This window comes from Azospirillum picis (assembly GCF_017876115.1).
GTDB classification, from domain to species: domain Bacteria; phylum Pseudomonadota; class Alphaproteobacteria; order Azospirillales; family Azospirillaceae; genus Azospirillum; species Azospirillum picis.
In genome coordinates this window covers 1-54,391 of sequence record NZ_JAGINO010000018.1, presented here as the reverse complement: position 1 = coordinate 54,391, position 54,391 = coordinate 1, and the positions used below count along the sequence as shown (strand labels likewise).

Annotated in this window: 56 protein-coding genes; 24 read left to right on the top strand and 32 right to left on the bottom strand. The window is 69.6% G+C overall.

Going from position 1 to position 54,391, the window contains the following annotated elements; translation table 11 throughout:
- The first annotated feature begins 82 nt into the window (after positions 1-82).
- Together J2850_RS21720 and J2850_RS21715 are read left to right on the top strand one after the other, a co-directional pair.
- Entirely contained in the window at positions 83-475 is a 393-nt protein-coding gene (locus J2850_RS21720; RefSeq protein ID WP_209986193.1) for a winged helix-turn-helix domain-containing protein, read from the top strand.
- A 322-nt stretch (positions 476-797) separates the two neighbouring features.
- On the top strand, positions 798-1,412 hold the full coding sequence (locus tag J2850_RS21715) for a YgjV family protein (protein WP_209986190.1): 615 nt from the start codon (positions 798-800) through the stop codon (positions 1,410-1,412).
- A 42-nt stretch (positions 1,413-1,454) separates the two neighbouring features.
- Here the strand turns inward: J2850_RS21715 and J2850_RS21710 are convergent, their stop codons facing one another.
- The 5 genes from J2850_RS21710 to J2850_RS21690 form a co-directional block, all read right to left on the bottom strand.
- Complete coding sequence (locus tag J2850_RS21710) at positions 1,455-2,375, bottom strand: diguanylate cyclase (RefSeq protein ID WP_209986187.1); 921 nt, start codon at positions 2,373-2,375, stop codon at positions 1,455-1,457.
- 130 nt (positions 2,376-2,505) lie between these two features.
- Positions 2,506-3,150, bottom strand: coding sequence for a phosphoribosylanthranilate isomerase (locus J2850_RS21705; protein ID WP_209986183.1), 645 nt, complete (start codon positions 3,148-3,150; stop codon positions 2,506-2,508).
- Positions 3,147-3,860: an orotidine-5'-phosphate decarboxylase gene (gene pyrF, locus J2850_RS21700; RefSeq protein WP_209986180.1), complete on the bottom strand. Its 714-nt coding sequence runs from the start codon at positions 3,858-3,860 to the stop codon at positions 3,147-3,149. Before pyrF ends, J2850_RS21705 begins: the two co-directional genes overlap by 4 nt.
- 82 nt (positions 3,861-3,942) lie before the next feature.
- Positions 3,943-4,515, bottom strand: coding sequence for a biliverdin-producing heme oxygenase (locus tag J2850_RS21695; protein WP_209986177.1), 573 nt, complete (start codon positions 4,513-4,515; stop codon positions 3,943-3,945).
- A 27-nt stretch (positions 4,516-4,542) separates the two neighbouring features.
- The gene (locus J2850_RS21690; RefSeq protein WP_209986174.1) at positions 4,543-6,399 is read right to left on the bottom strand and encodes an ABCB family ABC transporter ATP-binding protein/permease; all 1,857 of its coding nucleotides are present in this window, start codon (positions 6,397-6,399) and stop codon (positions 4,543-4,545) included.
- A gap of 321 nt (positions 6,400-6,720) precedes the next feature.
- Between J2850_RS21690 and J2850_RS21685 the strand changes: the two genes are divergently transcribed.
- Entirely contained in the window at positions 6,721-9,243 is a 2,523-nt protein-coding gene (locus tag J2850_RS21685; RefSeq protein WP_209986171.1) for a methyl-accepting chemotaxis protein, read from the top strand.
- Positions 9,244-9,342: 99 nt separating this feature from the next.
- Positions 9,343-9,567 carry a hypothetical protein gene (locus tag J2850_RS21680; RefSeq protein ID WP_209986169.1) on the top strand — a complete coding sequence of 75 codons (225 nt, stop codon included), beginning with the start codon at positions 9,343-9,345 and terminating at the stop codon, positions 9,565-9,567.
- Between the two features lie 32 nt (positions 9,568-9,599).
- On the opposite strand, the gene J2850_RS21675 is transcribed toward J2850_RS21680, so the two are convergent.
- Complete coding sequence (locus J2850_RS21675) at positions 9,600-9,869, bottom strand: hypothetical protein (RefSeq protein ID WP_246513339.1); 270 nt, start codon at positions 9,867-9,869, stop codon at positions 9,600-9,602.
- 374 nt (positions 9,870-10,243) lie between these two features.
- Between J2850_RS21675 and J2850_RS21670 the strand changes: the two genes are divergently transcribed.
- Positions 10,244-10,468 carry a hypothetical protein gene (locus tag J2850_RS21670; RefSeq protein ID WP_209986166.1) on the top strand — a complete coding sequence of 75 codons (225 nt, stop codon included), beginning with the start codon at positions 10,244-10,246 and terminating at the stop codon, positions 10,466-10,468.
- 11 nt (positions 10,469-10,479) lie between these two features.
- On the opposite strand, the gene mtnA is transcribed toward J2850_RS21670, so the two are convergent.
- Positions 10,480-11,571, bottom strand: coding sequence for an S-methyl-5-thioribose-1-phosphate isomerase (gene mtnA, locus J2850_RS21665; protein ID WP_209986163.1), 1,092 nt, complete (start codon positions 11,569-11,571; stop codon positions 10,480-10,482).
- A 165-nt stretch (positions 11,572-11,736) separates the two neighbouring features.
- On the opposite strand from mtnA, the gene J2850_RS21660 reads away from it, so the two are divergent.
- A complete protein-coding gene (locus J2850_RS21660) occupies positions 11,737-13,380 on the top strand; it encodes a sensor histidine kinase (protein ID WP_246513338.1) in 1,644 nt (547 codons plus the stop codon).
- A gap of 84 nt (positions 13,381-13,464) precedes the next feature.
- On the opposite strand, the gene J2850_RS21655 is transcribed toward J2850_RS21660, so the two are convergent.
- From J2850_RS21655 to J2850_RS21645, 3 genes are all read right to left on the bottom strand, one after another.
- Positions 13,465-13,932, bottom strand: a complete 468-nt coding sequence (locus J2850_RS21655) for a Dps family protein (protein WP_209986158.1) — start codon at positions 13,930-13,932, stop codon at positions 13,465-13,467.
- A gap of 180 nt (positions 13,933-14,112) precedes the next feature.
- On the bottom strand, positions 14,113-15,882 hold the full coding sequence (locus J2850_RS21650) for a methyl-accepting chemotaxis protein (protein WP_209986155.1): 1,770 nt from the start codon (positions 15,880-15,882) through the stop codon (positions 14,113-14,115).
- 30 nt (positions 15,883-15,912) lie between these two features.
- Positions 15,913-16,398, bottom strand: coding sequence for a cache domain-containing protein (locus J2850_RS21645; RefSeq protein ID WP_209986152.1), 486 nt, complete (start codon positions 16,396-16,398; stop codon positions 15,913-15,915).
- 640 nt (positions 16,399-17,038) lie between these two features.
- On the opposite strand from J2850_RS21645, the gene J2850_RS21640 reads away from it, so the two are divergent.
- Complete coding sequence (locus J2850_RS21640; RefSeq protein WP_209986149.1) at positions 17,039-19,078, top strand: elongation factor G; 2,040 nt, start codon at positions 17,039-17,041, stop codon at positions 19,076-19,078.
- Between the two features lie 227 nt (positions 19,079-19,305).
- Here J2850_RS21640 and J2850_RS21635 read toward each other — a convergent pair whose 3' ends face one another.
- Positions 19,306-20,511, bottom strand: coding sequence for an aspartate transaminase (locus tag J2850_RS21635; RefSeq protein WP_209986146.1), 1,206 nt, complete (start codon positions 20,509-20,511; stop codon positions 19,306-19,308).
- A gap of 380 nt (positions 20,512-20,891) precedes the next feature.
- Between J2850_RS21635 and J2850_RS21630 the strand changes: the two genes are divergently transcribed.
- Positions 20,892-21,329 carry a c-type cytochrome gene (locus J2850_RS21630; RefSeq protein ID WP_209986145.1) on the top strand — a complete coding sequence of 146 codons (438 nt, stop codon included), beginning with the start codon at positions 20,892-20,894 and terminating at the stop codon, positions 21,327-21,329.
- A gap of 86 nt (positions 21,330-21,415) precedes the next feature.
- On the opposite strand, the gene J2850_RS21625 is transcribed toward J2850_RS21630, so the two are convergent.
- On the bottom strand, positions 21,416-22,522 hold the full coding sequence (locus tag J2850_RS21625) for a cytochrome-c peroxidase (RefSeq protein WP_209986142.1): 1,107 nt from the start codon (positions 22,520-22,522) through the stop codon (positions 21,416-21,418).
- A 238-nt stretch (positions 22,523-22,760) separates the two neighbouring features.
- Positions 22,761-23,459 carry a cytochrome b/b6 domain-containing protein gene (locus tag J2850_RS21620; RefSeq protein WP_209986139.1) on the bottom strand — a complete coding sequence of 233 codons (699 nt, stop codon included), beginning with the start codon at positions 23,457-23,459 and terminating at the stop codon, positions 22,761-22,763.
- A 256-nt stretch (positions 23,460-23,715) separates the two neighbouring features.
- Between J2850_RS21620 and J2850_RS21615 the strand changes: the two genes are divergently transcribed.
- On the top strand, positions 23,716-23,952 hold the full coding sequence (locus J2850_RS21615) for a DUF4170 domain-containing protein (RefSeq protein WP_209986137.1): 237 nt from the start codon (positions 23,716-23,718) through the stop codon (positions 23,950-23,952).
- A gap of 73 nt (positions 23,953-24,025) precedes the next feature.
- Positions 24,026-24,571, top strand: coding sequence for a metallophosphoesterase family protein (locus J2850_RS21610; protein WP_209986134.1), 546 nt, complete (start codon positions 24,026-24,028; stop codon positions 24,569-24,571).
- Here the strand turns inward: J2850_RS21610 and J2850_RS21605 are convergent.
- The 6 genes from J2850_RS21605 to J2850_RS21580 all read right to left on the bottom strand — a co-directional run bounded on the left by J2850_RS21605 (position 24,555) and on the right by J2850_RS21580 (position 30,955).
- Positions 24,555-26,987 (bottom strand): EAL domain-containing protein, encoded by a 2,433-nt coding sequence (locus J2850_RS21605; protein WP_209986132.1) that lies wholly within the window; start codon positions 26,985-26,987, stop codon positions 24,555-24,557. The two genes, J2850_RS21610 and J2850_RS21605, sit on opposite strands and share 17 nt — an antisense overlap.
- Before the next feature lie 230 nt (positions 26,988-27,217).
- A complete protein-coding gene (locus tag J2850_RS21600; protein WP_246513336.1) occupies positions 27,218-28,144 on the bottom strand; it encodes a capsid assembly protein in 927 nt (308 codons plus the stop codon).
- A gap of 37 nt (positions 28,145-28,181) precedes the next feature.
- Positions 28,182-28,523: a Bbp19 family protein gene (locus J2850_RS21595; protein WP_246513334.1), complete on the bottom strand. Its 342-nt coding sequence runs from the start codon at positions 28,521-28,523 to the stop codon at positions 28,182-28,184.
- Positions 28,516-30,036, bottom strand: a complete 1,521-nt coding sequence (locus J2850_RS21590) for a portal protein (protein ID WP_246513332.1) — start codon at positions 30,034-30,036, stop codon at positions 28,516-28,518. Before J2850_RS21590 ends, J2850_RS21595 begins: the two co-directional genes overlap by 8 nt.
- 92 nt (positions 30,037-30,128) lie before the next feature.
- Positions 30,129-30,551 carry a hypothetical protein gene (locus tag J2850_RS21585; protein ID WP_209986130.1) on the bottom strand — a complete coding sequence of 141 codons (423 nt, stop codon included), beginning with the start codon at positions 30,549-30,551 and terminating at the stop codon, positions 30,129-30,131.
- A complete protein-coding gene (locus tag J2850_RS21580) occupies positions 30,548-30,955 on the bottom strand; it encodes a hypothetical protein (RefSeq protein WP_209986127.1) in 408 nt (135 codons plus the stop codon). Before J2850_RS21580 ends, J2850_RS21585 begins: the two co-directional genes overlap by 4 nt.
- Positions 30,956-31,109: 154 nt before the next feature.
- Here J2850_RS21580 and J2850_RS21575 point away from each other — a divergent pair, with 154 nt between their 5' ends.
- Positions 31,110-31,742 (top strand): S24 family peptidase, encoded by a 633-nt coding sequence (locus tag J2850_RS21575; RefSeq protein WP_209986124.1) that lies wholly within the window; start codon positions 31,110-31,112, stop codon positions 31,740-31,742.
- 167 nt (positions 31,743-31,909) lie between these two features.
- Complete coding sequence (locus J2850_RS21570; RefSeq protein ID WP_209986120.1) at positions 31,910-32,215, top strand: hypothetical protein; 306 nt, start codon at positions 31,910-31,912, stop codon at positions 32,213-32,215.
- Here the strand turns inward: J2850_RS21570 and J2850_RS21565 are convergent.
- A complete protein-coding gene (locus J2850_RS21565) occupies positions 32,191-33,039 on the bottom strand; it encodes a branched-chain amino acid aminotransferase (protein ID WP_246513330.1) in 849 nt (282 codons plus the stop codon). The genes J2850_RS21570 and J2850_RS21565 overlap by 25 nt on opposite strands.
- A gap of 230 nt (positions 33,040-33,269) precedes the next feature.
- Between J2850_RS21565 and J2850_RS21560 the strand changes: the two genes are divergently transcribed.
- Positions 33,270-33,479, top strand: coding sequence for a hypothetical protein (locus J2850_RS21560; RefSeq protein ID WP_209986116.1), 210 nt, complete (start codon positions 33,270-33,272; stop codon positions 33,477-33,479).
- Between the two features lie 65 nt (positions 33,480-33,544).
- Here the strand turns inward: J2850_RS21560 and J2850_RS21555 are convergent, their stop codons facing one another.
- The 7 genes from J2850_RS21555 to J2850_RS21525 all read right to left on the bottom strand — a co-directional run bounded on the left by J2850_RS21555 (position 33,545) and on the right by J2850_RS21525 (position 39,410).
- A complete protein-coding gene (locus J2850_RS21555; RefSeq protein WP_209986112.1) occupies positions 33,545-34,321 on the bottom strand; it encodes a succinate dehydrogenase iron-sulfur subunit in 777 nt (258 codons plus the stop codon).
- Between the two features lie 26 nt (positions 34,322-34,347).
- Positions 34,348-36,132, bottom strand: a complete 1,785-nt coding sequence (sdhA, locus tag J2850_RS21550) for a succinate dehydrogenase flavoprotein subunit (protein WP_209986109.1) — start codon at positions 36,130-36,132, stop codon at positions 34,348-34,350.
- A 5-nt stretch (positions 36,133-36,137) separates the two neighbouring features.
- Positions 36,138-36,533, bottom strand: a complete 396-nt coding sequence (gene sdhD / locus J2850_RS21545) for a succinate dehydrogenase, hydrophobic membrane anchor protein (RefSeq protein ID WP_209986107.1) — start codon at positions 36,531-36,533, stop codon at positions 36,138-36,140.
- A gap of 12 nt (positions 36,534-36,545) precedes the next feature.
- Entirely contained in the window at positions 36,546-36,935 is a 390-nt protein-coding gene (gene sdhC, locus J2850_RS21540; protein ID WP_209986105.1) for a succinate dehydrogenase, cytochrome b556 subunit, read from the bottom strand.
- A 276-nt stretch (positions 36,936-37,211) separates the two neighbouring features.
- The gene (locus tag J2850_RS21535; protein WP_111067319.1) at positions 37,212-37,475 is read right to left on the bottom strand and encodes a hypothetical protein; all 264 of its coding nucleotides are present in this window, start codon (positions 37,473-37,475) and stop codon (positions 37,212-37,214) included.
- Between the two features lie 103 nt (positions 37,476-37,578).
- Entirely contained in the window at positions 37,579-38,748 is a 1,170-nt protein-coding gene (rlmN, locus tag J2850_RS21530) for a dual-specificity RNA methyltransferase RlmN (protein WP_209986103.1), read from the bottom strand.
- A gap of 104 nt (positions 38,749-38,852) precedes the next feature.
- On the bottom strand, positions 38,853-39,410 hold the full coding sequence (locus J2850_RS21525; RefSeq protein ID WP_209986101.1) for an invasion associated locus B family protein: 558 nt from the start codon (positions 39,408-39,410) through the stop codon (positions 38,853-38,855).
- A gap of 315 nt (positions 39,411-39,725) precedes the next feature.
- Here J2850_RS21525 and J2850_RS21520 point away from each other — a divergent pair, with 315 nt between their 5' ends.
- The 3 genes from J2850_RS21520 to J2850_RS21510 all read left to right on the top strand — a co-directional run bounded on the left by J2850_RS21520 (position 39,726) and on the right by J2850_RS21510 (position 41,792).
- Entirely contained in the window at positions 39,726-39,974 is a 249-nt protein-coding gene (locus J2850_RS21520; RefSeq protein WP_209986100.1) for a DUF1272 domain-containing protein, read from the top strand.
- 137 nt (positions 39,975-40,111) lie between these two features.
- Entirely contained in the window at positions 40,112-41,293 is a 1,182-nt protein-coding gene (locus tag J2850_RS21515; RefSeq protein ID WP_209986098.1) for a M20 aminoacylase family protein, read from the top strand.
- A gap of 70 nt (positions 41,294-41,363) precedes the next feature.
- Positions 41,364-41,792, top strand: a complete 429-nt coding sequence (locus J2850_RS21510) for a protease complex subunit PrcB family protein (protein WP_209986096.1) — start codon at positions 41,364-41,366, stop codon at positions 41,790-41,792.
- 48 nt (positions 41,793-41,840) lie between these two features.
- On the opposite strand, the gene J2850_RS21505 is transcribed toward J2850_RS21510, so the two are convergent.
- Positions 41,841-43,586, bottom strand: coding sequence for a putative bifunctional diguanylate cyclase/phosphodiesterase (locus J2850_RS21505; protein WP_209986094.1), 1,746 nt, complete (start codon positions 43,584-43,586; stop codon positions 41,841-41,843).
- 474 nt (positions 43,587-44,060) lie between these two features.
- Between J2850_RS21505 and J2850_RS21500 the strand changes: the two genes are divergently transcribed.
- The 3 genes from J2850_RS21500 to J2850_RS21490 all read left to right on the top strand — a co-directional run bounded on the left by J2850_RS21500 (position 44,061) and on the right by J2850_RS21490 (position 47,215).
- Positions 44,061-44,900 (top strand): universal stress protein, encoded by an 840-nt coding sequence (locus J2850_RS21500; RefSeq protein ID WP_209986091.1) that lies wholly within the window; start codon positions 44,061-44,063, stop codon positions 44,898-44,900.
- A gap of 307 nt (positions 44,901-45,207) precedes the next feature.
- Positions 45,208-46,128 carry a replication protein RepA gene (locus tag J2850_RS21495; protein WP_209986088.1) on the top strand — a complete coding sequence of 307 codons (921 nt, stop codon included), beginning with the start codon at positions 45,208-45,210 and terminating at the stop codon, positions 46,126-46,128.
- Positions 46,129-46,435: 307 nt separating this feature from the next.
- Positions 46,436-47,215, top strand: coding sequence for a sulfite exporter TauE/SafE family protein (locus J2850_RS21490; RefSeq protein ID WP_209986085.1), 780 nt, complete (start codon positions 46,436-46,438; stop codon positions 47,213-47,215).
- A 52-nt stretch (positions 47,216-47,267) separates the two neighbouring features.
- On the opposite strand, the gene J2850_RS21485 is transcribed toward J2850_RS21490, so the two are convergent.
- Positions 47,268-48,206, bottom strand: coding sequence for a methyltransferase domain-containing protein (locus tag J2850_RS21485; RefSeq protein WP_209986082.1), 939 nt, complete (start codon positions 48,204-48,206; stop codon positions 47,268-47,270).
- 124 nt (positions 48,207-48,330) lie between these two features.
- On the opposite strand from J2850_RS21485, the gene J2850_RS21480 reads away from it, so the two are divergent.
- The 4 genes from J2850_RS21480 to J2850_RS21465 all read left to right on the top strand — a co-directional run bounded on the left by J2850_RS21480 (position 48,331) and on the right by J2850_RS21465 (position 50,551).
- Complete coding sequence (locus tag J2850_RS21480) at positions 48,331-48,597, top strand: flagellar biosynthetic protein FliQ (protein ID WP_209986079.1); 267 nt, start codon at positions 48,331-48,333, stop codon at positions 48,595-48,597.
- Positions 48,598-48,606: 9 nt separating this feature from the next.
- Entirely contained in the window at positions 48,607-49,356 is a 750-nt protein-coding gene (locus tag J2850_RS21475) for a ComF family protein (RefSeq protein WP_209986076.1), read from the top strand.
- Positions 49,357-49,442: 86 nt separating this feature from the next.
- A complete protein-coding gene (grxC, locus tag J2850_RS21470; RefSeq protein WP_209986073.1) occupies positions 49,443-49,706 on the top strand; it encodes a glutaredoxin 3 in 264 nt (87 codons plus the stop codon).
- Positions 49,703-50,551, top strand: a complete 849-nt coding sequence (locus tag J2850_RS21465) for a carbon-nitrogen hydrolase family protein (protein ID WP_209986071.1) — start codon at positions 49,703-49,705, stop codon at positions 50,549-50,551. The genes grxC and J2850_RS21465 overlap by 4 nt, the downstream gene beginning before the upstream one ends.
- A gap of 20 nt (positions 50,552-50,571) precedes the next feature.
- Here the strand turns inward: J2850_RS21465 and J2850_RS21460 are convergent, their stop codons facing one another.
- A complete protein-coding gene (locus J2850_RS21460) occupies positions 50,572-51,498 on the bottom strand; it encodes a 2-hydroxyacid dehydrogenase (RefSeq protein ID WP_209986067.1) in 927 nt (308 codons plus the stop codon).
- Positions 51,499-51,576: 78 nt separating this feature from the next.
- On the opposite strand from J2850_RS21460, the gene J2850_RS21455 reads away from it, so the two are divergent.
- Positions 51,577-52,236, top strand: a complete 660-nt coding sequence (locus J2850_RS21455; RefSeq protein WP_209986064.1) for a pseudouridine synthase — start codon at positions 51,577-51,579, stop codon at positions 52,234-52,236.
- On the opposite strand, the gene J2850_RS21450 is transcribed toward J2850_RS21455, so the two are convergent.
- Complete coding sequence (locus tag J2850_RS21450) at positions 52,178-53,998, bottom strand: acyl-CoA dehydrogenase C-terminal domain-containing protein (RefSeq protein WP_209986061.1); 1,821 nt, start codon at positions 53,996-53,998, stop codon at positions 52,178-52,180. The two genes, J2850_RS21455 and J2850_RS21450, sit on opposite strands and share 59 nt — an antisense overlap.
- 42 nt (positions 53,999-54,040) lie before the next feature.
- Positions 54,041-54,391, bottom strand: a 351-nt coding sequence (locus tag J2850_RS21445) for an FAD-binding protein (protein WP_209986059.1), incomplete at its 5' end; no start/stop codon positions are given.

Sequence of the window (54,391 nt, the reverse complement as noted above, 5' to 3'; positions counted from 1 at the left end):
GGTTTTCCGTGTGATCGTTTCAAGCGGTGCCGCTTGAAGCGATCACGCTCCAGGCCGAAACCGACGACCGCAACGGAGCATCATGTCGACCGATCTTCGCGTCCGTTTCCTGCACCCGTCGGGCGCGATCGGCCCCGGCAAGATCGCGCTTCTCGAAGCCATCGACCGCACCGGATCGATCTCGGCTGCGGCGCGGTCGCTGGACATGACCTTCAGGCGCGCCTGGTTCCTGGTGGAGACGATGAACACCGCTTTCCGCGAGCCGGTGATCCGCACCAGCGTCGGCGGGCGGGAGGGCGGCGGCGCCGGATTGACCGCGCTCGGCCAGGAAGTCGTCGCCCGGTACCGTCAGGTGCAGGAAGAGGCCCGCCGGGCGGCGGAACCGCACTTGCGCTGGCTGGACCAGGCGCTGAAGGAGGACGGCGAGGGCGACGCCGGGAGCAGCGACGCTGGCGGGGCGCAGCCCGAACCGTAAGCCCGTCACCTGGTCCCGATACGCCTTGACCCCGATACGCCTGACCCCGGCACCTCACGGCGTGGCCAAGCCCGGCGTCCGCCCAAGCCACCCCGTCCGTTCCGATCGCTTTTTTCTTCCATGCCGGCGGCGCAGCCCTGGTCACCATGAAGGCCGTTGGTGCGGGAGCACTGCCAAGCGTAGATCTGCCTCTGTTGCAGACCAGTGCCAACGTGGCCGGGCGGCAACACTCCCTTTCCGGAAGATCCGAACCCGGCACCCAGGCGGGCGGCCGGACGGTGACGCCTGCCCGCAGCCCCAACCTCCGCGACCAGCCCTCATCATGCTGTCCCACCTGCCGTCCTTCTCGATCGCCGATGCCTTCGGCGCTGCCGCATTCGCCGGTTCGTGCCTGTGGCCGCTGATGAAGGGGCGCCGCTCCCTGCTGGCGGGGCAGGCCCTGACCAACCTGATGTTCATCACCCACTATGTGCTGCTCGGCGCCCACACCGCGGCAGCGCTATGCCTGCTGGTGGTGGCGCAAGCGCTGGCGGCGATCCCGGAAGGGCGCAGCCGCTGGCAGACGGCGGTTTTCATCGCCACGGTGCCGGGCATCGCGGTGATCGCCGGAGCGACCTGGTCCGGGCTTCCGTCGGCGCTGTCCAGCCTCGGCATCACCTTTTCCACCCTGGCCCGCTGGCAGTCCGACGCGGTGCGCATGCGCATGCTGCTGCTGGCGGCCGGCGTCTTCTGGATCAGCCACAACGCCCTGGTGATGTCGCCCTTCGCCATGGCATCCGACGCCTTCTCCGCCGCCGGCAATCTGCTGCGCCTGCGCGGCAGCCGGCGCGCGGCGGCCACCGCTTCCACGGCCACCATCCCGGCGCCCCCCGTGGCGGCGCCCCTGGCGGCGCCCCTGGCGGCGTCGGTGACGACGCCCACGGCGGCGGCGGCGTAGCCGGCAGTTTGCACGGCCGGCACCTTGCGCCGGCGGTCCTCGCTATCCCCGCCCGGCCTTGGCGGGCACCGGCTTGTGCTCCGGCCGGTCGAGACCATAGCGGATGACGCGGTTCCGGCCGGAGTGCTTTGCCTGGTAGAGGGCACGGTCGGCACAGACCACCAGGTCGTCGACCGTCAGGTCGGCCGCCGCCTCGACAAGGCCGAAGGAGGCGGTGACCGGGATCACCCGGCCGTCGGGCAGCGTCACCGGCGACCGCATGAGGTCGATGCGCAGCCGTTCGATCACGGCATAGCCCTCGTCGATGCCGGTCTCCTTGAGGCAGACCAGGAATTCCTCCCCGCCCATGCGGAAGGCTTCGTCGAAGCTGCGCACGCCCCGGCTGATGACGGCGGCGGTGGCGGCAAGAACCCGGTCGCCGATGTCGTGGCCGTAGGTGTCGTTGATGCCCTTGAACTTGTCGATGTCGCACAGCGCGACGCAGAAGGGCTGGCCGGCGCGGCGGAAGCGGTTGTGCTCGCGCTCCAGCGCCTCGGCCATGCCGCGGCGGGTGCGCAGGCCGGTCAGCGGATCGAGACCGGACGCCGCTGCGGCGAAGGCGCGCTCCATCCGGCGCAGATGCAGCATGAACTCCTCGAACCGGCCGATCACCCCCTGGTACTCGGCTTCGGTCGGCAGGTCGCCGCCCTGGGCCTTCAGCAGGACCAGCCGCGCCTGACGGTGCATCTGTTCGTGCAGCGTGGCCAGCTTCTGCACCGCCGGCTGCTGCAGCAGGTCGTCGCGCTGGGCGGCCTGGCACCAGGCGATGAAGGACGCGGGAGCGGACGCCCGTTCGCCGCCGATGCCGTTTCGGTAGAAGACCGCGCGCTGCCATTGCCCGACCCAGCGCAGATGCTCGTCGAGCACGGCGCCGAGCGTCTCGGTCGTGGAGGGAACGTTGGGATCGCTGGTCGAACCGCTCATGGCCGCATCCTACCCGATGCCGCGGGGTCTCGCCATGCGACCAAGATAGGCCGAGGCGTCACTCGGAACAGATCCTCTTCCGGCACAGGTTGGCGCATGGGCGGCTTTCCGCAGGCCGCCCGCAGCGGGCTCAGAGCCCGGCCACCGCCGAAAGGAAGGCCTGGATCAATGCCGGATCCTTGTGGCCGGGCCGATCCTCCACCCCCGACGACACGTCGACCTCGGTGGCGCCGGTGACGCGCACCGCCTCGGCGACGTTCTCTGCGGTCAGGCCGCCCGACAGCATCCAGGGACGCGGCCAGTCACGGCCGGCCAGGATGGTCCAGTCGAAGGCAATGCCGTTTCCGCCGGGCAGCGCCGACACCTTGGCCGGCGGCTTGGCGTCGAACAGCAGCCGGTCCGCGACCTCGGCCGCCTCCATCGCGGCGGCCAGATCCTCCGGCCCGCCGATCTTGACCGCCTTCATCACCGGAAGCGCGTAGCGGCCCTTGATCTCGGCGATGCGGCGCGGGGTCTCGCCGCCGTGGAGCTGGATGAGGTCGAGCGGCACCTGCCCGGTCACATGCTCCAGGAACTCGTCATCCGGATCGACGAACAGGCCGACGGAGCGCACGCCGGTGGGCACCAGCCGGGCGAGTTCCGCCGCGAGCGGCGGAGCGACGGCGCGGGGGCTGCGCGGGAAGAAGACGAAACCGACATAGCGTGCGCCCCCGGCGACGGCGGCGCGCAGGCTCGCGGGTTCGCTCAGCCCGCAGATCTTGGCGGCGACGTTCATGCGGCCTCCTCGATTTCACCGACGATGCGGCGGGCGGCGGCGGCCGGGTCGGGGGCCGCGGTGATCGGGCGGCCGATGACGAGATGGTCGGCGCCGGCGGCCAGCGCCTCCGCCGGCGTCATGAAGCGCTTCTGGTCGTTGGTGGCGGCCCAGGCCGGGCGGATGCCGGGGACCATCAGGATGAAGTCCGGCCCGCAGGCCGCACGCACCAGCGCCACCTCGGCCGGCGAGCAGACGATGCCGTCCACGCCGGAGTCCCGGGCCAGCCGGGCCAGCCGCACCACCTGCTCGGCCACCGGTACCGACTGGCCGACGGCGCCGAGGTCCCCCTCGTCCAGGCTGGTCAGGACGGTGACGGCGAGGATCTTCGGCCGCTCGCCGCCGGCCGCGGCCGCAGCCTCGGCCGCCGCGCGCATCATCGCCGGCCCGCCGGAACTGTGGATGGTCATGAAGGCCGGCTTCAGCGGCAGCGCCGCGCGCACGCCGCCGGCCACCGTGTTCGGGATGTCGTGCAGCTTGAGATCCAGGAACAGCGGCGGACCGTCCTCCCCCACCACCGCGCGGACTCCGGCCGGCCCCTGGGCGATGAAGAATTCCAGTCCCAGCTTGATGCCGCCGACCGTCCCGGCCACCTGCCCGGCGATGCGGCGGGCGGCGTCGATCTCTGTGGTGTCGACGGAGCAATAGATGCGCGAGGCGGGCGCGGTCATGGGAGAGCGTCTCCGAACCAGGAAGCGGAAGGTGCGGCACCCTAGCAAGGGACGCGGCGCCATGCCAGCGCGCGGGAGGAGGTCACACCGCGGCCCGCTGCTCCTCCGTCCAGCGCTCCAATGCCGCAAACAGCGCGACGGCGGTGTCGCACGCGTCGGCGAGCGCCGCCGGATCCGCCAGCTCCACCTCAAGCCGGGCCATCAGCGCCTTCCAGGCCCCGACCATGTCGAGCCCGTCCGATGCCAGGAAGCAGGCCCCGTGGCCGCCGTCGAAGCCGAGGGCGCGCTTGATCCCCGGCAGCATCGCCCGGCCGCCGTGGGCGGAGCCGTCCAGCACGTAGCGCGCGGCCAGCCGTGCCGCCGGGCTGTCCAGCGGCGGCAGTCCGGTCATCTCGGGCAGCGCGCCGGGGTCGGCGCCCAGCACCCGCAGGTCGTCGCGCAGCAGCTCCAGCCTTGCGGCCGCGCCTGCGCCCTCGCCGCCCCGGTCGAGCGCCCGCTCAACCGGCGCGTTGAAGCCGTAGAGCACGGCCAGCGCCCGGACATATTGCTGCGGCGTGATGTCGGACCGGACCAACGGCTGCAGGACCGCCGCCCGGTCCAGCCGCTCGTGGATCGCCCGTGTGGCCGTGCGCAGCGCCTGTCTTGCCGGTCCCATGATGTCCTTTTCGTCGGTCTGGTCGCGTCAGGTCGGGGCCAGCACGCCCGGCAGGGGCGTGGGTCCCTGGCTCGATTCCTGCTGCCGCGACCACAAGGCCGCGTAGGCGCCGCGGGCCGCCAGCAGGTCGGCGTGGCATCCACGCTCGATCACCCGGCCGGCCTCCAGCACCAGGATCTCGTCGGCGTCGATCACCGTGGACAGCCGGTGCGCGATCACCAGCGTGGTGCGGCCACGGCTGACCTCGCGCAGATTGGCCTGGATTTCCCGTTCGGTATGGGTGTCGAGCGCGCTGGTCGCCTCGTCGAACAGCAGGATGGCCGGATCCTTCAGGATGGTGCGGGCGATGGCGACACGCTGCTTCTCGCCGCCGGACAGCTTCAGCCCTCGTTCGCCCACCGTGGTCTGGTAGCCGTCGGGCAACGCCATGATGAAGTCGTGGATGTGGGCCAGCCGCGCCGCCCGCTCCACCTCCGCCGGGCTGGCGCCCGGCCGGCCGTAGGCGATGTTGTAGAAGACCGTGTCGTTGAACAGCACGGTGTCCTGCGGGACGATGCCGATGGCGCCGCGCAGCGACGCCTGGGTGACGTCGCGGATGTCCTGGCCGTCTATCAGCACCCGGCCGCCATTCACGTCGTAGAAGCGGAACAGCAGCCGGCTGATGGTCGACTTGCCGGCTCCCGACGGGCCGACGATGGCGACCGTCCGGCCGGCCGGCACGGTGAAGCTGACGCCCTTCAGGATCGGCCGGCGCGGATCGTAGCCGAACTCGACATTCTCGAAGCGCAGTTCCGCTCCCCCGGCCGCCAACGGCCTGGCATGGGGCGCGTCGGCGACCTCGCGGTCGACCGCCAGCAGCGTCACCATCGATTCGATGTCGATCAGCGACTGCTTGATCTCGCGATAGACGACGCCGAAGAAGTTCAGCGGCTGGTAGAGCTGCAGCAGGTAGGTGTTCACCAGCACGAAGTCGCCGAGCGACATGCTGCCGTCGACGATGCCCCTGGCGGCCATGCCCATCACCACCGCCAGCCCCAGCGAGATGATCGCGGACTGGCCGACGTTCAGCAGCGACAGGCTCTGCTGGCTGCGCACCGCCGCCTTCTCGTAGCTCTGCAGCGCGCCGTCGTAGCGCCGCGCCTCATGCTCCTCGTTGCCGAAATACTTGACCGTCTCGTAGTTCAGCAGGCTGTCGATCGCCTTGGTGTTGGCCTTGCTGTCCGTCTCGTTCATCTCGCGGCGGAACTTGATGCGCCATTCCGAGACGAAGAAGGTATAGAGGATGTAGCCGACCACGGTGACGAAGGTCGCCAGCGCGAACCAGATGCTGAACAGCTTCCACAGGATGGCGCAGACCAGCGCGATCTCGACCAGCGTCGGCGCGATGGAGAACAGGGTGTAGCGCAGCAGCGATTCGATGGCGCGGGTGCCGCGTTCCAGCGAGCGGGTCAGGCCGCCGGTCTGGCGTTCGAGGTGGAAGCGCAGCGACAGCGCGTGCAGGTGCTGGAACACCGACAGCGCGACCTTGCGGATCGTCCGTTGCGCCACCGTGGCGAAGACGGCGTCGCGCAGTTCGGCGAAGACCAGCGACGTGACGCGGGCGAGGCCGTAGGCGACGATCAGCCCCAGCGGAATCGCGACCGCGGCGCCGGGGGTGCTGCCCGGCGTCAGCGCGTCGACCGCATGCTTGTAGAAGATCGGCACATAGACGTTGGCGACTTTCGCCCCCACCAGCAGCAGCATCGCCACGACGACCCGGATCCGCGTCTCGACGCTGTCACGCGGCCAGATATATGGACCCAGTGAGCGGAAGGCCGCGCGCAGGTCGCCGGCCGGGCGGGAGGAGGCGCGGTCTTCGGAGGAAGGCGGGAGGCTGCGGCGCATCGGTCTCTTCGGTTCGCGGGGGCGGTCGGCGGACATCGGGCCGGCATCCGGGGAGGGGCCTGCGCTCGGGCGGGCCGTTCGCCACAGGGAACCGGCCTTCTGGGCGGCTGATCGCCGGACATGCCGGTCAGGCGACCTAAACTAGGGATCGGGCCGCCGCCGTCAAAGGGGCATGTCGCAGCTTTGACACGATTTTGCAGCGCGTCTGGCCGGCGCCGCACGCATTTCCTACCCCGGTGGAAACGGACTGGAAACCACTTTCCACTACTCTGCCGCGCGTAACCGCGTTCGACCCCGCTCCGCAGACCAAGGCTTTTACCCATGCAGAACGCCAGTTTCGCCGGCCGCTTCAAGGTAGGCACCCGCATCCAGGTGGGCTTCCTGCTGATCCTCGTGCTCCTTGCCCTGGTGGCGGGGCTGGGGATCAGGTCGATGTCGACGGTGGAGGCCGGCTTCAGCCGCTACGCCGCGATTTCCGACAATTCCCTGCAGATCGCTGATCTGGACTCCGCGGTCGCGGACATGCGTCGCAACGTGGTGACCTATTCCTTCTCGGGCAGCAACGCCCTGATCGAGACGGTCCAGGGCCAGCAGAAGAAGGTGATGGATGCGCTGCGCGTCGTCCGCGACGCCACGCAGGATCCCGGCCGCCGCGCCAACCTCGACCGCATGATCCAGCAGTTCGACGCCTATATCGCGAACTTCGCCAAGCTGGTGACGGCGCGCGAGCGGCGCGACCGGACGGTGGCGGAGGAGGTGTCGCCGCTGGGCGTGAAGGCGCGCGAGGGCATGAGCGCGGTGATGGAAGGCGCCATCGCCGCCGGTGACTTCGAGGGTGCCGCCCGGGCCGGCCAGGCGATGGAAGGGCTGATGATGGCGCGGCTGAGCGCCCAGCGCTTCCTGAACGAACAGACGCCCAAGGCCGCCGAGGAGGTGCGCGACCGCATGGACGGCTTCATCAGGACGGCGGCCTCGCTGGCCGGCCAGATGACCGATCCGGTGCGCAAGCGCCAGGTCGAGGAGGCGTCGCAGGTCGCCGCCCGCTATCTCGACGGCTTCACCCGCGTCGTGGCCGCCATCAACGAGGCCCAGACCCTGGCCTTCGGCACGATGACCAAGGAGGCGGAGGAGTTCGCCGGCCTGGTCGACAAGACCATCGCCTCGCAGGCCGAGACGCGCGGCATGGTGCTGACCACCGCGCGCAACGACATTGAAGGCACCACCACCCTGCTGATCGGCATGGCGGTGGGCGCCTTCGTCCTGGGGATCCTGGTCGCCCTGATCACCGCGCGCTCCATCGTGCGTCCGGTGGTCGGCATGACCAGCACAATGACCGAACTGGCCGCCGGCAACCTGACCGTCGCGGTTCCGGCGCTGGAGAACCGGGACGAGATCGGCCGCATGGCCAAGGCGGTGCTGGTGTTCAAGGAGAGCGCCATCGAGAAGAGGCGGATGGACGAGGCCGAGCGCGAACGGCTGGAGGCGGAGCGCAGCGCCGCCGAAGCCCAGCGCGCCCGCGAGCAGGCCATCGGCGAGGAGATCGCCGGCCTGATCGACGCCGTGTCCAAGGGCGACCTCAACCGCCGCATCGACCTCGCCGGCAAGGACGGATTCTACAAGACCATGTCGGAAGGCATCAACCGCCTGACCAACACGGTCGAGGCGGTGATCGCCGACCTCGGCGAAGTGCTGAGCGCGCTGGCCCAGGGCGATCTCAACCGCCGTGTCACCCGCGACTACCAGGGCGCCTTCGAGAAGGTGAAGACCGACGTCAACGCCACCTCCAGCCGGCTGGCCGACATCGTCGGGCAGATCACCCAGGCGGCGGAAACCATCGCCAATGCGGCGGCCGAGGTTTCGCTGGGGTCCTCCGACCTTGCCGACCGCACCGAGCAGCAGGCCTCCTCGCTGGAGGAGACCGCGGCGAGCATGGAGGAGTTGGGGGCGACCGTGCGGTCCAACGCCGACAATGCGCAGCGGGCCAACGTGATGGCGACCCAGGCGCGCAGCTCCGCCGAGTCCGGCGGCGGCGTCGCCGGCTCCGCCATCGAGGCGATGCGCCGGATCGAGGAATCGAGCCGCAAGATCACCGACATCATCGGCGTGATCGACGAGATCGCCTTCCAGACCAACCTGCTGGCCTTGAACGCCGCGGTCGAGGCCGCACGGGCCGGCGATGCCGGACGCGGCTTCGCCGTGGTGGCCCAGGAGGTTCGGCAGCTCGCCCAGCGCTCGGCCCAGGCGTCGAAGGAGATCAAGGGCCTGATCCTGGACAGCGACGCCCAGGTGAAGGACGGCGTGGATCTGGTCAGCAAGGCCGGCGACGCCCTGAACGGCATCGTGTCGGGCGTGCAGCAGGTCGCGACCCTGATCGCGGAGATGGCGTCCGCCTCGGCCGAGCAGGCGACCGCGCTTGACGAGATCAATGCCACGGTCGCCAACATGGACGAGATGACGCAGAAGAATGCGGCCCTGGTCGAGGAGACGACCGCCGCCGCCCATGCGATGAGCGGCCAGGCCGGCGACCTGAAGGGGTTGATCGGCTTCTTCAGGCTCGACCAGACGGCCGGCTACGCCGCCCCGCTGCGCGCCGCGGCCGTCTCCGGCATGCCGTCCGCCGTCTCGTCGGCCGCGGTGCAGACGGCCGCGGTGCAGACGGCCGGCCGCCGCGCGCCGGTGGCGGCGCATGGCGCGACGAAGGCGGCATCCAGGCCCGCCGCCCGCGGGAACGGCGCGGCAGCCAAGCCGGCGGTCCGCGCCCCGGCGCAGGCTGCTCCCGCCGCAGCCCCGGCTGCCGTCCTGAAGCACAGCGTCAGCGACGACGACGACTGGAAGGAGTTCTGAGCAGGACCATCGCCGGCCTTTTCGCCAAAAGCCGGCATTAACGAAACGGTGGCAATTGCGTGATGCAATCGCCACCGTTTTTCTTTCTCGGAGGCGTCGATGTTCCACTGGCCCAAGATGCCCGCACGGTCCGGGACCGTCCGGCGCTGCCGCCACCGCCTTGTCCGGCTGGCCGCCGCTGTGCCGGTCCTTCTTTCCCTGGCCGGCTGCGGCGCCGTCACCGGTGTCGCGAGCGGCGCCGCCAGCATCGCCGGCGCCGCCGTCGACGTGGCCGGAACCGTGGTGGAAACCTCGGTCGACGTGGTCACGGCCCCCTTGAACTGAAGGGCGCCAACTGAAGGGCGCCCGCGCCTTCCCTATCGGCGGTGGCGGTGCCCGTCGTCCGCGGTCAGGGCGCCCACCGCGGCACCGGCGGCACCGCCGAGCAGTCCACCATAGACCGCGCTGCCACCAGTGACGGCGCCGACCGCCGCGCCGCCTGCCGCACCGATGGCGCCGCCGGCGAGAGCGCGGTTTTCCCGATGATTCAGGTTGGAGCAACCGCCGAGCGCCGTTGCGCCGACCAGCAGCGCCAGCATTCCGGTAGCCAGGGTCCCTACCGCGGTTTTCCGCTTGGTCGTCTTCATCGTGTCTCTTCCTTCGAACATAGGCGTGGCCGCGGGCGTCCGGCAGGACACGGCAACGGCCACGCCTATGTTTGGTGAGCCTGCCGACCCACGGCTGTGACGATTTCGGGGTAACGCATCCATCCTCAAGAAGAATTCATCTCCGGATTGGCGCGCGCGATGGCGGATACAGCATCCTGTGGGATGGCGAGGCAGCTCCTGCCCCGGCCTGCCGCCAGGGGTGTCCCGTCCTCTTCCGATCGGCTTTTCCAGCCCTTCCGGTGAGGAGGCCGCCTCGAAGGGGCGATTGAACAGGTGGCTGGGCTCACCCAATATCCGGTCTGCAACGGGTATCGCCTGTATCCGATCCGCAAACACCGTTTCGACCGGAGCCTATGGAAGACATCGACCGCCAAAGAACGCTGGCATATTTCGAGCGGCTGGGGAGGGACCGCGTCCGTCTCTACACCGCCATCGACTGCGAGCGCTATCTCGGCGATTGGCAGGTCCGCGAACTGGCCGACCAGTGGCTGGACGCCAAACAGGCGGAGGAGCAGCCGAGGCCGTTGTGGCGACGGCTGCTGTCTGAGCGCCGCGGTGCCGCGGCCTCACGGGGCTGACGCCGGCGTCGTCACGCCTGTTCCGGGAACAGTCCCAGCAGCCCTTCCCGCGTCGCCGCGCACACGCCGCGTTCGGTGATCAGGCCCGTGACCAGCCGTGCCGGCGTGACGTCGAAGGCATAGTTGGAGACCGGACTGCCGTCAGGCGTCACCCGGACCGTCTCGATCCGGCCGTCGGCGGTCCGGCCGGTCAGTTCGCTCACCTCACGCCCGTCGCGCTCCTCGATGGGGATCTGGCGGAGACCGTCCTCGATACGCCAGTCGATGGTCGGCGACGGCAGCCCGACATAGAAGGGAATCCCGTTGTCGTGCGCCGCCAGCGCCTTGAGGTAGGTGCCGATCTTGTTGCAGACGTCGCCGGACGCGGTGGTGCGGTCGGTGCCGACGATGCAGAGGTCCACCTTGCCGTGCTGCATCAGGTGCCCGCCGGCATTGTCGGCGATGACGGTGTGCGGCACGCCGTGATGACGCAGCTCCCAGGCGGTCAGGCTGGCGCCCTGGTTGCGCGGCCGTGTCTCGTCCACCCAGACGTGCAGCCGGATCCCCTGTTCAAAGGCCGCATAGACCGGCGCCAGGGCCGTTCCCCAATCGACCGTAGCGAGCCAGCCGGCATTGCAGTGGGTGAGCACGTTGACCGGCTCTCCCGGCGCCTTGCGGCCGGCGATGGCCCGGATCAACGCGGCGCCATGGCCGCCGATGGCGCGGTTGATCTCGACGTCCTCGTCGGCGATGGCGGCGGCCTCGGCCTCGGCGGCGGCGACGCGCTGCGACTCGGGCAGCGGCAGCAGGCGGGCGCGCATCCGTTCCAGCGCCCAGCGCAGGTTAACCGCGGTCGGCCGGGTCGCCAGCAAGGTGGCGCAGGCCCCCTCCAGCCCGGCATCGCCGGAATCGGTGCGAAGCGCCAGGGCCACCCCATAGGCCGCCGCCGCACCGATCAGTGGCGCGCCGCGCACCAGCATGGCGCGGATGGCATGCGCCGCCTCGTCCAGTGTGGTGAGCCGGACCACCGAAAAGTCATGCGGCAGGCGGGTCTGGTCTATGATGGCGATGCTGCCGTCCTCCTCCGGCCAGATGGTGCGATAGGCCGTACCGTCGATCCGCATAAATCCATCCTCCGCTTGCCGCATGCCGTTGTCGGCACTCCAGAATAGGTGGTGGCCGGAGCGGCCGCAACGCGGGTAGCGTGCGGCGGAACCGTCACCCGCCAAGCGATGTTACCGTTTCTGGCGAAGCCCGAACTGGCCGTATCCCACATGGTCTCCGACACGATGCCGTTGCGTACCTTGCGTTCCCACCCCTCACCGCTCTACCGGCTCCCCGGTTCAGCGCTGGTCCTGATCGCCTGTACGGCAGCGGTGCTGCTGACGATCGGGCTGTCGGCGGTCTTTGCCTGGCGCGACCGCGACGAGGCGGTGCGGCAGGCGACCGGCGTTGCCGGCAACATCGCCCTGCTGGCGGCCGAGCATGCGGTGCGGTCGATCGAATCCGGTGACCTTCTGCTGACCCAGATCGCCGGCCTCGGCGGTGCCGACGGCACGCCGCTGCCCGACGATGCCGCCGTGCAGGACCGCATGGTCCGGCTGGTGGACAGCGCCCCCATCGTGGTCGGGCTGGAAATCCGCGACGCCGCCGGCGCGCTGCGCCTGTCGAGCCTGCCGGCCGGCAGCCGGTCCGATTCGCCGGCAAGGCCGCCGCTCTCCCCGGCTGGACGGGCGATCGGCGCGGGCCGGATGGGGGATCGCCCGGTGGTCACGCTGTCGCGTCCGCTGACCGGCGAGGGAGCCCTGCGCGGCTGGGCGGTGGCCGGGCTGGACGAGCGTGCCTTCCGCGACGTCTACCGTTCGCTCGATGTCGGCTACGGCCACAGCATCACCCTGCGGCAGCCCGACGGCACGCCGCTCCTGCGCGAGCCGGAGGGGGGAGGCACGATTGGCGGGACCCCTGGCGAGGGCAAAATCGGCCATGCCGACGACATTACGGTGTCCCGCCCGATCGGCGATACCGGCCTGTCGGCGGAGGTCACGATCGCGACCGACAGCGTGCTGCGGCGCTGGAGCGAGCGGATCTGGATCTATGCCGCCTTCGCCGCCGCCGCCTGCGCCACGGTGGCGGTGATCGGCGCGCTGGCCATCCAGCGCGCCCGGCGGGAGCGCGAGGCCGAGGATGCGCTCCAGCATGCCTACGACACGCTTGAGGAACACGTGCATCACCGCACCGCGCAGCTCGAGCGCGCCAATGCCCAGCTCGAAGCGGCGGTGACCGACAAGGAGGTGCTGCTGAAGGAGGTGCAGCACCGCGTGAAGAACAACCTGCAGGTCATCTGCAGCCTGCTGCGCCTGCAGGCGGCCCGCATCGACGAGCAGGCCCGGCGCGGCTTCGACGAAAGCCTGCGCCGCATCCAGACCATGAGCCTGCTGCATGAACTGCTCCATCGCTCGGACGAGCCGGCGCACATCAACTTCGCCGACGCCCTGCGCCAGATGTGCGACGGGCTCGTCAGGTCCGACAACCCGACCGCGGCCCGGCTGGAGCTGGAGGTGCAGGACTGGATCGTCGACGCCGACCGCGCCACCCCGCTGGCCATCGCGACCAGCGAGCTGGTGTCGAACGCCCTGCTGCATGCCTTTCCCTATGGCCACCCCGGGATCGTCCGCGTCCAGTTGAAGCGCGACGAGGGTGGGATGCGGCTGATCGTCCGCGACGACGGCGTCGGCCTTCCGGCCGGCATGCCGAGCCAGCACAAGCGTCCCGGACATGGCGGCGCCAGCAGCGGACTCGGGCTGAACCTGGTGCAGGCCCTGTCGCATCAGGCGGGCGCCACGCTGAAGATCGAGCGCGACGGCGGCACCATCTTCACCCTGACGATCCCCGACCAGCCGGTTCGCCAGCACGCCAAGCAGGCTGCCGTCTGAACGCGAACGCCCCCGCCCACGGTCGAGCCGGCGGGCGGGGGCGCGCAAGAAACGCAAGAATCAAGGGTGAGGCTTGAGGCCGGACTACTCCAGCAGGCTGCGCAGCATCCAGGCCGTCTTGTCGTGGATCTGCAGGCGCTGGGTCAGCAGATCGGCGGTCGGCTCGTCGCTGCCTTCCTCGGCCAGCGGGAAGACGCCGCGGATCGTGCGGGCGGCGGCCTCATGACCCTCGACGAGCTGGCGGATCATGTCGTTGGCCTTGGGCACGCCCGCTTCTTCCTTGATCGTCGCCAGCTCGGCGAACTGCGAGAAGCTGCCCGGCGCCGGATAGCCCAGCGCGCGGATGCGCTCGGCGATCTCGTCGAGGGCGTTCCACAGCTCCGTGTACTGGTCCATGAACATGGTGTGGAGCGTGTTGAACATCGGCCCGGTGACGTTCCAGTGGAACGAATGGGTCTTGACGTACAGGGCGAAGGTGTCGGCCAGAACCTTGCTCAATCCGTCGGCGATGGATTTGCGGTCTGCGTCCGAGATCCCGATGTCGATCTTCATGCTTCGATCCTTCTTGTTGGGTCTTGCATCATACGCCTGCGTCGGCGCAGCCGTCTCCGGCTGCCGCCCCGCGGTCCCGGGACATCAGCTTGGGCGCAGGCGCATGGTTTCAAGCCCGCTTGAGGCAAACTTCCGGGCAGCACCGGATGCAAAAGGTCGCACATGCCACCTTGCGCCCCGTCATCCCCGGCGAAGGCGGCCGATGAAGCCCTTGACCTCGCGGTTCAGCGTCGCCGCCTGACCGTCGAGCAGTTCCGCCGCACGCAGCACCTCCCCGGCGGCGGTTCCCGTCTCTCCGGCGCTGGCCGAGACCTCGGCGATGGTCTGCGAAACCTCGCGGGTGCCGGCGGCTGCCTCCTGCACGTTGCGGGTGATCTCCCGGGTCGCGGCCGACTGCTGCTCCATGGCCCCGGCGATGGAGCCGACGATCTCGTCGATGCACACGACCGTCTCCCCCACCGCCCGGACGGCGGTGACGGCGGCGCCGGTCACCTGCTGCATCGCAGCGATCTGCGTTCCGATATCCTCGGTCGCCTTGGCGGTCTGGGTGGCGAGGTTCTTCACTTCGGTCGCCACGACGGCGAAGCCCCTGCCCGCCTCGCCGGCACGTGCCGCCTCGATGGTGGCGTTGAGCGCCAGCAGGTTGGTCTGCGCTGCGATGGAGTTGATGAGGCCGACGATCTCGCCGATTCGCGCCGCTGCGTCCGACAGCCCGAGGACATGGCCGTTCGCCTGCTCGACCGCCGTGACCGCCCCGCGCACGATCTCGAAGGAGCGGCGAACCTGGTCACCGATCCCGGCGATGGAGGCCGACATCTCCTCGGTCGCGGCGGCGGCGGTCTGCACGCTGGCCCCTGCCAAGGCGCTGGCCGACGCGACCGCGGCAGCCTGGCGTTCGGCGCCGACGGCGCGCTCCAGCATGCCGGCCGCATTGCCGCGCACCTGGTGGGAGCCGGCGCCGACCTGCTGCACCACCTCGGCGACCTGCGCCTCGAGCAGGTCGGCCAGTTCGTCGATGGCACGCCGTTTCTCCGCCTCCGCCTGCGCCTTCTGCCGCTCCTGCTCGGCGGTCAGCCGCCGCACCTCGTGGGAATTGGCCTGGAAGACCTCCAGCGCGCGGGCCATGGCGCCGATCTCGTTGCGCATCCAGCCGCCTTCCACCACGGTGTCGAGCCGGCCCGCGGCCAATGCGGCGGTGTTGTCCGACAGCCGCCGCAAGGGACGGGTGATGGAGCGCGCAAGCAGCAGCCCGCCGGCCATCATCGCCAGCAGAAACCCGCCCATCGCCAGGGCGAACCGCAGCCGCGCCGCGGCCGCGGCATCGCGCGTCGCCTGGATGGCCGTCGCGGTGGAGCGGCCGATCGCCTCCTGCGTCTGCACGATCTTGCCGATGAGGGCCGAGAAGCGGTCGTCGGTGTGAGCCATCATCGGGATGCCGATCAGGCGGTCGATGGCCGCCATCTGGTTCATCTCGTCCACCGCGGCCGCATAGGCGCCGAGCCGTTCCGACAGCTCGTCGAGCATGGTGCGCTCGGCCTCCGGCAGCGGCATCGCCCGCAACTCGGCGGTTCCCGCCCTTGTCTCTCCCAGCTTGCCGGCGATCGCATCGCGCATCCCCTGGAGCCTCGACTCCTCGATGCCGGACCCGGACAGGGCGAGGTGGCGCGCCACGTCGCCGTGGATGGACTGGGCGATGGCGACCAGGCGGTCGACGCGACCGAGCCGCTCGGCTGCCTCGCGATGGATGGCGTCGACCGCGGCCAGCGACCGCTCCGCCTCCCGGTCGGCCAGCACCAGCGCCGCCACCATCAGCAGCACCCCCAGCAGGGGAGCCGCAAACACCCGGCCGGCCACCGACAGTCCAGCCAGTGAAAACCCGGCCTGCGAGAACCCGGGCTGCGAAAACCCGGCCCGGAATTCAGGCCGGCGCGCAAGGACACCGCTGCTCATCCTCACCCTCCACCGCTTGAATGGCTGCGGTCACCTGTAGATGCCGACGTAGGCGACCAGATCCTGGCCGGGAATGCGCTTCACGTAGCTGACCTTCGGCTCGATCTTGTTGCTGGCCGGATTCAGCCAGCGGTATTCGACCCAGCCCTCCCCTTTGTCCTTGGCAACCGCCAGGACGTCCTGCACGACAAAGCGCCCGTCGGGATCCTTGACGTTGATGACGCTCTGCCCGACCCCGGCCGGCCGGGGCGGATAGACCTTCCAGACTCCCGCGAAATCGATGACGTTGACGTAGAGTTCACCGTGCTTGAACGGCCCCTCGGCATTGAAGGCCTTGGCCGCCTCCTCCAGCCCCTTTTGGGTGATCAGGTCGGCAGCCTTCAGGGTCACCGATTTGGCCTCCTCCCGGGTCGGCTTGGCATCCTGGGCGACGCTGGAAGTCGAGACGGCTGGAATCGAGACGGCAATGCCGACGGTGACCAGACCAGCCGCCAGCAGGCGAAACCACGAGCGCATGTGCACGTCCCCCATGAGCCGGACTGCCCCCCAACGCAAGGAGCGCCCTGTTGATTGTTGATGGGCACCGGCAGCATCCGGTGCGCAGAAAATCCTAAACGATATGCTACCTGAAGGTTTCAGGAGTTTGTCAGAAGAATTTCCTTACGGTCACAGTCCGCCCGGCCACCACAACCCCAGCCTGTTGTCTCTCCGCTTTCGTCCCGATGGAAACACGCGCCTTCGCACCGCAAGCCGGCCTTCGCGGGCGGAGGCCGGCTCCGTCCTTGCACCGGCGCGTGACGGTTTGCCGCCCCTTTTTTCCGTCGACAGGCGTGCTTTTCGGGTGGAGCATCGAAGGTCCGATGCGGGTGTTCCGCCCGAACCGGACTCCCTCCGCCGCGCGGCAGCAGTACGGGGATGCCGACGACGTGCGTTGATGACTTGCGCTGATGACGCGCGCAGAGGGGGAAGGCCGGCCAGGGCTCCCCCGCGGATCGCCTGACGCCATAACGAGTGCCTGACGCCACATGCCAGCGGGCCGCCATGGGCAGCCGGCAACCGGTCCGGACCCGCGGCCTCCCTCATGGAGCCACCCGGTCCCGGCCGTCCGGCTCACGTGCCCAGCCACGACAGCCCCAAGCTTCCACGGGAGGTGTTGATGCCGCATACGCAAATCCGGACGGCGCGCTGCGCGGCGCTGGTCGGCCCCTATCTCTCCGGCAAGACGACGCTGCTGGAGAGCCTGCTGTTCGCCGCCGGTGCCATCACCCGCAAGGGCAGCGTGCGCGACGGCAATGCCGTGGGCGACTCCTCGCCGGAGGCCAAGGCCCGCTCGATGAGCACCGAACTGAACGTCGCCTCCCTCGACTATCTCGGGGAGCGCTGGTCGATCCTGGACTGTCCCGGCTCTGTCGAGCTGGCGGGCGAAGCACAGGCGGCCCTCATGGCGGCCGACATCGCCGTGGTGGTCGCGGAGGCCGCGCCGGAGAAGGCGGTGCTGCTGGCTCCCCTCTTCAAGATGCTGGACGACCACCGCATCCCGCACCTGCTGTTCATCAACAAGATCGACACTCTGGGCGACCTGCGCGTGCGCGACGTCGTCACCGCCTACCAGGAGGTCTCGACCCGCAAGCTGGTGCTGCGCGAGGTGCCCATGCGCGAGAACGGCCAGATCACCGGGCTGATCGACCTGGTCAGCGAACGGGCGTGGCGCTTCAAGCCCCATCAGCCCTCCGACCGCGTCGCGGTCCCGGAAGCGGCGAGGGAATGGGAGGCGCAAGCACGGCAGTCCATGATGGAGTCGGCTGCCGATTTCGACGATGCCCTCCTGGAAAAGCTGCTGGATGAAATGGCTCCCGACAGCGCCGAGCTTTACGAGACGCTGGCGCACGGGCTGGCCGACGACCTGATCGTCCCGGTCTTCTTCGGATCGGCCGAGAACGACAACGGCATCCGGCGCCTGCTCAAGGCCCTGCGGCACGAGGGGCCGGAGTGTGGCGTCGCCGCGGCCCGCGCCAACATCCCGGCGGATGCGGCGGTGGCGGCCCAGGTGGTCAGGACGATGATGGGGTCCCACGCCGGCAAGCTGAGCCTGGCGCGCGTCTGGCGCGGCACCGTCAGCGACGGCATGGCCCTGGCGGGCGAACGGGTGTCAGGGATTTTCCAGCCGTTCGGACGCGACCAGACCAAGGTGCCCCAGGCGGTCGCCGGCGACCTCGTGGCCCTCGGCCGGCTGGAGAAGGCGACGACCGGCGACCGGCTGACCGACCGGGCGAACCTGGGGGCGCCCGCCGACTGGCCGGCCGCCGCCGCGCCCGTCCATGGTCTGGCGCTGCGCGCCGAGAACCGCAGCGACGAGGTGAAACTGTCCGCCGCCCTCCAGAAGCTGCGGGAGGAGGATCCCTCGCTGACGCTCGACCAGTCCGGGGAAACCGGCGAGCTGGTCCTGTGGGGCCAGGGCGACGTGCATCTGAAACTGGCCATGGACCGGCTTCGCAACCGCTTCAACGTTCCGGTGAAGGGCCAGCCGCCGCAGGTGCCCTACAAGGAAACGATCCGCAAGGGCAGCAGCCATCACGCCCGTTTCAAACGCCAGACCGGCGGCCATGGCCAATTCGCCGACATCCATGTGGAGATCCGTCCACTGCCGCGGGGGTCCGGCATCCGGTTCGAGGATGCGGTGGTCGGCGGCGCCGTGCCGCGCCAGTACATCCCGGCGGTCGAGGCCGGCGTGCGCGAGGCGGCGGTCCGCGGCCCGCTGGGCTTCCCGGTGGTGGACTTCGCCGTCAGGCTCACCGGCGGCCAGTTCCACGCCGTCGACAGCTCCGACATGGCCTTCAAGACCGTGGCGCGGCAGGCGATGGCCGAGGCGCTGCCGGCCTGCGAGCCGGTGCTGCTGGAGCCGATCCTGACCGTCACCATCGCCGTCCCCAGCATCTTCACGCCGAAGGTGCAGCGGCTGGTCAGCGGCCGGCGCGGCCAGTTGCTCGGGTTCGATGCCCGGCCGGGCTGGCTGGGCTGGGACGAGGTGAAGGCATGCATGCCGCAGGCGGACATGCATGACCTGATCGTCGAACTGCGGTCGCTGACCTTCGGCGTCGGCAGCTACAGCGCCGAGTTTGACCGCCTGCAGGAGGTGGTCGGCAAGGCCGCCGACCGCGCGGTGGAAATCCGCCGGGAGATGCTGGCCGCCCAGTGACCGCCGAGCGAAGCCCATCGCCCGTCCAGCGGGCGTTGGCGCGGCGGAACGATATCCATGAAGCCCGGCGTGCGGCCGGTTGAAGGGCAACGCCGTGGGAAACGGGCCAGTTGGGCCGAGGCGAGGACCGGGAAGCAGGCGGGCGCCCCGACGAGGCGCCCGGAAAGGAAAAGGGGCCGGCACCCCGCGGTGCCGGCCCCTTCCCTGTTCCGAACCCGGCGCGAGGATCAGTCGCGCAGGTTGCCGCAGGCGCGCTGGATGCGCTTGCACGCCTCTTCCAGCGCTTCCGTCGAGGTCGCGTAGGAGATGCGGAAATGCGGGGCGAGGCCGAATGCCGACCCCTGGACGACGGCGACGCCCTCCGACTCCAGCAGGTAGGTGACGAAATCCTCGTCGGTCCCGATCACCTTGCCGTCCGGGGTCTTCTTGCCGATGGTGCCGGCGCAGGACGGATAGACGTAGAAGGCGCCTTCCGGCTTCGGGCAGCTCAGGCCGGTGGCCTGGTTCAGCATCGACACCACCAGGTCGCGGCGCTCGCGGAACACCTCCGCACGCTCCTTGATGAAGTCCTGCGGGCCGTTCAGGGCTTCGACGGCGGCGGCCTGGGCGATGGAGGTCGGGTTGGAGGTCGACTGGCTCTGGATCACGCCGATGGCCTTGATCAGATCCTTTGGGCCGCCGGCATAGCCGATGCGCCAGCCGGTCATCGCGTAGGACTTCGACACGCCGTTGACGGTTAGGGTGCGGTCGTACAGCGACGGCTCGACCTGGGCCGGGGTGACGAACTCCAGGCCGTCATACAGCAGGTGCTCGTACATGTCGTCGGTCATCACCCAGACATGCGGGTGCTTGACCAGCACATCGGTCAGCGCCTTCATCTCGGCGCGGGTGTAGGCGGCGCCCGACGGGTTCGACGGCGAGTTCAGGATCAGCCACTTGGTCTTCGGCGTGATCGCCTTTTCCAGGTCGGCGGGCTGCAGCTTGAACCCCTGCTCGGCCGGGCAGGACACGGCGACCGGCGTGCCTTCCGCCAGTTCCACCATGTCCGGATAGCTGACCCAGTAGGGGGCCGGGATGATGACCTCGTCGCCCGGATTCAGCGTCGCCATCAGGGCGTTGTACAGCACCTGCTTGCCACCGACGCCGACGGTGATCTGGTCGGGGGTGTATTTCAGGCCGTTCTCACGCTCGAACTTGGCGCAGATCGCCTTCTTCAGCGCGGGCGTGCCGTCCACCGCGGTGTATTTGGTGTCACCGGACTCGATCGCCTTGATGGCGGCGGCCTTGATGTTGTCGGGGGTGTCGAAGTCCGGCTCGCCGGCACCCAGGCCGATGACGTCGCGACCGGCCGCCTTCAGTTCGCGGGCTTTGTTGGTCACGGCGATGGTCGGCGACGGCTTGATGCGCGAGAGACGGGACGCGATAATCGACATGGCGGCGGGCCCCCTCAGGGCTGTGGTGACGGTGTGGCGGAGACGTCGTGCGACGCCTGCTCCTCCGGGTGGAAGGCGCGAGGCCGGACCTTACTTCCGCTCCACCATGGTTGCAAGGCCGGTCGGCCCGGCGAAACCGTCCGCTTCCACGGATTTTCCGCCCTGTGGCGGCCTCGCGGCGCCCCATACGCCGCCGGCGCGGCAGCGCTGCGGGACATGCCGCGAAAAGGCCGTCGGCGCCCGCAGGCGGATCCGCCGCAGGACCTTCGTTTGGCTTGGGAATCAACGCCATGGCATGGCGGCTCCCATGGGGCCGCTTCGCTTGACAGCTTGAGCGCGGGAGTGTGTAAGGTCCGGCGGGGGATCAAATTCAGGAAGGGATGAGAACCTTGTTTTCCCGTATCGTGCTGGCGGCCTCGGCCGCGCTGATGTTGACCGGCGGTGCCGCCCTGGCCCAGGACGTCATCCAGACCCGCAAGGCCGGGTTCGAGGACTACAAGAAGGCGATGGGCGAGATCAAGGACGCCATCGGCGCGGGCGATCTGGCCGCCGTCGGTCCGGTGGCCGACCGCATCGACGCCTTCGCCGCCAAAATCCCCAGCCTGTTCCCGCCGGGCTCGGACAAGGGCAAGACGGCGGCCAAGGAGGTGATCTGGGCCAATTTCCCGGACTTCACCGCCAAGGCCGAGGGGCTTCAGGCATCCGCACAGGCCTTGAAGGTCGCCGCGGCGTCGGGTGACAAGGCCGCGACGGCCAAGGCGTTCGGTGCCATGGCCGACAGTTGCAAGGCCTGCCACCAGCGCTACCGTTCCGAATAAGCGGCGGCGCCGCCGAAAGAAAGGCCCGTCCCCCCACTGTGGGGACGGGCCTTTTTTCTTGTGTGGCCCGCAAGCCGGGCCGGGTCCTACTTGAACACGGGCTGCGGCGTGGCCGGCGTGCTGGCTGGCAGCAGCGGATAGTCGACGCGCGGCTGCTGACCGGTCAGTGCCGTCAGGAACGCGGTGATCTTGTCGATCTCCTCGTCGGTCAGGGTGGCGCCAAGCTGGCTCGACCCCATCACCGCCACCGCCTGGCGCAGATCCCACACCTTGCCCGAATGGAAGTAGGGAGCCGTCAGCGTGACGTTGCGCAGGGTGGGTGCGCGGAAGACATATTCATCGTCGGCGGTCTTGGTGACGGCGAAGCGACCCTTGTCGCCCGGCGGCAGGATCTCGGCCCCCGGCTTGGTCACCACGCCGAAGGGGAAGTAATCATGGCCACCGACATTGACGCCGTTGTGGCAGCCGGAGCAGCCCTTGTCGATGAACAGCTCCAGCCCGGCCTTCTGCGGGGCGGACATCGCCTCGGCATTGCCTTCCAGGAACTGGTCGAAGGGGGAGGCGGGGGTGGTCAGCGTCGCCTCGAACGCCTCGATCGCCATGGCGACGTTATCGAAGGTGACGGGGTTCTTTTCATTGGGGAAGGCCGTGGCGAACTTGGCCTTGTAGTCGGGAATGCTGTTCAGCACCGCCATCACCCGGTCGGGCGTGCTGTTCATCTCCACCCCGGCCTGGATCGGCCCCTTCGCCTGTGCCTTCAGGTCTTCGGCCCGGCCGTCCCAGAACTGCGCGACGTTCAGGACCGCGTTCAGCACGGTCGGCGCGTTGCGCGGCCCCTTCTGCCAGCCGTGGCCGACGGACGTTTCCAGCCCGTCGACGCCGCCGAGCCCGAGATTGTGGCAACTGTTGCATGAGAAGATGCCGCTGGCCGAGAGCCGCGGATCGAAGAACAGCATCTTGCCGAGATCGATCTTCTCGCGCGTGACGGCATTGTTGCGGACCACCGGCAGGGTGACCGGCAGCGGCTTGAACAGTTCACGCGCGCGGGTCATCAGGGCGTCGCCGGCAGCGGCGGGCGGATCGGCCGCGACCGACGTTCCGGCCGTCGCGGCAAGGAGCCCGAGGGCGGTGGCGGTGGCGGCCAGCAGGCTTTTCAGCGCTGCGGCCGGGCGGTGTCTGGTTTGCGCGTGCATGGATGGCGATCCTCCGGCGCGGCCGATGTCTTCCACAACCTGTCGTTTCGACAGGGCATGGCCGATCGATCCCGGAAATCGGGCCGGCATCATTGGTTGTTGCGGTTTGTCGCGGTTTGCTGCGGATCAATCTGGAGTCATTCTAGACAAGCCGGCATCGGTGCCCAGACGACGCGTTGTCGCACACAACCAATAGCATATGCTGGCGGCGGCCTTGCGCCGACGCCGGCGGATCGGATCAGGCGGCGGCGCGCAGCACCAGGAACACCAGACCGGCGGACGCCGCCAGGATGGCCAGCGCCAGCATCGCCGGGGCCCGGCGGGGCTCCGGTGCTGCGAACCGGGACGGCACCCTCTTGCGGCCGGTCACCATCGGCCGGATGAGGTTGTCCCTCTTGACCAGCAGATAGAAGAACACGGCGGCGACATGCAGCCCGACCAGCACGAAGATGCCGTTGGCGAGCGTCCGGTGCAGCGTGCTGAGCGTCGACACCACCGCTCCGGAGACCAGCGGCACCAGCGGGCCGTCGACCAGGATATCGTCGCTGGTGAACAGGCCGCTGCCTGCCTGGACCAGCAATACCAGCAGCAGGACGACCACCATCATGGCGCCCAGCGGGTTGTGGCCGAGGGTGAAGGCAGCCTCGCCGCCGACGGAGGAGCGCCTCAGATAGTCGAGGACGGTCCGCGGCCCGCGCACGAAGTCGGCGAAGCGGGCGGTCTGGCTGCCCACCACCCCCCACACGAGCCGGAACAGCACGAGCACGAGAACTGTTTCTCCGGCCAACATATGGATGGAAAGCATATCCAGCTCGGCCGATAGAATCGCGACAGCCACCGCGGCGACCAATGCCCAATGAAAGAGGCGGGTCGGCAGGTCCCATACCCGCAGCTCGCGTGCGTGTTTCTCCCGAGTCGCGGTATGACCACTTGCCATCGCTCGATCCTCGCAGTGTTCGGCCCTGGTTGGGTCACATGTCGTCTGCAACAAAGCGGCCGGATTCTTTGCTGCGATCCTGAAAATACCGGGGCTGGTGGTGGCAAAGGCCGAGGTGAGAGTCAACAGGCTTGATGCGGCAGGTGGGCCACGGATATGAGAATGCGAAGCATCAGCCGGTTGTCCGGCGCAACGGCAACCCTCACATCTCCATCATCCCGGCTTCACCATATCCGGCCAACAAGGACCCAGCCTCATGCCCGACAAACAGCTCCTCCACCTCGTGTTCGGCGGCGAACTCGTGCGTCCGGACAGCGACCAGTTCGTCGATCCGTCGAAGCTGCACATCGTCGGCATCTTCCCGAACTACGAGGAAGCCTACAAGGCATGGCGCGGCGCGACCGGCCAGACGATCGACGACGCCCATACCCGCTACTACATCGTGCACCTGCACCGGTTCCTCGACCCGGCGGCCGGCGACCACAAGCACTGAGCACGGGGCTCCCGGCCTTGACGGGCGGCGTGCCGGCGGGAACACCGGCCGGCACGCCGGCGTTGTCCGGGCGATGACCGTCTACTTCACCAGCGACACCCATTTCGGCCATGGCGGCGCCCGCGGGCGCTTCCGCCGCCCCTTCGAATCGACGGCCGCCATGGATGAGGCGATGGAGGCGAACTGGAACGCCACCGTCGCCCCCGGCGACGAGGTCTGGCACCTCGGCGACTTCGCGCTCCACATGAAACCCGACGCCATGGCCGCCCTGCTCGGCCGGCTGAACGGCACCAAGCATCTGGTCGCCGGCAACAACGACGGTCCGGCGACGCTCGCCCTGCCCGGCTGGGCGAGCGTGCAGCATTACGCGGAGCTGTCGCTGGACGGCACCGACCTGGTGCTGTGCCACTACGCCTTCCGGACGTGGAACGGCATGCACCGCAAGGCGCTGAACCTGCATGGCCACAGCCACGGCCAGTTGAAGCCGCAACCGCGGCAGGTCGATGTCGGCGTCGATGTCTGGAACTTCCGCCCCGTCACGCTGGCGGACCTGACGGCACAACGGATGCGGCGCAAGCCGGCCGATCCCGCCGTCGCGCCCTTCAAGCCGGCTCCCTGAGCCGCTCCTTCAGCAGGCCGCTGGCGGCATCGGCCGGCATCGGCCGGCCGGTCAGCCAGCCTTGGACCTGGTTGCAGTTGTGGTGCCGCAGGAAATTGGCCTGCTCGGTCTTCTCAACACCCTCCGCCACGACGTGCAGTCCCAGCATGTCCGCCATCGCGATGATGGTGGAGACGATGCCGGCATCCTCCCGTTCCTGAGGGACGCCGTTGATGAAGGAGCGGTCGATCTTCAGCGTGGTGACCGGCAGACGCTTCAGGTAGCTGAGGGACGAATGTCCGGTGCCGAAATCGTCCACCGCCACCCGGATCCCCATTGCCTTCAGGGCCGCCAGCACGGTCAGCGCATGGTCGAGATCCTGCATCACCGCGCCCTCGGTGATCTCCAGCTCGATCAGGCCGGGAGGCAGGTCGTGACGGTCGATGATGCGGCGGAAATCCTCGGCGCTGCGGTTGCGCAGGTGCTTGGGCGAGATGTTGACGGCGACCGGCACCGGCGCCATCCCGGCATCGAGCCATTCGCGCATCTGGCGGCACGCCTCGTCGAGCACCCAGTCGCCGAGCGGCACGATGAAGCCGGTCTCCTCCGCCACCGGGATGAATTCGCCGGGCGGGATCATGCCCTTGCCGACGGCTTCCCAGCGCAGCAGCGCCTCGAACCCTTCCAGGGAGAAGTCGATCAGCGACACCTTGGGCTGGTAGTGCAGGCGGAACTGCTTCAGCGCCAGCGCCGCGCGCAAATCGCCGTCGAGCGCCAGATGGCGCCGCGCCTGCTCGGCAAGTTCGGGCCGGAAGAAGGCGTGCCGACGCCCTCCCATCCGCTTGGCGGCATAGAGCGCCGTTTCGGCGGCGCGCAGCAGCACCAGCGGGCTGCCCGCATCGCCTGCGGCATCCGCCGCGGCGTCCGAGGCGGCCAGATGGTCCGGATAAACGGCAATCCCGACGGCCGGACGCACATAGTGCTCGCAGCCCGAAAGGGTCACCGGCGCATCGAACGCATCCAGGATGCGGACGGCGACCGCCGCGGCGTCGGCGGCGTCGGCGATCTCCTCCAGGACGACGGCGAAATCGTCGGCACCGATGCGGCCCACCAGATCGGCGGCGCCGGCATCCTTCCCGGCCGCCCCGGCCACCCCGGCCGCGTCGCCGACTGCGGCGCCAACCGCGGCAACGATCCGCCGCGCCACCTCCTGCAGCAGCGCGTCGCCGGCCTGATGGCCCAGCGTATCGGTGATCAGCTTGAAGCGCGACAGGTCCAGGCAGAGGACGGCAAAGCGCCGCCCGTGGCGGCGGCTGCCGTCGACCGCCGCTTCCAGCATCGATTCGACCATCGCCCGGTTGGGCAGGCCGGTCAGCCGGTCGCGGGTGGCCAGCCGCGTCAGTTCCCGCTCATGCCGCAGCCGTTCGGTGACGTCGGCGAGCGCGCAGACGAAGCCCCGTCTTCCCTGCACGACCAGCGGTGAAATGGTGAGCGAGGCGTCGATGCGCTCGGGCGCGCCGTCCCCCTGGCGCTCAATCCCCAGTGCGGCGATCCGGACCGGCTGCCGCCCATCCTCCGCCTCGGATGCCGCCTGCCCGGCGAGGCCGGCCAGCAGCGCGTCGACCCGCGGGCGGTCGGAAACGATGAACAGGCCCGACAGCGCCTGGCGGTCGAGCGCCCCGGCGGGCACGCCGAACAGCGCCTCGGCCGCCGGATTGTGCTCCTCGATCCGGCCGTGGGGATCGACCAGGAGAATTGCCTCGCTGACATTGTTCATGATGCCGGCAAGCCGCTCGTCCCGCTCGATCAGCGCGATGGCGGCGCGGCGGAAGAGCTCCATGGCGCGAGCCATCGCACCGAATTCGTCGCGTCGCTCGCAGCCGGGAATGTCGATGTCGGTTCCGCCCTCCGTCAGCAGGCGCACCCGTGCCGCCAGCCCTTCCAACGGGCCGACGACATGCTGCGACAGGAAGCGGGACACCGGCCAGCTCAGCACCAGGAGCACGCCCAGGAACAGCAGGAACCCCGACGCCTCCACCAGGAATTCGCGGTCGAGGTCGCCGATGCCGCCGGCCGCGCCGATCATCCAGCCCCAGGGCTCGAACCGCCCCTGCACGGTCACCGCGCGGTCGGGTCCCGGCCAGGCGGGAGGAATGCCGCCCTCGGCATGGACCGCGAGGCGGATGGGACCGCCGGACAGCGCCCGCAATGCCAGTCTTGCCCGGTCGCGCGCCTCCTCGCCCGTGATCTCGCCCGATGCCACCGAGCGGTCGAGGTCCGCCAGGATGCCCAGGGCGCCGTCCACCAGGGCAGCCGCCATTTGCGTCCGCTCGGCGATCATGCCCTGCCGCAGCAGGTAGAGCGCGGGGATCGCCGCCATCAGGCAGCCGATCAGGCCGATCCAGGTCAGCCAGCGTATCTTGCGGCGCAGCGTCATCAGGGCCTGGCGTCGCTTTTCTGCCCGTTCGCTTAACGGACGGCTCGTGGTACGGCAGGAAACTGGGGTCTTTGTTTCAAATGTGCAATGGATTTTTTATATACACGTACAGCGGAGGGTCGTTCAACCTATACGAAGCACGATCGCGACAAGCTGTGGCGCGTTGCCTCAGGCGCTCCCGCCTGCGGCGGCCCGTCCGCCCGGAGCGGAAGACGGGCCGCCGGCCGGGATCAGCCCTGGCCGGGATAGAGGCGCTGGAAGCCCTGGGTCACCCGGGCGATCACGGCGGGATCCCGCTCCCTCCAGTAGCGCGGGTCGCGCATCAGCGTGCGCAGCTCGGCCTCCCCGTCGGCGGAGCCGGCGCGATCCCCGACCGTCGAAAGAGCCAGGGGTTCGCTGCCTGCCATCATCGCATGGAGCGCCATCACACCATCATAGGTGGTGGCCAGTCCTTCCACCACGGCCGCCGGAAGGCGATTGCCGGCCCAGGCCAGGATCTGCCGCGACACCTCCCGCCAGCGCTCCTCGCCGCCGAAGCGGGAGACCAGCCGCTCGACCTCGCGTTCCGCCCGCATCTCGGCCTGGAGGTCCGCCTGGACCTCCGCGGCGAAGCGCTGGACCAGCGGAACCATCCGCTCGGCCGCGAGGTCGTACAAAAGCTGCGCCTGCGGCGGGGTATAGCCGGCCTCGAACAGGCGGCGGTTGATCTCGGGATCGGGGTCGAACAGGCCATGGTCGCAGGCGATGAGATAGCCGTCCGGCAACTCCGGCACCCCCGCCACCTGACGAAGCCCGGCCGGATCGGACCGGTCCAAATCGTGGGCGGCCGGGTCGTGGACGGCCGGGTCGGGCATGGCCGCTTCGGGCACGGCCGGGCCGGGCAGCGTCGGGTCGGACCGGTTTTGGCCTGCGGGCTCCGGTCCGGCGGAGGCCGGGGCTTGGGACGACAGGCGCCGCTCCAGTTCCAGATAGGATTTCAGCAGCGCCTCGACGCGCAGGGCGCCGGTCCTGGGATCGCGGAACTTCTCCGGCACCGGCAGCCGCACCGGGTCGGACGGGACGCCGTCGCCGGGGGGCGGCACGGTCAGGGACTGGACGGGACGGGTTTGGGCAAGGCGGGGTTGGACGGCTGCGGTCGGAAGAACATCAGGCATCATGACCTCCTGCAGGTAAGGAAAGGGAAGAGGCCGGCGGTCACCCCGCGCGTCCCCGCGCGACCAGCGCCAGGATGGTGGCGACCAATTGGCGCTGGCCTTCGAGGTGGCGCAACGTGGCGTCCGGAGCGTCCGGGCCGAGGGCGCGGTCGAGCGTCATCGTCCGCAGCACCGCCAGCACCCGGCCGCCATCCGGCCCGGCGAAACAGCGGGCAAAGCTGGGGGCGGGGTCGTTGCCGCCCGCGATTGCGGCGCGCGAACCGGCGGCCTCCGCCTCCAGCCATTCCCAACCCGCCCGCTCCCGGCCACCGCCATCCGGACGGTCGCGGCCCGGATGATCATGGCCCGGATGATCGCTGTCAGAATGATCACGGTCAGCCATGCGGCACCGCCGCGGGCACGGCTACGGGATCGGAGGTGGTGGCGAGGTCCGGCGCCCGAGGCGGCATCGCCGCCCCGGCGCGCATCAGCTTGGCGGGCACGTTGAAAGCCTCGCCGAGCCAGCGGGCGGTGGCGGCGGCATCCACCGCGGCAGTGGCCTCGGTCCCCAGCGCCCTGACGCCGTCGAGCCAGCGCAGGGTCGCCTGGACGTCGCGCTGCGCCTGCGCCTGGGCGAGCGGGGACCGGTGCTGCAGCTCGACCAGCCGTCCATCCACGGTGATGTCCGGGATCTCGCCGCGCCTGCGCAGGATGGAGACGGCCCGCAACAGCAGCGGCGTCATCAGCTCCGCCTGCAGGCGGCCGTAGGTGGCGCCGAGCAGCCGCGCCATCTCGACCGAGCGCTCCAGCACCTCGGTCGCGGTCATCCGGGCGGAGTCCACCGGCCCCAGGCGGTCGACCATCAGGGCATGGCGGATGCGCCCGCGCAGGTCGTCCAGCACCAGTTGCGACACGTCGAACCGGCCGGGGTTGGCCAACGGCGTCAGTCCGGCCGATCCCATCGCCTTGGGGATGATGGTGCCCGGCACCAGCCGGATGGTCGCCGGGTTCAGAACCCCGTCGTCTTCCGCCTGCCAGATGCCGGTCACGGCGATGGAGGCGTTCTTCAGCACCAGCTCCACCACCTTGTTGGCGGTCTTGATGTCGGGGAGCGCCTTCATCACCGGGGAGCGCCCGTAAGTCTCGCCGGGAGCCTTCAGCCAGCGGAAATTGACGAAGGGCGACTGGGCGAAGCGCCCCTGCGCCAGCCAGGACGGCGCGGCCAGCCCGCTGTCCAGCACCACGCCCCAGCGGTAGGCGGCATCGTCGGGGAGCACCGCCTCGACGAGGGTGAAGCGGCGGTCGGGCTCCTCGCCGGTCCGGGCGCGCACCTCCTCCGGCAGCTCGGCGCCGGGAAAGCGCCGGAGGATCTGGGCCAGGGTGGCGTCGCTGCGGCGGAAGGTGCCGTCGAGGCGGCCGTCCGGCCCCTCCTCAAGCACCGCCTCGGCCAGCGGCACCGCGGTGAAGCGCAGGCTCGACGGTGAACCGGGGGACGCCTCCTCCATCAGCAGGCTGGCGGTGCCGACGGTGACGAGGTCGAGGAATGCCTGATGGATCTCCACCGCGAAGTTGGACCGGTCGAAATGCGACTGGACGACGCCGGCGGCACGGTCGAGCATCGGAGCGATGCGGTCGCGCTCGGTCCCCGCCAGGGCCGGGCCGGGCTGGAAGCCGAACCAGCGCGACCAGGGCGGCGTCAGCTCTGACAGCAGGCTGGCGGCGAGTTGCTCCACCGCGTCGGGGGCGGTGCCGTCGAACAGCCGGTCGACACGGCGCTCGCCGGGGGTGCCGCCGCCGCGAAACGGCAGTCCATTGGGCAGCGCGTGATCGTAGCAGTCCTGCCAATGGCCTTCCCACACGGCGCGGCGGGCGCGGGCGGCGCGGTAGCGCTCCAGCAGGGCTTCGGGTTCCGCCATGTCCGGCGTCCGGCGATCCGGCCTCCGGCGAGGATCCGGATCGCCGCTCGGCGGCTCCACGGGTGGCACTATGCGCGTCGAGGCGGGCATCTTCAGGCTCCAGGCGGGGGAACGGGCCGGGGGTCGGGCAAGGGGGACGGTGCCGCACCGAGCCGGGCAAGATGACGGTGAAGCTGCCACGGCGTCAGGACCCGGGGCGCCCGCAGGCCGATCAGGCGCTTTACCGCCTCGACGCAGGTGAAGGGTCCCCAGGGCGCGGAACCGGCCGGGCGGCGCGGCGGTGCGGCGTCCACCGTCAGGCCGCGGGCGCGGTACCAGCCCGGCAGGTCGAAATCCGCCGGCAGGTCGAGCACCGTCACCTCGGTGAAGCCCGCCAACGGGTCGACCGCCACCCACCGCCGCCCGTCGTTGAGCAGCGCCAGGCAGTGGCGGAAGCCGGGTTTCAGCAGGCGCAGCCACCACAGCGGCGCCTCGCCGCGGTAGACGACCCAGACGGCCGGCGGGGCGGCCGTCACCGGACGATCCCCTTCTCGCGCAAAGCGGGACCGATCAGGTCGAAGGCCTCGCGCCACAGGACATGCGCGCGCTGCTCACGGAACCGGTCGGCATCGGGAGCGGCTTGGCGCCGCCCGTAATGCACGAGGACATGGAGATGGTCGCGCAGCAGCCGGCGCATGCGGTACAGGCGGTCGACCACGCGCAGGATGTCCTGCGGTTCGCAGGGCCGCTCGACCAGTCCCCGGCCGGCGGAAACGCGCGCGCCGGCCGCCTTGGCATCCTGCGCCTGCACCGCCCACACCCAGGCCTCCTCCGCCCCGTCGAAGGGCCGGCCTTCCGCCGCGAAGGGGCCGTCGACGGACGGCGGAGCGCGGTGGGATTGCCCGGCGGACGGGCGTGCGGCAGGGGCCGGACTCAGCATGCTGGTCTCCTCGCGGAACAGGAATTTTTTGAAAGCGGAAGCAGGGCGGCACCCGCGTCGCGTTTGCGTTATGTTCTTCTTGCGCCTGGCCCGTCAACAAGTTTATGAAAAAGTTCCTAGGGACCGGATGTCCGGATTATGAGATTATCGTCCCATGCTGAAACACACGGACATCTGGCGTGCCATCGACCGCCTCGCGGCGCAGCACGGGCTCTCCGCCTCCGGGCTGGCGCGGCGCGCCGGGCTGGATCCGACCACCTTCAACAAGAGCAAGCGCACGACCAGCGACGGCAAACTGCGCTGGCCGTCGACGGAAAGCATCTCCAAGGTGCTCGACGCGACCGGCGCCTCCCTGTCGGAATTCGTCAGCCTTGTCGGCGACGGGGCGGGCACCTCGCCGCTCCAGCGGGTGCCGGTGATCGGCTACGCCCAGGCCGGCGCCGCCGGCTATTTCGACGATGCCGGCTTTCCGGCCGGCAGCGGCTGGGACGAACTGCTGTTTCCCAGCCTGGGCGACCCGCACGCCTACGCCCTGGAAATCTCCGGCGACAGCATGGAGCCGGTCTATCGTGACGGTGATACCATCATCGTCTCTCCCGCCGCGCAGATCCGCCGCAACGACCGCGTCGTCGTCCGTACCCGCGGCGGCGAGGTGATGGCCAAGCAGTTGATCCGCGAGACGGCCACCAAGATCGAGCTGCTGTCGATCAACCGCTCCCACCCCGACCGCAGCATCCCGCTGGCGGACGTCGCCTGGATGGCGCGGATCATCTGGGCAAGCCAGTAAACGGGGCTGACCGAGGCGCCCCGGCCAGCCGAAAAGACGGGACCGTCCCGCCGGCCTCCGGCGCCCGTCCCGCTCCTGGCCGAAGGTGCTTTCTCCTCCCTTTCGGGCGCGCCGTCCTAGGAAAATTTACCTTTACATGCCATCCAGGCAGGCGCTAGCATCCAGCCATGGACGCAGGCACCTGTCTCGACATCCTCTACCGTGACCATGACGGCCCTCCGCCGGCTCCGGCGCTGCGTGCCGCGCTGCTCGGTGGGACAGGACGTGCCAACGCACAGCGGCAGGCCGCGGCGCTAGACCTGCACGGGACGCTGGCCGCCCAGGCCCGTCTTGCCGCAGCCAGGCGGCGGAACAGCCTGACCGCCGCCGCCTGCCGGACCGACGCGTGGCTGGCCCGTCTGGCAGCCACGCTGGCCCACCACCGTTCGGCGGCGGTCGCCTGCCGCGATCAGCGGAACGCGTATTCCCAATAGAGCGCCCGCGCCCGCTGGAAGACGGGGCCGGGCGCGAAGCTGCGATCCTCCACCCTGGTGACCGGAACGCATTTGGCGTGGTTGCCGGTGGAGAAGACCTCGTCCGCATCCAGCAGGTCCTGCGGGGTGAGCGTGCATTCCTCGACGGTGGCGCCGTCGTTGCGCAGCAGAGCGATAATGCGCTGGCGGGTGATGCCGTTCAGGAAGCAGCCGTTCGGCACCGGCGTGCGCACCACGCCGTCCTTGGCGATGAAGATGTTGGAGGTCGCGAACTCCGCCACGTTGCCGATGGCGTCCAGCATGATGGCGTTCTGGAAACCGCGCTTGCGCGCCTCGACCAGCGCCAGCCCCGCATTCGGATAGAGGCAGGCGGCCTTGGCCTCGGTCGGCGCCATGCTCGGGATGGGGCGGCGGCGCGAGGAGAGGCAGGCGGCGAAGCCGCTCGGCGGCGGCAGCGGATCCTCGTAGATCGACAGCACGAAGCGGGTGCTCTCGGGCGCCGGCGAGACGAAGCCGTCCTCCGCATAGAACATCGGGCGGATGTAAAGCTCGGCTTCCTTGGGGAAGCGGCGGATGCCGTCCCAGCACAGCTCCTCGATCTCGCCGGCGGTGACCATCGGCTCCAGCCCCATGACCTGGGCGGACCGGATGGCGCGGGCGCAATGGAGGTCGAGATCGGGGGCGACACCCTGAAAGGCACGGGCGCCGTCGAAGATCGTCGAAGAGAGCCACAGCGTGTGGGACAGCGGTCCGACGATCGGGGGATTGCCCTCCACCCATTCGCCCTGGATCCAACTCCACGCCTGGCCTGCCATGCCGCCCATGATTGGTCCTTCCCTAGAAAGAAAATGTGTCCATACGCTGGGCGCCGCCGGCCGGCACCGCCCATTCGTGGTTCGTCGTCGTTGGTGATCTCCCGAAGAGCATACCCCCTCCCCGCCGCCGGTCAACCGGTCCGCATGCAATCGTCCCGTGCGATGGAGCGGATTGCGGACTCGGCCGTTGTTACAGGGGAGCATACGACCACGGCCAACCAACAGAGGGACAGCATCCCATGCCGATCACCGCCCCCGGTCTCAGCGCCGCCCCGCCCGCCCTGTCCTCTGGCCCGTTCCCCGGCCCGCACGAGGATGTTCCGGTCGTCGACCTGCCGGGCACCGACAACCCGGACCTGCCCGATCCCGGCGGTCCCGGCACCACCGACAGTCCGGTCCCCGGCAACGACCTGCCGCCGTCGCGGCCGACCGACCCGGACTTCGTCTGAGGCCCGCCAACAAAAAAGGCGCTCCCGGGGGAGCGCCTTTTCCTTGTCGCAGACGCCGTCCGCGATCAGCGGCGCACGACCATCAGCTTCTTGATCTCGGCAATGGCCTTGGCGGGGTTCAGCCCCTTCGGGCACGCCTTGGTGCAGTTCATGATGGTGTGGCAGCGGTAGAGGCGGAACGGGTCCTCGAGGTTGTCGAGGCGCTCGCCCGTCATCTCGTCGCGGCTGTCGGCGATCCAGCGGTAGGCCTGGAGCAGGATCGACGGGCCGAGGTAGCGGTCGCCGTTCCACCAATAGCTGGGGCAGGAGGTCGAGCAGCAGAAGCACAGGATGCACTCGTAGAGGCCGTCCAGCTTGGCGCGGTCCTCCGGCGACTGCAGCCGCTCGCGGCTCGGGGCCGGCGACTGGGTCTGCAGCCACGGCTTGATCGAGGCGAGCTGGGCGTAGATGTGCTTCAGGTCGGGGACGAGATCCTTCACCACCGGCATGTGCGGCAGCGGGTAGATCTTGACGTCGCCCGGCACGTCCTCGATCGCCTTCAGGCAGGCCAGCGTGTTCGTGCCGTCGATGTTCATCGCGCACGACCCGCAGATGCCCTCGCGGCAGGAGCGCCGGAAGGTCAGGGTGCTGTCGACCTGGTTCTTGATGTAGATGATGGCGTCGAGGATCATCGGCCCGAACTTGTCGAGGTCGACGACATAGCTGTCGACGCGCGGGTTCTGGCCGTCGTCCGGGTTCCAGCGGTAGATCTTGAAGGTCTTGGCCCGCTTGGCGCCGTTCGCGACGTTGACGGTCTTGCCGACGCCGACCTTGGAGTTGGCTGGCAGGTTGAATTCAACCATGGCTGATTTCCTTTATCCGGCGGGCCTTAGTACACGCGGGCCTTGGGCGGGAAGACCTCGACCTCATCGGTCAGGGTGTACATATGGACCGGGCGGTAATCGATCTTCGTCTCGCCATTGTCCGCGACCCAGATGACGGTGTGCTTCATCCAGCCTTCGTCGTCGCGGTTCGGATAATCCTCGCGGGCGTGCGCGCCGCGGCTTTCCGGCCGGTTCTGGGCGGAATGCAGGGTGGCGACCGCCTGGCCCAGCAGGTTGTCCAGTTCCAGCGCCTCGACGAGGTCGGAGTTCCAGACCAGCGAGCGGTCGGAGATCGCCATCTCGCCCTTCTTGGCATAGACCGCGTCGATCTTCTTCACGCCCTCGTCCAGGACCTCGCCGGTGCGGAAGACGGCGCAGTTGTTCTGCATCGTCCGCTGCATCTCCAGCCGCAGGTCGGCCGACTTGATCGTGCCCTTGGCGTTGCGGATGCGGTCGAACCGCTCCAGCGCCTTGTCGCAAGCGTCCGGCTTGACCGACGGGGCCTTGCCCGGCTGGACGATCTCGGCGGCGCGAATGGCGGCCGCGCGGCCGAACACCACCAGATCGAGCAGCGAGTTGGAGCCGAGGCGGTTGGCGCCGTGCACCGACACGCAGGCCGCCTCGCCGATGGCCATCAGGCCCGGGACCACCTGGTCCGGATTGCCCGGCGTCGGCGACAGCACCTCGCAGTGAACGTTGGTCGGGATGCCGCCCATGTTGTAGTGGACGGTCGGCAGGACCGGGATCGGCTCCTTGGTCACGTCCACGCCGGCGAAGATCTTGGCCGTCTCGGCGATGCCGGGCAGGCGCTGGTGGATGATCTCCGGCGGCAGGTGCTCCAGGTGCAGGTGGATGTGGTCCTTGTGCTCACCCACGCCGCGGCCCTCGCGGATCTCGATGGTCATCGAGCGGGACACGACGTCGCGCGACGCCAGATCCTTGGCCGACGGGGCATAGCGCTCCATGAAGCGCTCGCCGTTGGAGTTGGTCAGGTAGCCGCCCTCGCCGCGCACGCCCTCGGTGATGAGGCAGCCCGAGCCGTAGATGCCGGTCGGGTGGAACTGCACGAACTCCATGTCCTGCAGCGGCAGGCCGGCGCGCAGGACCATGCCGCCGCCGTCGCCGGTGCAGGTGTGGGCCGAGGTCGCCGAGAAGTAGGCGCGGCCGTAGCCGCCGGTCGCCAGCACCACCATCTGGCCGCGGAAGCGGTGCAGCGTGCCGTCGTCCAGGTTCCAGGCCAGGACGCCCTTGCAGACGCCGTCCTCCATGATGAGGTCGAGCGCGAAGTATTCGACGAAGAACTCCGCTTCGTGCTTCAGCGACTGCTGGTAGAGGGTGTGCAGGATGGCGTGGCCGGTGCGGTCGGCGGCGGCGCAGGTGCGGTAGGCCTGGCTCTTGCCGTACTGCGCGGTCATGCCGCCGAAGGCGCGCTGGTAGATCTTGCCTTCCGGCGTGCGCGAGAAGGGCACGCCGTAATGCTCCAGCTCGATGATCGCCGGGATGGCCTCGCGGCACATGTACTCGATGGCGTCCTGGTCGCCCAGCCAGTCCGACCCCTTGACGGTGTCGTACATGTGGTAGCGCCAGTCGTCCTCGCCCATGTTGCCGAGCGCGGCCGAGATGCCGCCCTGCGCCGCCACGGTGTGGCTGCGGGTCGGGAACACCTTGGTGATGCAGGCGGTCTTCAGGCCCTTCTCGGCCATGCCGAAGGTGGCACGCAGACCGGCGCCGCCGGCGCCGACGACGACGACGTCATAGGTGTGGTCGATGATGTTGTAGGCGGTCGCCATGCTCGTCAGGCTCCGATGAAGATCTTCACGACGGCCAGCACGCAGGCGGCCGCCAGGGCGAAGGACAGGAACTTGACGCCGATGATCAGCGCCATCTTCTGCCATTCGGCATGCACATAGTCCTCGATGACCACCTGGAGCCCGGACTGGGCATGGTGGAAGGTGACCACGGCGGTAAGGATCATCATCACGGCCGAGAAGGGCGACCTCATCCAGGCGATGAATTCGGCATGGCCGGCACCCAGATGGCCGATGACGCCGAAGACGAACCAGACGGTCAGCGGGACCAGGGCGATCGACGTCAGGCGCTGCGACCACCAGTGTTCGGTGCCGTGCTTGGCGGAACCCAGGCCGCGTGCGACCTGCAACGGCGAGCGGAGGGTCTTGCTATTGGACGCCATGTCTTTCTCTCCTCACCACACGGCCAAGCCGACGATCCAGGTCAGCACGGTCAACACTGCCGTCGCGCCGAGGACGACCTTGTTGTTGCGTTCGGCATCGGGCAGTTCGATCGCCTTGCCGGCGTCCCACACCAGATGGCGGATGCCGTTGCACAGGTGGTAGTACAGCGCCGCCGACCAGCCGAACATCAGCAGCAGGCCGAAGAAGGAACCGATGAAGCCCTGCGCGCGCGCGAACGCCTCCGGACCGGCGGCGGCGGCGACCAGCCACCAGACCAGCAGAAGCGTACCCACGGTCAGCCCGACGCCCGTGATGCGGTGCGTGATGGACATGACTGCGGTCAACGGGAGTTTGTAGACTTGAAGGTGCGGGGAGAGCGGCCGACCGCTGCCGTTTGCCATTGCGTCGTCCTCTGTTCGCGGCCGGACGCGGCGCAACATGACGATTGCCGCGGCGGCTGGGTGGTGCGTGCCCTTTTGGGACGGCTGTCCCGTCCTATTGGTTGGCGCAATGAATTACGCTCCCGCAGCAGCCGAGTCAACGGCGGGGGGTGGCCGGAAGTGCTGGTGTGACGATTTTGGCGCAGCGCGGGAAGTCGCTGAAAAGAAACGGCCTTCCGGTTCTGTGGTATTACCAGCGACCGAGGCCAGTCAGGGACCGTCGCGCTTGGCTCATCGCTACTTGTCGAAGCGGCGCACGTTCTCCACCATCATCGAGTACATTTGCGTAATCAGTTCCGCCGGACGAAGACGGCCGAACGGAATGTTGTCCTTGGCCCATTCGACCAGCCCCGGCGGCGGCTTCACCGGCGCCACCTCGTACCCCGCCTTCTTCAGCGCCGCCGTCACCGCACGGGCCTGCTTGGCATAATCCTCGTTGAAGAAGGACTTGTCCGCGTCCTTGATCGCCTTGGCGATGATGTCCTCGATGGGAGCGGGCATGCCGATGCTGGAACCGGATCTGGTTGGCGGAAGCGCCGACACCCTGTCACAGCGCAACGCCCTCCGCAATTGCCGGGGGCGGTGCGCTGCGGGGAAGCCGCCCTCACGACGCCAGCGCCGCGTCCTTCTCCGCGATGACGTTGGCGATGGCGGCGCGTTCGGCGGCGGTCAGGCGCAGGCTGGCGCTCTTCAACTGGCCGCAGGCGGCCATGATGTCCTCGCCGCGCGGGGTGCGGACGGGGCTGGCGTAGCCGGCATTGTTGACGATGTCGCCGAACACCTGGATCGCCCGGTCGGTGGAACGCTCGTACGGGGCACCCGGCCAGGGATTGAAGGGGATCAGGTTGATCTTGGCCGGGACGCCCTCCAGCAGCTTCACCAACGCGCGCGCATCGGCCGGGCTGTCGTTCACCCCCTTCAGCATCACGTATTCGAAGGTGATGCGCCGGGCGTTCGAAAGGCCGGGATAATTGCGGCAGGCGTCCATCAACTGCCGCAGCGGGTATTTGCGGTTGATCGGCATGATGATGTCGCGCAGCTCGTCGGTGACGGCATGCAGGCTGACCGCGAGGTTGACGTTCAGCTCCTGGCCGCAACGCTCCATCATCGGCACGACGCCGGAGGTCGACAGCGTGATGCGCCGCTTGGAGATCGAGATGCCGTCGCCGTCCATCACGATCTTCAGCGCCTTGGCGACGTTCTCGTAATTGAACAGCGGCTCGCCCATGCCCATCATGACGATGTTCGACAGCATGCGCCCGTCGGGCGGCGCCGGCCATTCGCCCAGGCAGTCGCGCGCCAGCATCACCTGGGCCACGATCTCCGCCGCGTCGAGATTCCGCACCAGCCGCTGGGTGCCGGTGTGGCAGAAGCGGCAGGTCAGGGTGCAGCCGACCTGGGAGGAGACGCAGAGCGTGCCGCGGTCCTCCTCGGGGATGTGGACGCTCTCCACCTCCTGGCCGTCGGGCATGCGCAGCAGCCACTTGCGGGTGCCGTCCGCCGACTTGAGGTCCTTCACCACCGTTGGCCGCGCCACGGCGTAGGACTCCGCCAGCTTCTCCCGCACCGGCTTGGCCAGGGTGGTCATCTCGGCGAAATCGGTTGAGCCGCGGTGGTAGATCCAGTGCCAGAGCTGGCGCGCCCGGAACTTTTCCAGGCCGATGGACAGCATTTCGGCTTCCAGCTCTTCGCGGGACAGGCCGACAAGGTTTTTCCTGCCGTCGGCATCGGTGGCCGGCAGCACGAAGGCGGAGGCATGGTTGGAGGCGCTCATGGCTCCACTACATAGGGCCATGAGCGCACGGAGTCAAAAGCGCTCGTCGAAAAAGACCGAGAAAAGCGCTGGGCGACTGTTCCGGGGCGTCGGAAGGCGCCGGATCAGCGCTTCACGCCGCAGGCCTCGTTGATCGCATCATAGGCCTGGCTGACGCCGTCCAGGCTGTAGGTGTCGGTGGTCTTGGTGCCGCGGCCGGATTCCCCCTTCACCACCATGGTGCGCCCGCCGCGCATCGCGGCCGACACCGCACGGTCGGTCTCCGCATCACGGGCCCAGGCGGTTTCGCCGTCGGTGAACAGCTTGAAGCTCTTGCCGTCGATGGAGACCTCGCCGTCGCTGCCCTTCTTGAAGGGATAGCCGACGATGACGCTGACCACATCGAAGGACTTCTCGGACGGCCGGTGGGTGACCAGCGCATAGATGTCGCCGCGCTTGGCCTTCGCCGGCTCGGTCTTCTTGGGCTGGCTGGACATATAGCAAACCTTGCGTCCGTTCTCGTCGAAAGCGAAGGCGTTCCAGTCCTTGAAGGTGCCGAGATGGCGCGGGTCGGCCGCGGCGGCCGGCGCGGCCGACAGGCCGGAAACCAGAAGGACGGCGGAGAGGACAGAACCGGCAAAGGCGGCCCCGGCAATTCGGCGGACGGCGGTGTGTTGCAACATCGGTCGTGCGTCTGCTCGTTGTTGGTCCGTGGGGTGCGGGCGGACACTACCCCAAAGGAACAGCCCATTCCAAGGCCGGCAGACCAAAAAAGTCTCTTTCTCACAGCGCCCACGCACGCCACCCCGGCGAGCCGGCGGCGGAGCGGGGACCCCCGCCGGACCCGGCGGCCCGTCCGACAAACGACAGCGCGCTCCCGACGAGACGCCGTCCCGGTTTGGCAGGATGTTCACGGCCGCCGGCAACCGCGGCTGTGTCGATCGGCCGGCCGCATCGGGTAGGCTTGGACATCCCGTCCCCACGAAAGGCCCCCTGCGATGCTCGACCTGCGCCCCAACTGCGAATGCTGCGACCGCGACCTGCCGCCGGACTCGCCGGACGCCTACATCTGCTCCTTCGAGTGCACCTTCTGCGGCGATTGCCGTGCCCGGTTGCCGGAAGAGCGCTGCCCCAACTGCGGCGGCGAGCTGGTGCGGCGGCCGGTCCGCCCGGCTTCGATGCTGGCCGCCAACCCGCCTTCGGCCGTCCGCATCCTCAAGCCCGACGGCTGCGCCGCCCTGTTCTGACGGTGCGGTCCCGCCGCTGCCGCTGGCGTTCGCAACGCAAATCGGCCAGAGTGGGGCCGCCGTCGGCACACAACGGCCGATCCCGACCGGACGGCCCCCGCCGGTCCTCCCGTGCCGCCCCAACCAGCGTCAGAGACATGCCGATCAACAACCGCATCGCCGCTTTCCAGGACGACATGACCCTGTGGCGGCGCGACATCCATGCCCATCCGGAACTTGGCTTCGAGGAGGAGCGCACCTCCGCCATCGTCGCCGCGAAGCTGGAGGAGTTCGGCATCGCCGTGCATCGCGGGCTGGGCGGGACCGGCGTGGTCGGCACGCTGAGGGGGCTGGGCAACGGCGGCGGGCGGACCATCGGCCTGCGCGCCGACATGGACGCGCTGCCGATGCCGGAGGCCAACGATTTCGAGCACGCCTCGCGCCACGCCGGCCGGATGCATGCCTGCGGCCATGACGGGCATACGGCGATGCTGCTGGGGGCGGCCCGCTATCTGGCGGAAACCCGCAATTTCGACGGCACGGTCCATTTCATCTTCCAGCCGGCGGAAGAGGGGCTGGGCGGCGCCAGGCGGATGATCGAAGAAGGGCTGTTCGAGCAGTTCGACTGCGAGCAGGTCTATGGACTGCACAACTGGCCCGAACTGCCCGCCGGCAAGATCGCCGTCCATCCGGGAGCGGTGATGGCCGCCGCCAACCAGTTCGAGATCGAGGTGACCGGCCATGGCGCCCATGCCGCCATGCCGCACCGCGGCATCGACCCGGTGCTGGTGTCCGCCCACATCATCACCGCGGCGCAGAGCCTGGTGAGCCGCGGCACCGATCCGGCCGACAGCGCGGTGCTGTCGATCACCGTGGTCGAGGCCGGTACCGTCGCCAACGTCATCCCCGACCGCGCGCGGATGCGCGGCACCATGCGCACCTTCTCCGAAGAGAACCACCGGCGCATCCAGGAGCAATTCGCCCGGCTGGTATCGAGCGTCGCGGAGGCCCTGGGCGCCAAGGCGGAACTTCACTTCCGCCCCGGCTACCCGGCCACGGTGAACAGCGAGGCGGAGGCGCGGACCGCCGCTGCCGCCGCCGCCAGGGTGGTCGGCGAAGAGAATGTGGTCTGGGCGCCCGCCCCGACCATGGCGGCGGAGGATTTCGGCTACATGCTGAAGGAGCGGCCGGGCGCCTACATCTGGCTCGGCCATGGCGGCCACACCGGTCCATCCTGCCGCCTGCACAACCCGCATTACGACTTCAACGACGACATCCTCGCCACCGGTGCCAGCTATTGGGCCTCGCTGGTCGAGACCATCCTGCCGCGAAGCGCCTGAGCCTCCCATGCCCGTACAGCCGCCCCCCCGCCGCCGTCCGCCGCGTCTCCGTCCATTGCTGGGCGCCCTGATGCTGGCATCCGCGATCCTGCCGCTCGGCGCCTGCCAGAACGACGGGCGCACCGAAGGCAACCTGCTGCCGGCCGAGGCGGCCGGCGAAGGCTGGCGCGGCGATTACAGCAGCGCCGCGGAACGTGCCTACGTCGTCGCCCGCGACGCCGAGGAATGGACGGCCCTGTGGGCCCGGGTGGGCCAGCCGGCGCCGGCGGCGCTGCCCCGCGGCCGGATGGCGGTCGCCGTCTTCCTGGGACCGCGCGACACCGCCGGCTACGGCGTCGCCATCGACGACGCCCGGCAGGCCGGTGGCGATTTGGTGGTCGGGTACCACGAGGCCGTGCCCGGCCCGGCACAGGCGGTCGCGCAGAGCCGCACCAGTCCCTACGCCATCCGGCTGCTGCCGGCCGTGGCGGGAACGCCCAAATTCGTCCGAGGAAAGTAGGGCCGGCCGGCCGCCGCGTCCGTCACCGTCCGGCGAGGCGCGGCAACGTCATCGCGGCATCTGCCAGGGCAGGTCGCCGCCGACCAGCCGGCCGGCGTCGGCCGGCGGCAGCGGCCGCGCGAAGTGGTAGCCCTGGCCGTAGTCGCAGGCGAGCGCGCGCAGCAGGTTGGCGTCGGCGCTGGTCTCGATCCCCTCGGCGATGACGTCGAACCCTAGCAGGCGCGCCAAGTCCATGATGATGCGGACGATGGCGCGGTTCTCCTCCGACTGGTGCATGGCCGAGACGAAGGACCGGTCGACCTTCAGGCTGTCGATCGGCAGCTTGTGCAGGTAGGACAGCGACGAGTAGCCGGTGCCGAAATCGTCGATCGACAGCTTGATGCCCAATGCCCGCAGGTCGCGCAGCAGGCGGATCGACTGTTCCGCCTTGTCCATGACGGCGCTCTCCGTCAGCTCCAGCTTGATCCAGGACGGCTCCACCCCGGTTTCGCGCAGCACCTCGCGCACGACCTGGACGAAGTTGGGATCGGAAAGCTGGTGGCTGGACAGGTTGACGCTCATGAACAGCGGCGCCGAGCCGGGCTCGCGCCGGTCCTGCCATTCGGCGATCTGCCGGCAGGCTTCCCGCAGCACCCAGGTGCCGAGCGACACGACGAGGCCGGTGCTCTCGGCGATGGGAATGAAGACGCCGGGCGGGATGTTGCCGCGCTTGGGATGGCTCCAGCGCATCAGTGCCTCGAAGCCGGCGAGCCCGCCCGTCACCATCTCGACGATGGGCTGGTAGGCGACCCAGATGTCGTTGCCGCTTGCCAGCGCGCCGCGCAGGTCATGCTCCAGCCGCACCTGCTCGACCATATGGGCGTGCATGGTCGGGTCGAACCAGGCCATCCGCCCGCCCCCCATCTCGCGGGCACGGGCAGTGGCGATCTCGGCGTCGCGCAGGACGTCCTCGGGGCGCTCGTGGCCCGGCATCGCCTCGGCGATGCCGACGCTGGCCGACAGGAAGACGGTGCCGCCGGAGCTCGACCGCACGGACCGGACAGCCGCGGCCAGCGTCTCGACCGCGCCCTCGATCAGCGGGCGATCGCAGGCGCTGCTCCCCAGCAAGGCGAAGGCGTGGTCGCTGACGCGGGCGATCAGATCGAAGGCGGCCGCCTGCGCCGCCATCCGCTGCGCCAGATCGTCCAGCAGCTCGTTGGCGAAGCCCTGGCCCATGCTGCTGCGGATCTCTGCGAAGCGGTCGATGTCGAGGATGACGAGCGTGAACGGCTCGCCCATGTTGCGGTAGTCCGCCATGTGCTTCAGCAGCATCAGGCGGTTGGCCAGCCCGGTGACCGGGTCGTAGTAGGCGAGGCGGAACAGGTCGTCCTGCACCTGCCGGCGTTCGGTCATGTCCTGCAGGATGACGAAATAGCCGGTGACGGCCCCGGCCTCGTCCCGGTGCGGCGCGTGCATCCGCGTGACGTAGCGCTGCTGGCCGTCGGCCTGGGTGATCCAGCCCTCGGTCTGCACCGTTTCGCCCGCCAGCGCACGGTCGGCGGCGGACGCCGTGTTGCGCAGCAGGTCCGGCCCCAGCATGTCGCCGATGGTGGTGCCGACCGCCTTGTCGAGCGTCGTGCCGATCATCGCCAGATAGGCGCGGTTCGCATAGATGTGCTGCCGATCCGGAGCCATCAGCGCGACTTTCACCGTCATGGCGTCGAGAATCTGACGCAGGGCATCAAGCCCCGGAGCACCGGAAGCCGCACCAGACAAAGCTTCAGCCAACGCGGAGATTCGGGGATCAGGGCTCATGGCGGGGAAAGATCGGGGTACTCAGCAGGAAATCGATAGCCAACAATTACGCGAAGTGTCGCCTGTCCGTCAAAACCAAAGCCGCCCCTCGGCAGCAAAGCTTGGCGTTTTCTACAGCCGCCTCAACGAGAACGTCACAGCATATCATAGTATTCATACAAGCGCGGGTTGCGTATGGCTATGGAAGAAAACCCGGATTCTCCTTTGCGCGGGGGTGGAAGAGTCGAAATCATCCACCGCGCACCGTGATGTCCGCCTGCCGCGATTGCGCCGCCATCCATGACGCCGAAAGAGTCGGCGATCCATGAAACAGCAGCGCGAGCCGGGCATGCCTGCGCTCCGAATTCGTGAGACGGCGGTTGCCGTTTTCGGATTTATACTGCCAAGGCAAGTGGGGATGTCGCCCCGCCCGGCGCCGCCCCGGCCGTTTGCCGACCAACAATGTCGAAAACAACTCTGGGCAGGAAACTCGCCATGGCACTCAAGGACTTCCTGGTCGTCCTCGACGACACTCCGGCCTGCGCCGCCCGCCTCGACCTCGCGGCCCGTCTCGCGGCACGCTGCGATGCGCATCTGACCGCCCTGTACGCCACCAACGACATGATCCTTCCCGGCTACATCGAGGCCGAGATCCCGCAGGAGATGCGCGAAGGACGCCGGCATGTCCGCCAGGAGCAGACGGGGCGGATGGCCGCGGCCTTCGAGGACGCCATGCGCCGCAACGGCATGACCGACCGTTCCGAATGGCTGGCGGTCGAAGGGGACCCCACCCTCGCCGCCGCCGTCCGCGGCCGCTATGCCGACCTGATCGTCGTCGGCCAGCTCGATCCCGACCGCGATCGCGACCAGCCCGTGGCCCAGCCGGCTGACCTGCTGTTCGAATCAGGCCGGCCGCTGCTGGTCGTCCCCTATGCCGGCCGCTTCGCCACGGTCGGCGAGCGCATCCTGGTCGGCTGGAACGGCAGCCGCGAAGCCGCGCGCGCCATCGGCGACGCCATGCCGCTGCTGGAGACCGCCAAGCGCGTGGTGGTGATGGCCGCGAATCCGAAGCCGGGTCCCAACGGCCTTGGCGACGAGCCCTGCGCCGACATCGCCCGCCACCTGTCCCGCCATGGCTGCCGGGTCGAGGCGACCCATGTCGCCACCAACGTCGTCGAGCCGGGCGACACGCTGCTGAACGCGGCGGCCGACGAGAGCTGCGACCTTCTGGTGATGGGTGCCTATGGCCGCTCCCGCTTCCGGGAGCTGGTGCTGGGCGGCATGACCCGCTTCATGCTGCAGCACATGACTGTCCCGGTGCTGATGAGCCATTGAAGCCGCCGGCCGGGGGATACCGGCGGCCTTGGGGTTAAGCGACCGCCGGCCTTCGGCAGGTCCCCCGAGTCGGCCTTCCATGCCCGTGGGGAAAAGCGACCCACCTCCTTTATCCGGCGCGGCCCCGTGGGGCAAAGCGGCGGGACCGTGGGGACAAGCGGCACGACTCGGGCTTTCCCCTTGGGGATAAGCGGCGACTCAACTAATAAGTCTAACAACTAACCGCCACTAGCACGGTCGCCTAACCCCACATTGACTCCACGCCACGCCGCTTACCAGGATGCCACAACATCTGGGTGAGGCGGCGATGGGCGACATACACAGGCTGGTGATCGAACACGGGCGGGACAAGGCGCGCGCCCTGGTCCGGCCCGAGGAGAGGCCGCTCGTCGACATCGCCGCCGACATCCTGGCCGACGAGAACCAGCATCTCGGCATCACCTACAGCGGGTTCTGCCTGACCAGCCTGCCGCACAAGAAGCTCGCCGACGATGCTCCTTGGGAAAAGCGCGGCCATCAGGTGACGTTGCTGGTCGAACCGGGACGGCTGAAGGTGAACGGCAAGATGAAGCTGTTCGGCGTGCCCTATGGTGCGCGGGCGCGGATGATCCTGATCTATCTGCAGACCCAGGCGGTGCGCACCGGCCGCCGCGAGGTCGAACTCGGCCGTTCCATGCGCGACTGGCTGACCCGCATGGGCATCAGCGTCGGCGGCGAGACCTTCCGCGGCTTCCGCGAGCAGTCGCTCCGCATCTCCGCCTGCTCGCTGAAGTTCTTCTGGGACGGGGAGAATTCCGACGTCTTCGAGAAGGGCGGCATCGTCAAGCGCGGGCTGATCTTCCACGATTCGCTCGGCGACGACCGCCAGGGGACGCTGTGGAACGACGTGGTCCAGTTGGACGAGACCTTCTTCCAGGCGCTGCGCGACCATCCGGTCCCACTGCTCGAGGAGGCCGTGCGGCAATTGAAGGACCGGTCGCTCAGCCTCGACCTCTATGTCTGGCTGGCCTACCGCCTGCATTCGCTGAGCCGTCCGCAGCCGATCTCCTGGCCGTCGCTCTACGCCCAGTTCGGCGCCGGCTACGACCAGATGAAGCACTTCAAGCCGCGCTTCGTGCAGGCCCTGCAATACGCGATGGCCGCCTATCCCGACGCGAAGGTCGAGCCGGCCGACGACGGCGTCGTCCTCCACCCCAGCCGCCCGCCGATCGCCCGCCTGCTGGCCTGAAGGGACGGCGGGCCTGCGGCAGGATGGCGGGGTGTGGGGTTAGGCGACCGGGCTGGGTGGTCCGCCCGCGGCCCCCTCCCCAACCCTCCCCCGCTTCGCGGGAGAGGGGGCACGCCCCGACACGGCGGCAGTCCCCTCCACCGCCAAAGGCGGGGGAGGGTTAGGGAGGGGGCAAGCGAACAGGAGGCTCCGCCCGGTCGCTTAACCCCACGCCCTTCCCGGCCCCTCCCCTCCATTGACGCACGTCATGGGCGCCAGGCCCGTCCCGCGCTAGGATCGCGGCCTTCGTGAAGCGGGAGGCCTTTCCTTGGACGCCCTGACCCTGCTGGATGCCGGCCTGAACCAGTGTGCCGTGGTCATCGACCGCGACGGCGGGCTGCTGCTGGCCCTGCTGACCGCCGGGCTGGTCGGCGGCACCACCCATTGCGCCGGCATGTGCGGCCCTTTCGTGCTGGCCCAGGTGTCGGCGCGGCTGGAGCGGGTGCCGCTGTCCGCCATGTCGGAGTTCCGGCGGCTCACCGGGGCCGCCGTGCTGCCGTACCACGCCGGGCGGGCCAGCAGCTATGCCCTGATCGGCGCGCTGTCGGCGTCGGTCGCCGGCCATGTCGGGGCGCTGCCGGGCCTGCGCTGGCTGTCGGTGGCGCTGCTTGCGCTGGCGGCCCTGTTCTTCGTCGGCTATGCCGCCCGCAGCCTTCTGTCCTGGGTGCCGCTTCGGCTGCCGGTGCGGCCGTCCGGGAATTCCGGTTTCCAGCGCTGGTGGGGCGAACGGGTAGCCCGCCTCGCCCGGCCGCTGTTCGGCAACCCGACCGGCTGGCGCGGCTACGGGCTGGGGGTGGCGCTGGGCTTCATTCCCTGCGGGCTGCTCTACGGCGCGGTCGCGGTGGCGGCGGCCAGCGGCAGCGCCCTGACCGGGGCGCTCGGCATGGCGGCCTTCGCACTCGGCACCCTGCCGAGCCTGCTGGCGGTCGGGCTGGCCGGCCACATCGCCGGCCGCACCTGGCGGACCGCCGTCGCCCGTGTCGCCCCGGCGATCATGCTGGTGAACGCCGGGGTACTGGGCTGGATGGCCTGGAAGCTGGCCGCCTGATCCGTCCGCGGCGGGCTCAGTGGCAGGCTCAGTGGCAGGCTCAGTGGCAGGCTCAGTGGCGGGCGCCGCCCTTCAGCGCATCGCCCAGGGGAACCTGACCGCTGCCGGGCTTCAGCGGCTGCTGCTGGCTTTCGTGCGGCGACCAGCCGGCGAGATAGAGCACCTGGAAGGTCACGGGAATGCGGCCGTCGGGCTCGGCATAGAGCTGGGCGTAGCGCTGCGCCGCCTCGAACAGCAGGCGGCGGGTGGCCGGCACCTTGCGCCGCGCCAGCACGGCATTGGTCTCGCCCATCCCGCGCAGCTCCCGCATCAGGGCGAAGGCGTCGGAATAGGTGACCGTCAGCGTGTCGCTGTCGACCACCGGCAGGGCGAAGCCGGCACGCTGCAACAGCCCGCCGGCATCCTTGATCTCGGCGAAGGGCGACACCCGCGGGGAGACGCCGCCCGCGACCTCCATCTCCGCCTCGTACAGGCAGCGGCGCAGCTCGACCAGCGTGTCGCCGCCCAGCATCGCCGCACAGAAGAAGCCGTCGGGCTTCAGCGCCTGCCGGATCTGCACCAGCGCCCCCGGAAGGTCGTTGACCCAGTGCAGACTGAGGTTGCTGACCACCAGGTCGAAGCTGCCGGGAGCGAAGGGCAGGAACTCCTCGTCGGCGGCGAGCACGGTGGCGCCGTTGCCGAAGGCGGCACGGGCGAAGTCCGGGGACAGGTCGCAGGCGACCAGATGCTCGATCCCCTTGCGCCATCCGCCGCCGAACTCGCGGCCGACTGCCCCGCCGGGCGCCGCCAGCGCCCGCGCCAGCGCCCCGTCGTGGCAGCCGAGGTCGAGCGCCAGCGGGAAGGGACGGATCACGTCCTCCAACCGGTCGGCCAGCCGCTCGGCGATCTCGTCGAACAGGAAGGAGTGATCGGAGAATTCGGCGACGGCGCGGTCGCGGCGGCGGCGGACCAGGGCGCGGTCGAAAACGGTCATGCTGTCGGGGCTCGTCATGGCCGCACTATACCCCAGCCCGCCCGCAGCCAACCGTGCTACACTCGCAGCCCAGCCACCTGATCCGCCCCACCACCACCGATCGGGTGCCCCCGGCCGGAACGCCGTCACACGGAACAAGAGCATGGGCATCGACGCCGCCATCGCCATCACCCATGAAGCGCTGATGGTCATCCTGAAGATCGTGCTGCCGCCGCTGGGCATCACCGCCCTGCTGTCGGCCGCGCTGATGCTGTTCCAGACCGCCACCAACATCAACGAGTCGACGCTGCAGCAGGACGCCAAGTTCTTCGCCACGCTGCTGATCCTGTTCGTCACCGGCCCGGCGATCTACCTGGCGCTGCGCGACTACACCGGCCTGATCTTCGAACGCATCGCCATGCTGCAATAGCCGGCCGCCATGCCCGTCCCCTTCGCCGGACTGGGCCGGATCGCCGCCGGAACCGCGGCCTTCCTGCTGGACGCGCTGCTTCCGCCGCGCTGCCTGTCCTGCGGCACGGCGGTCGACCGGCAGGGCGGCCTGTGCGCGCGCTGCTGGACCGGCCTGAGCCTCATCGCCCCGCCGCTGTGCGCCTGCTGCGGCATGCCGTTCGAATACGAGGCGCAGGAAGGAAGCCTGTGCGCCGCCTGCCTGGCCGATCCGCCGCCCTTCGCGCGGGCGCGCTCGGTCCTGGTCTATGACGACGCCAGCCGTCCCCTGGTGCTGGGCTTCAAGCACGGCGACCGCATCCATGCCGCCGGCGCCTATGGCCTCTGGCTGGCAAGGGCCGGGCGGGAGCTGCTGGCCGACGCCGACCGGCTGGTTCCGGTGCCGCTGCACCGTGCCCGCCTGTTCCGCCGCCGCTACAACCAGGCGGCCCTGATGGCGCAGGCGCTGTCGAAGCGGTGCGGCGTGCCGACGGTGCCCGACCTGCTTGAGCGCCGGCGCGCCACCCCGACCCAGGGCGGGCTCGACCGCCAGGGCCGCCACCGCAACGTCAAGGGCGCCTTCCGCCTGCGTCCGGGCCGCTCGGTGGAGGGGCAGCGGCTGGTGGTGGTCGACGACGTGCTGACCACCGGCGCGACGCTGGCGGAATGCGCGCGTGTGCTGCTGCGCGCCGGTGCGGCGCGGGTCGACGTGCTGACGCTGGCGCGGGTGGTGAAACGCTGACCGGCTTGCAATGCAGGGCGCAACGTCTGGAAGGCCCCGGGGGTTGACCATATAGTTGTCTACAAACCGATCAGGAGCGTACAGGCATGGCCGACGTCGTCATCTACACCACGCCCTTCTGCCCCTACTGCATGCGGGCGAAATCCCTCTTGGACCGCAAGGGCGTCACGTACGAGGAAATCGACCTCTACGCCCAGCCGGGCCGCCGCAGCGAGATGATCGAGCGAGCCGAGGGCCGCACCACCGTTCCGCAGGTCTTCATCGACGGCAAGCCCTACGGCGGCAGCGACGACATCCACGCGCTCGACCGCGAGGGCAAGCTCGACCCGCTGCTCGGCATCGCGGCATGAGCAGCGCCGGGGCCGGCATCGTCAAGGCTGCCTGCATCCAGGTGAATGCCGGCACGGAGCTGGACGCCAATCTGCGCGCGGCGGGCGATCTCGTCCGCCGCGCCCGCGATGCCGGGGCGGAGTTCATCGCCCTGCCCGAGAATGTCGGCTGGATCGTCCAGGGCCGCGACAAGACGATGGCGCGGGTGAAAAACGCCGACGAGCATCCCGGTATCCCCTTCTTCGCCGACCTGGCGCGGGAGACCGGAGCCTGGATCCTCGGCGGCACCCTGCATGTCCTGCTGGACGGGAACCGCGTCGCCAACCGCAGTTACCTGTTCGACGGGTCGGGCCGGATCGTCGCCCAGTACGACAAGATCCACATGTTCGACGTCACGCTGAAGGACGGCGAGAGCTACCGCGAATCGGCAACCTTCCGGCCGGGCGAGCGGGCGGTGGTGGCCAACACCCCCTGGGGCGGCGTCGGCATGACCATCTGCTACGACGTGCGCTTCCCCTACCTGCACCGGGCGCTGGCCAAGGCGGGGGCGTCGATCCTGACCTCGCCGGCCGCCTTCACGGTGCCGACCGGCCGTGCCCACTGGCACACGCTGCTGCGCGCCCGCGCCATCGAGACCGGCTGCTTCGTCGTCGCCCCGGCCCAGACCGGCAGCCATGACGCGGGACGCCAGACCTATGGCCATTCCCTGCTGGTCGCCCCCTGGGGCGAGGTGCTGGCCGATGCCGGCACCGAGGTCGGCTTCATCGCCGCCGACCTCGACCTCGACCGGGTGGCCGAGGCCCGCGGCATGGTCCCTGCCCTCACCCACGACCGCGACTTCACGGTGGAGCGGGTGGGGTTCTGACGCCCCGCCCGCTTCGGGCCTCAGTACCCCCTGCGGCGGTCCACCAGGTTGGCGAGCGGCCGGCCGGCGCGGTGGGCCTCGATCGCCTCGGCCACCTGGACGGCCGAGCGCGAGGGGTGGGTGACGGCCGCGACATGCGGCGTGATGCGAACCTGCGGGTGGCGCCAGAGGGGATGGCCTTCCGGCAGCGGTTCGGTGGCGAAGACGTCCAGGCTGGCGCCGCGCAGATGCCCGGAGTCGAGCGCCGCCAGCAGGTCCTCCTCCACCAGATGGCCGCCGCGGGCGGCGTTGACGACCACCGCCCCCTGCGGCAGGGCGGCGAACAGCGCCGCGTCCATGATGCCGCGCGTCTCGGCGGTCAGCGGCAGCAGACAGACCAGCATCCGGCAGTGCTTCAGCATCGCCGCCAGCCCGTCGGCGCCGCTGAAGCACTCCACCCCGTCGATGGCCTTGGGACTGCGGCTCCACCCCATCAGGCGATAATCCATGGTCCGCAGCGTGCGGATGGCGGCCATGGCCATCTCGCCGAGACCGAGGAAACCGACGGTGACGTCCGACGCCGAGCGATGGTCCATCGGTTCCCAGCGGCCTTCGGCCTGGAGCGCGCCATACTCGTCCATCAGCCGATGCCAGCGCAGCACCTGGAAGGCGACATAGCCGGCCATGTCCACCGCCAGCCCGTCCGACACCATGCGCACCAGCGGCACGTCGGGCAGCGTCGGATCCTCCAGCAGCGGCTCCACCCCGGCGCCGAGCGAGACGATCAGGCGCAGGTTGGGCAGGGTCGCCAGCATGCCGGCCGGCGGCTTCCAGACCATCGCCATCTCGATGTCGGCAGGGTCGCCGACATCCGGCCAGACGCGCATCTCCAGGTCGGGGATGCGGCTGGAGATCTGGCGACGCCATTCATCGGCATTGTCGCTGGACGAGCAGAACAGGAGCGTCACGGCCGAACCCTTGCTATCTAGATCGGTATGGGGTGCGAACGATAGCGCCTTTCCCGATCTCCGCAAGGGAGCGAGCCCGTGCCGCGCCTGATCCTGCTGAACAAGCCCTACGGCGTCCTGCCGCAATTCACCGACGACCAGGGCCGCCGGACCCTGGCGGAACTGGTGCCGGTGAAGGGCGTCTATGCCGCCGGCCGGCTCGACCGCGACAGCGAGGGCTTGCTGGCGCTCAGCGACGACGGCCGGCTGATCGCCCGCATCGCCGCCCCGGCCAACAAGATGCCCAAGACCTACTGGGTGCAGGTGGAGGGTGTGCCGACCGACGCGGCGCTGGAACAGCTCCGCCGCGGCGTCCCGCTGAAGGACGGCCCCACCCTGCCCGCCGAGGTGCGGCGGATGGAGGAGCCCGAGGCGCTGTGGCCACGCGACCCGCCGGTGCGCTACCGTGCCGCCATTCCGACGGGCTGGATCGCGCTGACCCTGCGGGAGGGGCGCAACCGGCAGGTTCGCCGCATGACGGCGGCGGTCGGCTTCCCGACCCTGCGGCTGATCCGCTGGTCGATCGGCGACTGGACGCTGGACGGGCTGGCGCCGGGGCAGTGGCGGGAGGTCCCCCTTCCCCCCGCCACACCGGCCACCCGGCCGGATGCCGCGGCTCCGGCTGGCCGGCACCGCTCCGTCACGCCCCGCCGAACAACTGCTCCTCGCTCAGCGCCATCACGCTCGCGGAGCCGCTGACCACCGTCTCCCGCAGCGCCGCCGCCCGCGGCAGGACATGGGTGGCGAAGAAGCGGGCGGTCAGCGGCTTGGCCGACAGGAAGGCGGCGTCCGCATCCCCCGCGGCCAGCCTCTCCGCCGCCAGTCTGGCGGCACGGGCGAGCTGCCAGCCGCCGGCCACCAGCCCCATCAGCTCCAGCAGCGGCACGGACGCGGCGGCCGGCAACCGCACGTCCTCGCGGGCCGCCACCACCAGCCAGGCCACCGCCGCTTTCGCTTGCTCCGCCGCGTCCGCCAGGGCGGCACCGGTAACGCGTAGCGGCTCGTCGCCATGGCCGGCCAGTTCGCGCCCGAGCGCGGCGATCTCGTCGAGCAGGGTGGTCGCCGTGCCGCCGCCGTCGCGCAGGATCTTGCGGTTGACCAAGTCGTTGGCCTGGATGGCGGTGGTGCCCTCGTAGATCGTGGTGATGCGGGCATCGCGCAGATGCTGGGCGGCCCCCGTCTCTTCGACGAAGCCCATGCCCCCATGCACCTGCACCCCGTCGGAGGCCAGCGCCTGACCCGTCTCGGTGCACCAGCCCTTGGCGATCGGGGTCAGCAGGTCGACCAGCAGCGCGGCACGGGCGCGCGTCTCCCCGTCTGGATGGCGATGGGCGATGTCGACCGCGGCCGCCGCGCTGTAGAGGAGGCCCCGCATCGCCTCGGTCTTCGCCTTCATGCCCATCAGCAGGCGGCGGACGTCGGGATGGTTGACGATGCCCTTCGACAGGCCCTCGCTCCATCCGGCCGGCTTGCCCTGCACGCGGTCGCGGGCATAGGCCAGCGCCTGCTGGTAGGCGCGCTCGGCGATCGACAGGCCCTGCATCGCCACCGCCAGCCGGGCATGGTTCATCATGGTGAACATGTATTCCAGGCCGCGGTTCGGCTCGCCCACCAGGAAGCCGGTCGCGCCACCCTCGTCGCCGAAGGACAGCACGGCGGTCGGGCTGCCGTGGATCCCCAGCTTGTGCTCCAGCGACACGCACTTCACCTGGTTGCGGGCGCCCAGGCTGCCGTCCGGGTTGACCAGCACCTTCGGCACGACGAACAGGCTGATGCCCTTGACGCCGGGAGGGGCGTCGGGCAGGCGGGCCAGCACCAGATGGACGATGTTCTCCGTCAGGTCATGATCGCCGTAGGTGATGAAGATCTTCTGGCCGGTGACGAGGTGATGGTCGCCGTCCGGCACCGCGCGCGAGCGGGTGGCGGCGAGGTCCGAGCCGGCCTGCGGCTCGGTGATGTTCATGGTGCCGGTCCATTCGCCGGAGATCATCTTCGGCAGATAGAGGTCCTTCAACGCCTCGGAGCCGTAGAGCTGCACCGCGTTCACCGCCCCCTGCGTCAGCATCGGGCACAGCGCGAACGCCATGTTGGCGGAGTGCCACATCTCCTGCACCGCGGTGTTCAGCAGGTTGGGCAACCCCATGCCGCCGCGCGCCGGGTCGAAGGGCAGCCCGTTCCAGCCACCCTCCACCAGCGCCTGCCAAGTGGCCCCCCAGCCTTCGGCGGTGCGGGCGACGCCGTCGGCGCCGAGCCTGGCGCCCTGGATGTCGCCGATCCGGTTCAGCGGCGCCAGGACATTCCCGGCGATCTTCGCCGCCTCGTCCAGGATGCTGTCGACCATGTCGGGACTGGCGTCCTCGAAGCCGGGCAGCGCCGCGACCTCGGCCATGCCGGCCAGATGGTCGAGGACAAAGCGGATTTCCTTCAACGGCGGGGTGTAGGGGATCGTGGCGGCGGTCATGGGGGACCTCTCTGGACATCGACGGTAGGGGAAAAGACGGCCTTACAACGCCTGCCGCAGCTCGGGCACGGCCTTGAACAGGTCGGCGACGAGGCCGTAGTCGGCGACCTGGAAGATCGGCGCCTCCTCGTCCTTGTTGATCGCGACGATCACCTTGCTGTCCTTCATGCCGGCGAGGTGCTGGATCGCACCGGAGATGCCGACGGCGATGTACAGCTCCGGCGCCACGATCTTGCCGGTCTGACCGACCTGGCAGTCGTTCGGCACGAAGCCGGCGTCGACCGCGGCGCGGCTGGCACCCACCGCGGCGCCCAGCTTGTCGGCCAGCGCCTCCAGCAGCGGGAAGTTCTCGCCCGACTGCATGCCGCGGCCGCCGGACACCACGACGCGCGC

Bases quoted from the DNA above. Each gene is read 5' to 3' on its own strand.
- J2850_RS21720 (WP_209986193.1), top strand. From the start codon at position 83: ATGTCGACCGATCTTCGCGTCCGTTTCCTGCACCCGTCGGGCGCGATC.
- J2850_RS21715 (WP_209986190.1), top strand. From the start codon at position 798: ATGCTGTCCCACCTGCCGTCCTTCTCGATCGCCGATGCCTTCGGCGCT.
- J2850_RS21710 (WP_209986187.1), bottom strand. From the start codon at position 2,375: ATGAGCGGTTCGACCAGCGATCCCAACGTTCCCTCCACGACCGAGACG.
- J2850_RS21705 (WP_209986183.1), bottom strand. From the start codon at position 3,150: ATGAACGTCGCCGCCAAGATCTGCGGGCTGAGCGAACCCGCGAGCCTG.
- pyrF (WP_209986180.1), bottom strand. From the start codon at position 3,860: ATGACCGCGCCCGCCTCGCGCATCTATTGCTCCGTCGACACCACAGAG.
- J2850_RS21695 (WP_209986177.1), bottom strand. From the start codon at position 4,515: ATGGGACCGGCAAGACAGGCGCTGCGCACGGCCACACGGGCGATCCAC.
- J2850_RS21690 (WP_209986174.1), bottom strand. From the start codon at position 6,399: ATGCGCCGCAGCCTCCCGCCTTCCTCCGAAGACCGCGCCTCCTCCCGC.
- J2850_RS21685 (WP_209986171.1), top strand. From the start codon at position 6,721: ATGCAGAACGCCAGTTTCGCCGGCCGCTTCAAGGTAGGCACCCGCATC.
- J2850_RS21680 (WP_209986169.1), top strand. From the start codon at position 9,343: ATGTTCCACTGGCCCAAGATGCCCGCACGGTCCGGGACCGTCCGGCGC.
- J2850_RS21675 (WP_246513339.1), bottom strand. From the start codon at position 9,869: ATGAAGACGACCAAGCGGAAAACCGCGGTAGGGACCCTGGCTACCGGA.
- J2850_RS21670 (WP_209986166.1), top strand. From the start codon at position 10,244: ATGGAAGACATCGACCGCCAAAGAACGCTGGCATATTTCGAGCGGCTG.
- mtnA (WP_209986163.1), bottom strand. From the start codon at position 11,571: ATGCGGATCGACGGTACGGCCTATCGCACCATCTGGCCGGAGGAGGAC.
- J2850_RS21660 (WP_246513338.1), top strand. From the start codon at position 11,737: ATGCCGTTGCGTACCTTGCGTTCCCACCCCTCACCGCTCTACCGGCTC.
- J2850_RS21655 (WP_209986158.1), bottom strand. From the start codon at position 13,932: ATGAAGATCGACATCGGGATCTCGGACGCAGACCGCAAATCCATCGCC.
- J2850_RS21650 (WP_209986155.1), bottom strand. From the start codon at position 15,882: ATGAGCAGCGGTGTCCTTGCGCGCCGGCCTGAATTCCGGGCCGGGTTT.
- J2850_RS21645 (WP_209986152.1), bottom strand. From the start codon at position 16,398: ATGCGCTCGTGGTTTCGCCTGCTGGCGGCTGGTCTGGTCACCGTCGGC.
- J2850_RS21640 (WP_209986149.1), top strand. From the start codon at position 17,039: ATGCCGCATACGCAAATCCGGACGGCGCGCTGCGCGGCGCTGGTCGGC.
- J2850_RS21635 (WP_209986146.1), bottom strand. From the start codon at position 20,511: ATGTCGATTATCGCGTCCCGTCTCTCGCGCATCAAGCCGTCGCCGACC.
- J2850_RS21630 (WP_209986145.1), top strand. From the start codon at position 20,892: ATGAGAACCTTGTTTTCCCGTATCGTGCTGGCGGCCTCGGCCGCGCTG.
- J2850_RS21625 (WP_209986142.1), bottom strand. From the start codon at position 22,522: ATGCACGCGCAAACCAGACACCGCCCGGCCGCAGCGCTGAAAAGCCTG.
- J2850_RS21620 (WP_209986139.1), bottom strand. From the start codon at position 23,459: ATGGCAAGTGGTCATACCGCGACTCGGGAGAAACACGCACGCGAGCTG.
- J2850_RS21615 (WP_209986137.1), top strand. From the start codon at position 23,716: ATGCCCGACAAACAGCTCCTCCACCTCGTGTTCGGCGGCGAACTCGTG.
- J2850_RS21610 (WP_209986134.1), top strand. From the start codon at position 24,026: ATGACCGTCTACTTCACCAGCGACACCCATTTCGGCCATGGCGGCGCC.
- J2850_RS21605 (WP_209986132.1), bottom strand. From the start codon at position 26,987: ATGACGCTGCGCCGCAAGATACGCTGGCTGACCTGGATCGGCCTGATC.
- J2850_RS21600 (WP_246513336.1), bottom strand. From the start codon at position 28,144: ATGATGCCTGATGTTCTTCCGACCGCAGCCGTCCAACCCCGCCTTGCC.
- J2850_RS21595 (WP_246513334.1), bottom strand. From the start codon at position 28,523: ATGGCTGACCGTGATCATTCTGACAGCGATCATCCGGGCCATGATCAT.
- J2850_RS21590 (WP_246513332.1), bottom strand. From the start codon at position 30,036: ATGGCGGAACCCGAAGCCCTGCTGGAGCGCTACCGCGCCGCCCGCGCC.
- J2850_RS21580 (WP_209986127.1), bottom strand. From the start codon at position 30,955: ATGCTGAGTCCGGCCCCTGCCGCACGCCCGTCCGCCGGGCAATCCCAC.
- J2850_RS21575 (WP_209986124.1), top strand. From the start codon at position 31,110: ATGCTGAAACACACGGACATCTGGCGTGCCATCGACCGCCTCGCGGCG.
- J2850_RS21570 (WP_209986120.1), top strand. From the start codon at position 31,910: ATGGACGCAGGCACCTGTCTCGACATCCTCTACCGTGACCATGACGGC.
- J2850_RS21565 (WP_246513330.1), bottom strand. From the start codon at position 33,039: ATGGGCGGCATGGCAGGCCAGGCGTGGAGTTGGATCCAGGGCGAATGG.
- J2850_RS21560 (WP_209986116.1), top strand. From the start codon at position 33,270: ATGCCGATCACCGCCCCCGGTCTCAGCGCCGCCCCGCCCGCCCTGTCC.
- J2850_RS21555 (WP_209986112.1), bottom strand. From the start codon at position 34,321: ATGGTTGAATTCAACCTGCCAGCCAACTCCAAGGTCGGCGTCGGCAAG.
- sdhA (WP_209986109.1), bottom strand. From the start codon at position 36,132: ATGGCGACCGCCTACAACATCATCGACCACACCTATGACGTCGTCGTC.
- sdhD (WP_209986107.1), bottom strand. From the start codon at position 36,533: ATGGCGTCCAATAGCAAGACCCTCCGCTCGCCGTTGCAGGTCGCACGC.
- sdhC (WP_209986105.1), bottom strand. From the start codon at position 36,935: ATGGCAAACGGCAGCGGTCGGCCGCTCTCCCCGCACCTTCAAGTCTAC.
- J2850_RS21535 (WP_111067319.1), bottom strand. From the start codon at position 37,475: ATGCCCGCTCCCATCGAGGACATCATCGCCAAGGCGATCAAGGACGCG.
- rlmN (WP_209986103.1), bottom strand. From the start codon at position 38,748: ATGAGCGCCTCCAACCATGCCTCCGCCTTCGTGCTGCCGGCCACCGAT.
- J2850_RS21525 (WP_209986101.1), bottom strand. From the start codon at position 39,410: ATGTTGCAACACACCGCCGTCCGCCGAATTGCCGGGGCCGCCTTTGCC.
- J2850_RS21520 (WP_209986100.1), top strand. From the start codon at position 39,726: ATGCTCGACCTGCGCCCCAACTGCGAATGCTGCGACCGCGACCTGCCG.
- J2850_RS21515 (WP_209986098.1), top strand. From the start codon at position 40,112: ATGCCGATCAACAACCGCATCGCCGCTTTCCAGGACGACATGACCCTG.
- J2850_RS21510 (WP_209986096.1), top strand. From the start codon at position 41,364: ATGCTGGCATCCGCGATCCTGCCGCTCGGCGCCTGCCAGAACGACGGG.
- J2850_RS21505 (WP_209986094.1), bottom strand. From the start codon at position 43,586: ATGAGCCCTGATCCCCGAATCTCCGCGTTGGCTGAAGCTTTGTCTGGT.
- J2850_RS21500 (WP_209986091.1), top strand. From the start codon at position 44,061: ATGGCACTCAAGGACTTCCTGGTCGTCCTCGACGACACTCCGGCCTGC.
- J2850_RS21495 (WP_209986088.1), top strand. From the start codon at position 45,208: ATGGGCGACATACACAGGCTGGTGATCGAACACGGGCGGGACAAGGCG.
- J2850_RS21485 (WP_209986082.1), bottom strand. From the start codon at position 48,206: ATGACGAGCCCCGACAGCATGACCGTTTTCGACCGCGCCCTGGTCCGC.
- J2850_RS21480 (WP_209986079.1), top strand. From the start codon at position 48,331: ATGGGCATCGACGCCGCCATCGCCATCACCCATGAAGCGCTGATGGTC.
- J2850_RS21475 (WP_209986076.1), top strand. From the start codon at position 48,607: ATGCCCGTCCCCTTCGCCGGACTGGGCCGGATCGCCGCCGGAACCGCG.
- grxC (WP_209986073.1), top strand. From the start codon at position 49,443: ATGGCCGACGTCGTCATCTACACCACGCCCTTCTGCCCCTACTGCATG.
- J2850_RS21465 (WP_209986071.1), top strand. From the start codon at position 49,703: ATGAGCAGCGCCGGGGCCGGCATCGTCAAGGCTGCCTGCATCCAGGTG.
- J2850_RS21450 (WP_209986061.1), bottom strand. From the start codon at position 53,998: ATGACCGCCGCCACGATCCCCTACACCCCGCCGTTGAAGGAAATCCGC.